This is a genomic window from aff. Roholtiella sp. LEGE 12411 (assembly GCF_015206995.1).
GTDB lineage: Bacteria > Cyanobacteriota > Cyanobacteriia > Cyanobacteriales > Nostocaceae > Komarekiella.
The window spans coordinates 1-54,741 of the sequence record NZ_JADEXR010000029.1; the positions used below are offsets into that span (position 1 = coordinate 1).

Here is a 54,741-nt window from a genome sequence, read left to right on the forward strand (position 1 = left end):
GCCCCATGCCCCATGCCCCATGCCCCATAACTAATTTATCAATCTTTAGGAGGAAATATAATTTTCTGATTACCTTCACTAGTTTTAATTACCTTTCCTCCTAACACCTCGATTTCTCTAATTGCTCGTTTCCGTGTTTTCTCATCAACTGGATTATTAAAAACCATTGCCCAGGTAGAAATTTGAGCGTATTTACTGTTAGGATTTCGCTTCAAGAATTCAGCAGTTCTTTGGGAATTAGTAGCTATTAATTGACTCTCTGTATCAGAGAATTTACTAGCCCAGTTTGCCGCTGTTGCAAACGATTGCTGAGCCGCTTGAGCATTTCCTAAAAACAATAATTCATCAATTCCTTTATAACGCCACACATAATAAGACCTTTGGGGAACCCAAGGAGATAGTGATTTTAAACCTTTCTCCGTTAATGCGATCGCTCTTTCTGGCATACCAGCATACATTGAAGTACTCATCGAAAGACTTAGATAAGATTTTAAAAATCGTGGATCTCGCTTTAAAATTACTTCAAAATATTCTGGACTAAGACTGTAACCAGTTTGAGCACGAACCTCATCATCACCGAAATATTGTAAAAAATTAAGATATACCCAATCTGCGATTAAATTATCATAACCAAAACTGGGCATTTTATTGAGTAATTTTAGCCGCAGAGCTTCTGATTTAATATCTTTTTCTAGAGTTTCTAAAGAGACGTTTTGTTGGTTAGTTAGCAATTTTTGTAGTCGGGAGAATTGAATCAAACCGACTCCTATGAAACACAAACAGATTACAAAAGGTGTGGTAATAGCTTTACTAAATAACAACATGTTTTTTACCTTTATCCGTATAATCAAACTATTGTATACAATATTACTTTCAATAGCTTTGTCGGGAATCTATTAAGACAAGTGCTTTTTAAGTACATACTGTAAACTTTTGTAAAAAGCTTGTAACGTTTGATCTATGTTGCTGTGACGGAAATTCACCAGCTTGACTTCAATACCTATTGCTTCCCTGATTGGAGTAGAAAATAGTAAACGAGCAACTTGAGTAAGTATACAAAAATTTAGGCTAGCTTTATTTTCTCTTGTCTGCATCAGCTCTTATAGAGCCTAATTGCACTGAGTTTTAAAAATACTTCTTAATCATTAAGTTGTTTAAACTTTACTTACTTTTATCAAGTAAAGTCAGTATAACTTTCAACATCATCTAAAATAATATTTTGTTCTTAATTCAAACCTATCACCTTTAAAATCTCATGGTAAATACTGTTAGGGAAAACACGGAAAGCAATGGTCAAGGTAGCGAAAGCAAGGAATATAATGGCCAAGTTAGCAAGGCAAGCCTTAAATTTAAAGAGAAACTCAACGATAAAAAAGGATTTAATCTTGAAGACGTTATTGACGCTATCAAGATAGCCATAGTTGATGTTATTGAATTAGACATTACTACTTGGGTTCCAGAATCATCTAATCAGTTAGACCACGAACCACAAAATGAGCCAGAAATAGCCAAGCCAGGTAATCGTATGTATACGGTTATTAACCTAATTGATGGCACTATAACAAATGAAGTTGGTAGTCAATTTATTGGTACTGGCCCCTACACAGAACTTCGTGAATTTCATTTAAGTCAAGTGAAAGAAAGCCGGGATATCATTCAGAAAAATATAGAAAGTGTACGGAAGTTGTACGAAATTCTTACAGAAGTTCTTAAATCTCGTAAAAGTTCACAACAACCTACACTTAATAAATCTTAAGTCCTTTTTAGTTAATTAAATTTCAATTAAACTACCTACAGCAACAGCAATTTAGCTATAGGTTAGTTTGTTTGGGTATCCAACATCAAATGCAACGCTACAGCCAGATTAGTTTAAAAATTAAAAGCGTATCACTATGGTTGATAAAGTTAATAAAACTCAAGCTCAAGCTCAAGAATTATTAGACAATTTAGTGAAGTCTGTACGGACACTACTCGATGACATCACAGCCTTAGAAGTGAATACAATGGTTGTAGATCAGATTACTGGCGCCAAGTTTAATGCTTGGAAGACATATCAAGAAATTTACTCCATAAATGACAAAGACTATTTTGATATAAAAAACATTCCAGAAGAAGGTTCTCAAGGTCAAGACTTACGTAAGCGTTATAAAAGTCTCTTTGAACAACTTGAAAGAGAATATTTTTACATTCTCATCGATAACTATCTTAACAAGGATTCAAAGTTTTATAATCCGCAGGATGACAGAGTAAGAAGATATCAGGAACGCCTGGAATATTTGAAGACGACTAAAGGGAAGATGGTTGAAAGTGATGAGAAATATATACAGTTAGCTGAGCCGATACTTCCGGCTCCGTCTCCTGTTGTGGATAAAAAAGATAAGAATAATAAATCTTCAGATGAAACAGAGAAAATTAATCAAGAAAATTGGATAAAAAATTGTACAGAAATTCGTAAACTCTTTAGTCATGATGAATTTCTCCGCAGCCTTCGGAAAATTTCTGAACTTAAAGCTGCACTTGATAGTGGTGATGTTACAAGCACCAACATCGATCTTATTTATGCCCAAACAGTCATGCAGTTAGACGGAGATATTATCAGCCGTTATCATAAACAACTCTTTGAGGAAGACGAAGAAACAAAAGATTTAATCATTCAAATACATAAAGAAGGAGTAGTTGCTGGAGAGAAACAGTGGCGTGGAACATTAGATTTTCTAATTAATTTGATAAAGGGTATCGCCAATATAGCTCGATAATGAACGTCAATAGCACACATCTAGATAATCAAGTTAATGTTATACTTTCTTCTTTTTTACAAATTGCTCAAGGTACTTCTTTTGAGCTAAAAATTGAACAAGCACAATATAGTTTTTACTTAAATGAGACAGTTGTAGAACAGATTCAGCTAGCACAAAAAATGGGTTCTTCTTTGTATGTTCCGCCAAGTTTGCTAGTTCCTCTTTGGTACTGTGCTATCTTCAGCAACCATGCTGTTGATGTGCGTGGGAGGGAACCCGAAATTGTCAGAAAACACGTTAGAACTTTTGATGTTATTTTTATACTCAATCTTCTAAAATTATTTTTGAGTAAATCTCTACAAGATAAAACAACCCTACAGTGTGGACTCACGTTTAATTCTTACTACAAAACAGCTACATCACCTTTAATCGATTATAAAGACCAAGATATTGTTTTGCAAAGCACCATTATTCTTAATGGTGATATATTGCATAAAATTCGGCGAGATTTTCTCCAAAATTCTAACTGCTCGGTAATTATCTCTGCTCATTATTGGCTCACTGAACAATTACTAAATTACTTTCGCAATAACTTAAGTTTACTAACTTGGGAGCTAGCTTCGCTCTTTCCAGCGGGTTTTTTAGCCTGGAAATTACATTTAGTAAAACAAGTTGGAGTTTCGTTATCAATATTTGCCTGGTTAGGAATATTTATAGTATTTGTTATTATCCGCTACTTGCTTGTTAATCAACTTCAAAAATGGACTTCCATTAACTCTAAATATCTAAATTGGCTGGTATGGGGAATCACTTGTCTCACGCCTAGTATTTTTCTGAATTATACTGATTTATTATTGTTGCTTTTTTTGTTACTTCTGGGGCCTTTATTGGAACGTATTTTTAGCTTTATCCTGTCGCAAGTTGGTAAACGTATTATACGTTGGCTACTGTATTCATAAGTATTTTTAACAGGTTGCGGCGTTCCTCTCCCTGGGTACTGAGGATTGGGAAAACATTCCCAAATATGTTTGGGATTAAAGCCTCTTCCATAATTTTTCATTTGAATACCACTACCCTAATCCCCAGTTTCTTTTACACAATTTTTTTGAATGACAATACCCTTATAGGACTTACCCTTTCAAGGTGATTCGTAAAATAAGATTGTTTTTTCTCAGCGTTCTGTGTCTTGAAAAGTTCAGAGCGCTGGTTTCCGGCGCTCCGACTTTTCGCTGTGCCTGTGCGGTTAAAAGTAATTTATCTAACCCCAGAGGCGCAGAGAACACAGAGGTAAGAAATAAAAAGGGGATTTTTGGAGCCATATTTTTACCCACCTTGAAAGGGCTTGTCCTACCTTAGTATTGTTAGGCTTTTTATTTTTTTAAAAGTTGCCAGCATTGCTGAGCGATCGCCCAATCTTCTTGAGTATGAATTACTAATACTCGTACCGCTGAGTCAGAGGTAGCAATATCCTCATCAACAGGCTGCTGCTGATTTTTCTCAGGATCTAGTTTCAGTCCCAAAAATCCAAAGGCTTCACAGGCGGCTTGGCGAATTCCCGCAGAGTGTTCACCTACACCAGCAGTGAATACCAAAGCATCTAATCCCCCAAGACTGGCGAGCATTGCACCGATACCAGCCCGCAAGCGATGTACGTAGATATCCCAGGCCAATTGAGCGCGGTAGTTACCTTGAGCGATCGCCTCAATTACTTGGGGCAAATCACTAGATACCCCCGAAATTCCTCGTAGACCAGAAGCTTTATTTAGAACATAATCTAGTCTTTCGGCTGAGTAATTAGATTGCCGTAATAGGTGAATTAAAATCCCCGGATCAAGAGAACCAGAACGACTACCCATCATCAATCCATCCAAGGGCGTAAAGCCCATAGTAGTATCAATACTGCGACCGTTTTTAATCGCTGCCAAAGAGCAGCCGTTGCCTAGATGACAGGTAATGATCCGCAGAGATGCTAAATCTCGACCGAGTATATGGGCAGCACGTTGAGAACAGTATTGGTGACTAATGCCATGAAACCCGTAGCGACGGATACCTTGCTCTATCCACTCATAAGGGCCGGGATAGATTGCTGCTGCCTCCGGTAAAGTAGCATGAAATCCGGTATCAAATACTGCTATTTGGGTTACATTTTCCAAGCTTTTCTCAATGGCTTCTATGCCTTCTAAAGCGGCTGGATTATGTGCTGGAGCTAGATTAGAAAGACGAGCGATCGCCTTTTTGACATCCTCCGTAATTACCACACTATGTCGGTAATCTTGTCCGCCATGCACCACGCGATGCCCTACTACATCGATTTCTGACAACTGACCGATCACTTTGGTAGCACCGCGACTGAGAGTATAGAGCATATAGGCAACATGTGCCTGTCGAGAATCGCCATAAATTGATTCTTGCAGCGTTTCACCCGTCGCCGTCTTCACCTCAATTTCTGCCACACCCCGATCTTGAGTCCAGTTGACTTTTCCTTGCCAAAGAGGCTGGAGTGCTTGGTTAGGGAGAGCTTCATCTGTAATTTCATACAGACAGCTTTTTTGACTGCTTGATCCGGCATTCAATATGAGTACTTTCATACTTTTGCATCACTTACGTTTGTGAACTCTGAACTACATAATCGCTAATTTCAAGTAATTAATAAATTTATTACCAATAGTCTAGGAAAAGCAAAAACGTGAAAGGTTTCAAGAAGCTATCCTCAATCGTATTGCTACTATTAGCCTTTACCTATCCGCCTACTTTGGCTCAAGCCAAGGATAGTAGTCTGAATAATGTTCATAGTGAGCATCATGAGTCAGAAACAAATTTAGTTGAGGGTACAACTGGCGAGCTTTTACTAACTCAACGACGGACTAGACGACATTACTATAGACAGCGGAATCGACAACATTACTATGGAAGGCGGCGGAATCGACGACATTCTTATCGAAGAAGTCATCGTTCTGGACAATACTATCGTCATGGACAATGGGAACTTATGCGCGATCGTCATGGAAGATTAATGTATGAGTGGCAGCGATTTTAATGATTGATGCTTAACTCAATCTCATTTCTCCGTGTCCTGTGTCTTGGAAAGTGACGCTCCTGCTGCGCTAACTGATGCCTACGGCGGTACTCCTTTTATACGGGATGCTCCGCAAACGGAGAACCCGCAGTGTAGCCGCCGCACCTTGCGGGATCTTGCTACAGAGTTTTGTGCGTGTCCTCTGTGGCAAGCTCCGTGAACGCGTCTACGTTCTTCGGTTCTTGTGCGTAAGTCCTGAGCGATTTCTAAAGTTAGTATCACTGTGCATTAAAAATATGCTTTATGGCAGTTGTCAATTGTCTGTAATATACCTTAGCTAGTTTGCTCATCATTTACCTTCTATAGGATTCCTATTTGATTTTTGAAAGAACTGCGTACACCTCTAACTCCCTTTTTTCCCATTTCCCATTCCCTATCCCCTATCCCCCATTCCCTGTCTCTACAAGTCAGTTCACGAATCAAATCGGATTACTATATGTGTTAATTGATATAAGAATTTTTAATTGTTTTGCTGATAAAACTGCTGTGCTATTGATCAAAAAATACAAGCTGTAATATCGAGGCTAACCCTGTATTCATAGACTATGTTATCAAAATTATTTGTTTTAAAGATGCTCAAAAAATGCAGGTTTTTATACAAAGATATTGGACTATCAACTGATAATTACACAGAGGTTTTTATGATCCATAACACCTCAATTAATGTAAAAAAAAAGTGTCTGATCTGTAATTCTTTGATTTAAAGGTATTTAATGAACTTATTACTTAAGTTTGAGTAGAAGCAAAAACATGAAAGGTTTCAGGAAGCTGTCTTCAATCGTGATCTTGCTATTTGCCTTCGCGTATCCGCCTTCATTAGCTGAAGCAAAAGATACTTCTGTGAGCAATGATCTCAATGAACAGAGTAATGTGGCAGAAACTAACTTAGTTGGAGGTAACACTGAAGAAGTTTTAATTACTCAAAGGCGTAATGGACGACGAGTTTATAGAGGCTCACGATATAGACGACGAGTTTATAGACGTTCCCGGTACAGGCGATCGCAGTATAGACGACCAGTTTATAGGCGCTCGCAGTATAAACGCTCGCAGTACAGGCGATCGCAGTATAGACGACCAGTTTATATAAGACTAAATTGATGACATTTGAGGCAAGCACAAATAGCTAGTAGTTAGTGGTTGTTCCACTAACCACCAACTAATGATGAGCGTCATCTAGCCCTAATGGCTTACTACTACCTCTCCTTCAAGGCGAGCCAGTCTTTCTGCAAGAAGTTTTTCTAGATCTTCCAGCGCCTTGGTAAACCCTTTAATACCCTCTGCTAGTTTGTCAGATGCCATGCGATCAGTAGTGTGCATCTTGTCAAAAGTAGCCTTGTCGATGGATATTTTTTGAATTTGCAAGTTTGTTACCTTGGCGGGGTCGAGTTTGCGTGGTAGTTCGCCAATGGTTGCTTGTAATTCAGCCAACAGCGATGGAGAAATGGTTAGCAAGTCACAACCTGCGAGTTCGGTAATTTCGCCAATGTTGCGGAAGCTAGCTCCCATAACTTCGGTTTGATAACCGAATTTCTTGTAATAGTTGTAGATTGTGGTGACAGACAATACCCCTGGATCTTCGGCTGCTGGGTAACTATCGCGTCCGGTATCTTTCTTGTACCAGTCGAGAATCCGCCCAACGAAGGGAGAAATCAGAGTAATGCCAGCTTCTGCACAGGCGATCGCTTGGTGGAGGCCAAACAATAAGGTAAGGTTGCAGTGAATACCTTCTTTTTCGAGAACTTCCGCAGCGCGAATGCCTTCCCAGGTGGAGGCAATTTTAATGAGTACGCGATCGCGGGAAACTCCAGCTGCTTTATATTGAGCAATTAACTCCCTTGCCTTGGTAAGGGTAGCTTCTGTATCGTAGGACAAGCGAGCATCTACTTCTGTAGACACCCTACCGGGGATAATTTGCAAAATCTTCAGTCCAAAGGCAACAGCCAAACGGTCAAAAGCTAGAGAAACCACCTGTGCTTGGGTGGCTCCAGTTCCAGCATCTTTCTTTGCCTGGAGTAAAGTTTGATCGACAATTTCCTGATATTCTGGCATCTGTGCCGCAGCAGTAATCAGAGAAGGATTGGTAGTAGCATCTTGGGGTTTGAACTTTTCAATCGCTTGGATATCCCCCGTATCTGCGACCACAACAGTCATTTTCCGCAATTGTTCTAGTAAACTCTTAGGCATAAATACTCCTTGATTTTGATTTGTTTAGGACTTACTAATTTCCCTCTTGTTCACACTTTTTGCTGTTCCTTCAATTCTGATTCTGGCAATTTTTCTTAAACATTGCCCAAGTTGGCTTGCTATCTTAAGCCTCGGTCTTATTCTAGGTGCGTTATGCCGAAATTGGCTGTCCAATGGAATGCACTTTGATTAAGCTAGTTGTTCCTGCTTTACCAATTGGGACACCAGAAGTAATCACTACCTTATCACCCTTGTTCGCTAAACCCATGTCTACAACGGTGTTCACCACATTCGTAAACATCTCTTCTGCATTGTGGACTGGTGGGATCAGCAAAGGTTCTACACCCCAGGAAAGCGCTAGTTGGCGGTAAGCAGTAACGTCAGGAGTTAGGGCAATGATAGGCGTACTCGGACGATATTTAGAAACCAGTCTCGCTGTACTTCCTGATGAAGTGTTACAAAGAATTGCTCGTGAGCCTGTTTCGTAGGCGATGCGACATACTGCTTCTGCCACAGATTCGGTAACGCTGAGACTACCTGCTTCATGACACCAGGAATGTTTACCACCTTCATCTAAGGCCTGTTCTGTCCGCACAGCGATATTATGCATTGTCTGGACGGCAGCGATGGGATATTGTCCCACAGCAGTCTCACCAGAGAGCATTACCGCATCTGTACCATCCAAAATGGAGTTGGCAACATCTGTTGCTTCGGCGCGGGTAGGGTCTGGGGCGCTAATCATCGACTCCAGCATTTGCGTGGCTGTAATCACCGGTTTGCCAGCACGATTGCAACGACGAATTATGTCTTTTTGAATCAGGGGTACTTCGTGAATTGGCATTTCTACCCCTAAATCGCCACGGGCAATCATAATGCCGTCGGCAACTTCTATGATCGCATCTAGCTGTTCTACCGCTTCTGCTCTTTCGATTTTGGCGATGACGCGAATGTTAGCACCCGCTGCTTCAATCATCCGCTGGGCAGGTTCTAAGTCTTGGGGCGATCGCACAAAGGATACTGCCACCCAGTCTACGCCCAACTGAATCCCAAAACGCAAATCTAGTAAGTCTTTTTCGGTGATCGAACTGACGGGTAAACGAGTTTCTGGCAGGTTTACCCCTTTACGGGTGGAAATTAACCCACCAATTTTCACCTGTGCCCGAATTCTATCAGCATCGCGATCGGTAACAATCAACTTGACACGACCATCATTAATCAAAATTTGTTCCCCCGGTCGCACCATTGCAAACAAAGTTGGCAACGGTAACGGTAGCTCATCAATACTCTCGCCTTTCTCTTGCAAAACAAAGGTAACTTCACTATCAGCTTCCACAGTTAGCCCATCAGGTGGCAAGGTTCCCAAGCGAATTTTGGGGCCACACAAGTCTTGCATGATGGCGATCGGTTTTTGTTGCTCTTTGCTAATCTGTCTGAGGTGCTGAGCAGTTTGGGCGTGGAATTCATAAGCTCCGTGAGAAAAGTTCAGCCGTGCCATATTCATGCCAGCTTTTACTAATGCTTGTAGCTGCTCTGGTGCAGATGTAGCCGGCCCGACAGTACAAATAATTTTGGTTCGACGCATAGGGATTTAGGGATTTTAGGAATAACTTACGATGTGGATATCTCAAGCGATCGCCTAGGGCGCTTAGTTAATATGTGTTTCATATCACTGGTTTTCTAGGCGATATTGCGTATTTTTAATCCTGTTTGCAGGGTGTGTACCATTTAACCCAAATCCCAAAAGTCTCTGGTCAGTCGTTAGTTCTGAGTATTTATCTTTTTGCTTCTAAACGCCAGTTAGTTGCCTCAAGTCGGACGCCCACGGCACTGCCTCCTTTAAGCCGGGGAACCCACTCAGGCAACTGGCTTTTGTAGAGACGCGTAGACGCTCAAAGAGCATCTGCTCGTAAGAGTACGCGTCCCTACTGCTGACTAATCAAACCACAGCAACTGCATCAACGAGTCGTTCTTTTTGTGACATCGACAACATCAGATCAATCACGCGATTCGAGTAGCCCCATTCGTTGTCATACCAAGCAACCACCTTGAAGAAGTTGGAATTAAGTTCAATACCAGCGCCTGCATCGAAGATACTAGAATGGGTATCACCTTGAAAATCTGTGGATACTACCTCTTCATCAGTGTATCCCAGGATACCTGCCAACGAACCTGCGGCAGCTTCTTTCATCGCCGCGCAGATTTCCTGATAACTAGTGGCTTTGGCAGTTTTGAAAGTTAAATCAACTACAGAAACATCAGGAGTCGGAACTCGGAATGCCATACCTGTCAACTTACCCTTCAATTCTGGTAAAACCAGTGCTACGGCTTTAGCTGCGCCTGTGGAGGAGGGAATAATATTCTGGGCTGCACCTCGACCGCCCCGCCAGTCCTTTTTGCTAGGGCCATCAACGGTTGGCTGAGTAGCAGTCATAGCGTGGACTGTAGTCATTAACCCTTCAGTCAACCCAAAGTTATCATTGATGACCTTGGCTATGGGAGCCAAGCAATTTGTAGTACAGCTAGCATTGGAGACAATGATATCCTTGCTAGGGTCAAATAGGTGATGATTGACACCCATCAATAAAGTAGGAACCTTATCGGGATCTTTGGTAGGAGCAGAAATTACTACTCGTTTTGCACCAGCTTTGAGGTGATTTGTTGCCCCTTCTTGACCAGTGAATAGTCCCGTAGATTCCACAACATAATCTACACCCAATTGTCCCCAAGGCAACTCTGCTGGATTCCTTACCGATACGCAAGGGATAAAATGCCCATCAATAACGATACCGTCTTCTCTGGCTTCAACCTTGCTTTTCAACTTACCGTGGGTTGAATCGTATTTAAATAAATAAGCAAGGTTATCTGGTGGTACTAGGTCATTAATCCCCACAAACTCAATGTTAGGGTTGTCGATACCAGCACGAAGCACAAGTCGTCCAATACGACCAAATCCATTGATACCAACTTTCAATTTAGTCAAGATTAAACCTCCTATTGTGGGAAGTTGAACAAAAGGAGAAAGTCACAATAAATTGCCTTTTACTCTTTCCTTTATGATCCTGACAGTTTCAGCCAGCTAAGGCATATTTAATTGGCATCTTTTAAGGTTTGAGTCATAACTTAAAGAGGCTTTCGATTGAATAGACCACAAGCATAACGGCACAATATATTGTGCCCCTACTTTGTATCTAAAGGTGTCTCGTACTTGACTAACTGTAATTACTCAGACTGCGGCTACTACTTAATAGGTTAGTGGCTTTGAACTTTCAGGGTAATCGCAACTACTAGTAGTTTTAATATAGAAGTTTTACCTGTTGAGACTTTAAGTTATAGATTAGCAACAGATGTATCACTCAATCTGTAACAAAGCTATCAATTAGGAATTGCGTTAATTATGACTGCACTTTTCCTATCAACTATAATTGATACTTTTATATACACTCACTATGGCGATCGCCAGTCAACCCCAACTAACTTTAGACGACTTTCTCAAACTGCCGGAAACTGAGTCAGCATCAGAATTTATTAACGGAAAAAGCATTCAAAAACCAATGCCTCAAGGTGAACATGGTCTGATCCAGACAGTTCTATCTGAAGTGATTAACGGCGTAGCCAGAAATCAAAAAATTGCTATAGCTATCACAGAATTACGTTGCACCTTCGGCGGTGCTTCTATTGTCCCTGATATAGCTGTGTTTCGCTGGGATAGAATTCCTAAAACTTCATCTGGCAGAATTGCTAATCGCTTTGAGATTCATCCCGACTGGGCAATTGAGATTCTTTCTTCAGACCAAAAGTTAAAAAAAATGTTAAGTAAATTATTTCATTGTTCGCGCAATGGAACCGAACTAGGCTGGTTAATCAACCCAGAAGATGAAAGTGTACTGGGGGTGTTTCCTGGACAGCGAGTGGAATTATACGAAGGTGCTGATAAATTACCCTTACTTGAGGATATCGAGTTGGAACTGAAGGTTGAACAGGTTTTTGGCTGGCTGAGTTTGTCATAAACAGGACTTACGCAAGTGTCACAAAAATCTCAATTTTTTGTTTGTAGTGAGGACTTTAGTCCTCAAAATAAGGACTAAAGTCCTTACTACGAACTTAAAATAATATGCCAGTTGCGTAAGTCCTGATAAAAAAGCGATCGCTTTTTCTATTTGAAATCATCCTTTTTTATTAGTCTTTTGTTCTTATAAATGACCAAATACCCACCCAAATACATTTATAAATATTACGCCCGTTTTTGTGAGAAACTATCAGAAACTAGAGAATGTAATATTTATAATTTTACGCATTGTAAAGCAGCAAATCTTATAAATGCTTAAATAGTAATTATGGCAGTTGTGTGGTGAAAAAGTTTGGATTTATTAAGTCTATTGTAGAAACTAGATAGTGCAGCCCAAATTGGTGTATTGGCTCCGACAAAAAAATGTGTATGCCGTACTTTTATGGAAAATCAAATGAGTTTTATTGTCAAACTGCTTCTACTCTCAGCTTTGCTATCACTATTAATTAAGTATGCAACTCCAAGTTTAGTAATTCCGGCTACAGCAATCAACGCGCTAATTATAGTTTTATTGCCGCCAGTGATTATGGCGATCGCTTTATTATGGCGATTCCAAGCACACAAACAAAATTAACTCAAATCATCTAGACTGAAGTTGCTAAAATCAGCTAACCTAGCTGAATTGTCTGGAAATTGCATCTCGCCAATTATTGGGAGTCAGTCTTGTGAACCTTGGTCAATGGATCGGTTTAATCGCCATAGTTCTGTCTTTATACATCTTGTGGCAAATTCGGGAAGTGCTTTTGCTGATGTTTGCCGCAGTTGTATTAGCCACAACCTTAAATCGTCTAGCAAAACGGTTTCAACGCTCAGGGATGACGCGTGGATTCGCTGTACTCCTATCAGTGGCTATCTTTTTTGCTGGCGTCGTGGGTTTTTTCTGGCTGATTGTGCCACCTTTTGCACAGCAGTTCCAAGAACTAACGTATCGAGTCCCACAGGGGTTTGAGCGCTTTAATAATTGGCTGGACGCACTCAGAACTCGTATTCCTAATCAGTTGGTTCCCTATATCCCAGATATTAACAGCCTCATTCAACAAGCACAGCCCATTATCAATCGGGCGCTGGGAAACTCTTTCGCCTTTGTCTCTGGTTCATTAGAAGTCCTGCTCAAAGTTTTGCTAGTGCTGGTTTTAACCGGAATGATTTTAGCTGATCCTATAGCTTACCGGAAAGTATTTATACGTCTGTTTCCTTCGTTTTATCGTCGGCGGGTAGAAGGGATTTTAGATAAATGCGAAGTCTCTTTGGAGGGATGGATAACAGGCGCTTTTATTGCCATGAGTGTAGTGGCATTGATGAGCGTGGTTGGCTTATCAGTTTTGGGTGTAAAGGCAGCATTGGCTTTAGGAATTTTAGCAGGATTTTTGAACTTAATTCCTAACTTGGGGCCGACTTTAAGCGTAGTACCAGCAATGGCGATCGCATTGTTAGATAGTCCCTGGAAAGTCGTTGCTGTCTTGATTCTCTACTTGATTATTCAACAGGTTGAGAGCAATTTCATCACGCCCATCGTTATGGCGCATCAAGTTTCATTGCTACCAGCTGTGACTTTAATTGCCCAGCTATTTTTTGTTACTTTCTTTGGCTTTTTAGGATTATTTCTAGCGTTACCACTGACTGTTGTTGCCAAAATTTGGATGCAAGAAGTTTTAATTAAAGATGTTTTAGATGAATGGGGAAATAATCATCGAAAAGATACTGAGTTGGTGATCGTTTCTGAATCTCCCACATCTGATAAATTTACCAAAGTCAATGACCCTTGGGAGGCAGAAAGTTCCGTTAGTGATGATGAGTAGCAGATGGATGATATTCTTACCAGTCTGCGGTTCGTTAAAAAAATAACTTAAGAGTCCTAACCTTAGAGGTTGTTTGAAAATTCCTCGGCAAATAGAATTTGCTACTACACAACCAAAGTCCACCTCCGTATTTTCATAAAACTTTATTTATCGTCATCATTACCACACCATGTCATGACGCGTCGCCACACAATCCTAGGTCTTAGCGCTGTTGCACTGTCCTTAATACTCAAACGTTTATACAATCATGAAACTGAAGAAAAGCAAGCAGTAGAACCTGTAAAGCAACCTGAACAATCTCTGTCTACAAATGAACAGAGTTTAGCTTCAATCGATGCAACTGATATTCCTGCTACTAAAGCAGCGATTTGGTCTATTCTTCAGCAGGGAAAAGGCTACGTGGTGCTCATGCGTCATGCTTTAGCACCAGGAATTGGCGATCCACCTGATTTTCGACTAAATGATTGCTCTACACAAAGAAATCTATCGGATGAAGGTAAAAAACAGGCAATACGAACTGGAAAAGCATTTAAAAGTCGGAATATTCAAGTTTCTAGAGTTTTATCAAGCCAGTGGTGTCGCTGCTTAGAAACGGCAAAGCTAATGAATTTGGGTGCAGTTGAGCCTTTTTCAGCGCTGAATTCTTTTTTCCTCAATCACGCAACAGAATTTAAGCAAACTGCACAAGTGCGTCAATTTATTTTGAATAACCGTAACACTCCGGGTGTAATTGTGATGATCACCCACGAGGTTAATATTAGAGCGATCGCCAGTGATATTTACCCCGAATCTGGAGAATCAGTAGTGTTACGAGCTAATCAAAAAAACAAAATAGAGGTGGTTGGACAAATTAAAGCTATTTGACACTCCAGGAAATTGAGGGGATGCGGGGAAAATATTTCTCAAAATCTCCCTGCATCTCCCTGTGTCAGTTTCTTCTTCAGTAGGGCCACTTCCAGTTACGAACTTCTGGCATATCCTCCCCGTACTTCTCAATGTAGTGCTTATGTTCGATTAGCTTATCTTGCAACTGCTGCTTGATATAAGCTGCCCTATACCCTAATTTTGGTACGCGATCAATTACATCCATCACCAAGTGGAAGCGATCAAGATCGTTAAGAACAACCATATCAAAGGGGGTAGTGGTGGTTCCCTCCTCCTTATAGCCACGCACATGCAAGTTCTTGTGATTGGTGTGGCGATAGGTTAAGCGATGAATCAGCCAGGGATAACCATGAAAGGCGAAAATTATGGGTTTGTCGGTGGTAAAAATTGTGTCGAAATCTTTGGCGCTCAAACCGTGTGGATGCTCACTTTTCGGCTGTAGTGTCATCAAATCGACTACGTTCACTACCCGCACCTTTAAGTCAAGAAAGTGCTGACGCAGGATATCTACAGCAGCCAAGGTTTCTAAAGTAGGAGTATCGCCAGCACAAGCCAGCACCACATCTGGTTCACTGCCTTGGTCATTGCTTGCCCATTCCCAGATCCCAATACCTTTGGTACAGTGTTTAATGGCAGCGTCCATGTTGAGGTATTGCAATGCTGGTTGCTTTCCAGCAACGATGACGTTGATATAGTTGCGACTTCTTAAGCAGTGGTTAGTTACCGATAGCAGAGTGTTGGCATCGGGGGGAAGATATACACGAACGATCTCTGCTTTTTTATTGACCACATGATCGATAAATCCAGGGTCTTGGTGAGAAAAACCATTGTGGTCTTGTCGCCAAACGTGGGAGGTGAGCAGGTAGTTGAGGGACGCAATTGGTCTGCGCCAGGGAATATCAAGGGTAGTCTTCAGCCACTTAGCATGTTGGTTAAACATGGAGTCAATAATGTGGATGAACGCTTCATAGCAAGAGAAAAACCCGTGGCGTCCTGTGAGGAGATAGCCCTCTAACCAACCTTGACAGCTAGTTTCGCTGAGGATTTCCATCACCCGACCATTGGGAGATAGGTGTTCGTCTTCCGGGAGAATCTTGCTAACCCAAGTCCGTTCTGTGACTTCAAACACAGCATCTAAGCGATTTGATTGGGTTTCATCGGGGCCGAAGATCCGGAAATTGCGGCTTTCCTGGTTAAGTCGCATGACATCCCGCAATAATTTTGCTGTCACCTTGGTAGCTTCAGCTTCAATTTTGCCTGGTTGGGGAACATCTACGGCATAGTCTTGAAAGTTGGGCATCTTCAGGTCGCGTAGTAAGATACCACCATTAGCATGGGGATTGTCACCCATACGTCGATGTCCTTGGGGAACTAGTTCTGCTAATTCGGGAATCAATTTGCCATTCTTATCGAAGAGTTCTTCTGGTTTGTAACTCTTCATCCACTCTTCTAGGAGTTTTAGATGTTCTGGCTTTTTGGCTATTTCACCAAAGGGAACTTGGTGCGATCGCCAATAATCTTCGGTTTTTTTCCCATCAACTTCCTTGGGCCCTGTCCAACCTTTAGGGGTTCTCAGAACAATCATCGGCCACTGAGGACGTTCGGTGAAACCATGTACACGCGCTTCCCTCTGAATGCTTTGAATTTGAGCGATCGCTGTGTCTAAAGTCGCCGCCATCTGTTGATGCACATCTGTGGGATCGGAGCCTTCCACAAAGTACGGTTTGTAACCATAGCCGATAAATAGACTCTCTAATTCCTCATGACTTACCCGTGCTAATACCGTTGGGTTGGCAATTTTATAACCATTCAGGTGCAGAATGGGCAGTACAGCACCATCACCCACAGGATTGAGAAACTTGTTGGAATGCCAGCTAGTGGCTAAAGCGCCTGTTTCTGCTTCACCGTCACCAACAACAGCAGCAACAATCAAGTCCGGGTTATCGAAAGCAGCACCGTAGGCGTGGACGAGTGCGTAACCTAATTCACCGCCTTCGTGGATGGAACCGGGAGTTTCTGGTGCAGCGTGGCTAGGAATACCACCCGGAAAAGAAAATTGTTTGAAGAGTTTCTTGATTCCCTCAGCATCCTGGGAAATATTCGGGTAGTACTCGCTGTAGGTTCCCTCTAAGTAGGTGTTGGCTACCAATCCAGGGCCTCCATGACCTGGCCCAGCAATGTAGATCGTGTTCAGGTCATATTTTTTGATTACCCGATTCAGGTGAACATAAATGAAGTTCAGCCCTGGTGTTGTTCCCCAGTGACCCAGGAGTCTGGGTTTGACGTGTTCTAACTTTAGCGGTTCTAAGAGTAGTGGATTGTCAAGTAGATATATTTGACCAACTGAAAGATAGTTTGCAGCACGCCAGTAGGCGTTTATCTTACGCAATTCCTCATCTGTTAAAAGCTTTGTTTGTGGAGTCGTTGCTAATGTCATTTCGGCACTCCATTACAAAAAGGATTTTGACTAGTTCATCAGTAAGCAATTATACTTTTTTTCTAGATTATGGACATCTAACCAATGATGAATTTTCCAGCCTTTGTGACTAAATTCTTTCGAGCTTGGTTGTAATTTTTGTAGGTTGGGCAATGTTTAGAGGTATTTTCTTTAGTTTCATTTATTTATTGATAAATCAAGTTACTTTGTCGTGAAATTATGAATTATGAATTATGTAAATTGATAGTTGAAAACCTTTCAATTTCGCTGATGATTTCAAAATAACGATTTTGTAAAAGCTTAGAAAGTTTTATAGGAAAATGTGATTTTTTGATTCGCATCAAACGTGAATTATTTATTAATAATTAATTGGACAGTATTTGTTTAAGTTGAAATATTACCCGCTTGAAAAATCTGTTGAGCAGTTAGATTTAACTCTGGAAATGTTGGGGACTGGATATGGTCTTTATCCCGAAACTTACTAACTTGATACTCACCTTCATCCAAAGAACAAACTAAGATCGTAGGCTGTTTTGGTTTGCCAATAAACTCCCTACCGCCCAAAGCACTATAATCAATAATCCAATATTCAGGAATTCCTATTTCCTCATAATCTGCGTATTTTTTGAGATAATCATCACGCCAATTTGTACTAACAACTTCAACAATTATAGGAATTGATGCAGGTTGAATAACAGTAGATTCTTTTTTCCACAGAGGTTCATTTATCAAATTAGGGCGATTCAACAACAGTACATCTGGCGAGTAACCTGATTCATTTGCAGGTGGTTTGACTAATGCTGTCTTGGGTATGAAGTATGGGAGATTTAAACGGATACATTCTCTAGTCAGTTCAAAAGCTAAAAATCCTGTTAACTCTTCATGATCTCCTACAGGTTGAGGCATTTTAACAATTGTTCCATTGTGCAATTCATAGCGTTCGTTCTCTGGCTTCCAGTTGATAAATTCTTCAAAAGTTACGATTTTTGGTAAAGCTTGAGTCATTTTCCAGTCTCCAAAATTTTGGTTAACGATTTCAGTTCAAATGTGTTTGTTACTAGCTAGACGCAGATCAATTATAATGACCTAACTGTTAATTTCCAATAATCCCGGCGGTGGTGTAATTTCAATGCGACCAGCTGGCAAATCTACCACAGGTGCGATCGCTTTCACAAACGGAATCAAAACAGTCTTTTGTTTTTGATCATTTGTCATTTGTCCTTTGTCATGAGCAAATGATGGGTGCAATTCCACTTCTAATAAATCATTCCCGGCGGCGATGATATCTACTACTTTGCCCACGAGTTCGCCGGATGTTTGCATGAAAACTTCCAAGCCCATCAAATCGAGGACATGATATTCGTCTTCACCTAATTGCGGGCGATCGCTGGCTGATACCATTAACTTACAACCGCGTAATGCCTCTGCCTGGTCGCAATTTTCTACACCAGCTAACTTGAGAACATACAAGTTTTTACCATTGATGTAACGTCCTGCTAATAATTCGATAGATTGCGGTTTAGTCTCACCAGGGCGTAATAACCAACGTTTCCCTGGGACTTCAAACCGTTCAGGAAAATCGGACTCAGGATAAACCCGCACCTCCCCAGACAATCCTTGAGGTGCAACAATCTTCCCAATTTCTAACCATTCATCAGATTTGTCATTTGTCATTTGTCATTTGTCAAGGGTCAAGGGTCAAGGGTCAAGGGTCAAGAGTTAGGAAGCACAGAGAGCGGCAGATCTAAAAAACTTACTGCAACTCCCCCACTCTCCCAAATCAAGCACTCACAGCCGCACGCTGATACGTTTCCTCTGCTACTTTTGCCAAGCGCTGCATACCAGTGACAATCTCCTCATCGCTGCCGGTGAGACTGATGCGGAAGCATTGGTGCTTGTGCTGCCACTCTTCTTCTAAACCGGGGAAGAAAGAACTACCAGGTACAATAATTACACCCACCTTTTTTAGTCGCTGGTAAAATTCCCAGTCAGTGATAGGTAGATCCTCTAACCATAACCAAGCAAAAATTGCCCCTTCTCCGCGATGGAGAAACCAAGGTAAATTTTTGGGCATTGCTTGTTCTAAACTAGTTTCTAAAACAGTAAATTTATTTTGGTAAAAGGGACGAATGACTGTTTGAGAAATTTCTACTAAAGCACCAGAATTGATTGCCAGAGCAGTGATTGCTTGTCCATAACGTGAAGAATGCAAACTCGCATTTGATTGGAAACACTCCAGCGGCTCAATCCACTTTTCATCACCGATGGCAATCCCAATTCTTTCTCCTGGTAATCCTGCTTTGGATAAACTCATGCAGTGCAGGATGTTATCACCAAACACTGGTGTCATTTCGGTAAAATTCAATGCTGGAAAGGGAGGCGCGTAAGCCGAGTCAATCAACACTGGTAGGTTGTATGGCGAAGCTAGGGCAGCAATCTTTTTCACTTCATCAGCGGTGAGGACGTTACCAGTGGGATTACAGGGACGAGAGAAGAGGACGCAACCAGTGTTTTCTGTAATCGAAAGTTGGCTGAAATCGGGACGATATTTAAATCGGTGAGCAGCTGTATCAATATCTAGGGTTGGTTTGTAGGCGATTAAAGCTTCTGGAACTAAGCAAATACCGCCATAACCTGTGTAGTCAGGACTCAGGGGCAAAACGATTTTTTTTAACTCGCCGCTGCTGGTGTAGCCACCAAATACATTGACAGCGTAGAAGTAGAGAGTTTGACTACCGGGGGTAATCAGGATATTGCGATCGCTTAAATTTAACCCATATCGTTTGTTAAAATCGTTAGCGATCGCCTCAATTAAAGGTGCATAGCCTTGACTTGAACCGTAGCGACAAACGACCTCACCATATTCGGGGCTAGCCAGAAGTTGTGCAGTACAATCTCGCCATAACTGCTCTACCTCTGGCAAAATCAATGGATTGCCAGCACTCAAATTAATAAACTGCTGCCCCGTACCAGATCGTAAGATTTCGATAATGTCCTTCATAATTGCTCTTACGCCAGTTAGATTGGACATTTGAGCGCCAATTTGAGTTAGGGCAGGGTTCATAAGCTGTAACAATAATGTATTAATCGAGAGGTGGACAAACTATCTGGAGGTTGCTGCTGACACAGTGTCTACGTCGTTGCCAAAACAGCTATTACCGCCTTTAATTAATCTAACTAGAGAATGTCATTTTAACAAAGCAAGACTATCGTTGTAGCGGTTATTGTGCAGACTAAATACCATTAAATGTTGCAAAAGTCTATCATACACCTAATATCTATAGTAATCCGGTTTGATTGCTGAATCACTCGTAAAGACCGGGAATGGGGAATAGGGAATGGGGAATGGGGAATAGGGAAGAAGTAATAAAGGTGTACTGAATTTTTTTCAAAAATCAAATAGGAATCTTATATCAGGGCATTAATATAAAGAGCAGAGTTGATAGAGATTGAAATACAAAAGATTTCTTCAACTACTCCTCGACGAAAACTCACATCAGCTCATTGACGAAACTTCTAAAATAGGAGGGCTAAAGTTGGAAGTTAAAGCAGCAGTAGCTTACGGTGCGGGTAAGCCGTTAACTATTGAAACCGTTCAACTATCACAACCACAAGCTGGGGAAGTGTTGGTTGAAATTAAAGCTACCGGGATTTGCCATACTGACGCTTATACCCTTTCTGGTAAAGATCCCGAAGGTTTGTTTCCGGCAATTTTAGGACACGAAGGTGCTGGGGTAGTAGTAGAGGTAGGTGCTGGTGTCACCAGTGTAAAACCAGGAGATCATGTTATTCCCTTATACACCCCAGAATGCCGCCAGTGTGAATATTGTCTAAGTTTTAAAACTAATCTCTGCCAAGCTATTCGCCAAACTCAAGGACGCGGTGTTATGCCCGATGGAACGAGTCGCTTTAGTATCGATGGGGAGATGATTCATCACTACATGGGCACATCTACTTTTGCCAACTATACAGTGCTGCCAGAAATCGCTGTGGCCAAAATTCGCCAAGACGCCCCGTTTGATAAAGTTTGTTACATTGGCTGCGGCGTAACCACGGGTGTTGGTGCAGTGATCAATACAGCCAAAGTGGAACCGGGAGCAAATGTAGTAGTTTTCGGCTTGGGCGGTATTGGTTTAAATGTCATCCAGGCAGCGCGGATGGTGGGAGCCAATATGATTGTAGGGGTGGATATTAATGCCAACAAACGCGTTTTGGCAGAAAAGTTTGGGATGACGCACTTTGTTAATCCCCAGGAAGTAGAGAGCGATTTAGTTGCTTATCTCGTGGAGTTAACTAAGGGCGGTGCTGATTACAGCTTTGAATGTATTGGCAATGTTCAAGTCATGCGTCAAGCATTAGAATGCTGCCATAAAGGTTGGGGTATGAGTGTAATTATTGGTGTGGCTGCGGCTGGACAAGAAATCAGCACTCGTCCATTTCAACTAGTAACTGGGCGTGTTTGGAAAGGTTCAGCATTTGGTGGTGCTAGAGGGCGTACAGATGTACCTAAAATTGTTGATTGGTATATGGAAGGTAAGATCAATATTGATGATTTGATTACCCATGTAATGCCGCTAGAGCAAATTAATGATGCTTTTGATTTGATGCACAAAGGTGAATCAATTCGTAGTGTAGTAACGTTTTAGTTGTTAGATTTTGAGTAGGGTGTTTATCTTTGGAGTAGCCATGACGTAGTAGATTTTCTTCTGAATCCCTTTGATTGTCATGGTTTACACTAAAGCTTGTGGTGTCTGTACGTACTATTATTGTCGGTAATTCGTAGGCTCTAACAAATAGTTTGCGATCGCTCACTTCTGCCAAGATCAACTTTGAATCACTCCATTTTAAGCTTTCCCTCATCTGTTAATGGCTATCTAACAAGTTAATAACTGTTTAATAGCTGTCCATGCAAAAGGTTGTTTGAAAAGTATGATTGCGAACACCATCTTAAGCAATTGCAAGCAAATATGAATATCTGAATATCAAAGCGTAGTAATTTACAGCAAAATACTTATATTTCATTTTGTTTCCTTTACAGATACTTTATAAAATCAAGGATAATTTAAAACAATGAGTAAAGATACTACCTTGGTGTAGCAGTAATTTTTAGTAGGTGTTATAAATTAATCTAAGCATAAACAAAAGTGCATAGAAAATTTACTGAAGATGCCTGTAAATATATCGACCGATTATTCCAGGATAGTAGCAGCTAAGGATCAAATTTTCTCTGAACTACAAGGAGAAGCAGTTATTCTAGATATAAAATCCGGGGTTTACTACGGTTTAAATCAAGTAGGAGCCAGCATTTGGAATGTGATTCAAGCTCCAAAAACTGTAAATGAAATTCGGGATGCCTTGTTGGCAGAATATGAAGTTGATTCCCAAGCATGTGAAACTGACATTTTAATATTGCTTGAAGACTTAGCAAAAAATGGGCTGATCGAGATAACAAATGAAGCAGCTGCTTAAATTGCTCCGCTTGACAAGCAAAGATGGCAACCTTTTGATAAATACCTTTATTTTGTTGGGATTAGTCAAACTAGGATTGTGGTTGCTGCCATTTCAGACCTTACGGCGAATCCTGCGTAACATTAGTCAGCCAAACCCAAAACTAAACCAAACCTCCCTTAGCAGAATTATTTGGGCTGTTAATGTAAGTACTCGTTATATGCCCAGTGGCGCTAAGTGTCTTGCCCGTGCTTTGACTTGCCAGATACTGATGACTCAACGAGGTTACTCACCAGAACTCCGCATAGGAGTTGCCAAAAGTGAGGAAGGGAAATTAGAAGCCCATGCGTGGGTTGAAAGTCAAGGAAAAGTTGTAATTGGCTATCTTACAGATCTTCCACGCTTTACCCAACTGCCCTCTTTGCCAGGAAACAGACTATGAGTGGTATCATCGGCATCTACAACCTAGATGGGAAGTTTGTTAACCATCAGCATCTCAATGATATGGTCAATATTCTCGCCCATAGAGGGCCAGATGGGTCAGATGCATGGTGCGCTGGGTCTGTTGGCTTGGGCCACAGAATGTTATGGACTACTGCTGAATCTCTGTTAGATAAGTTACCTTTGGTTAATCAGACTGAGGATTTAGTTATTACAGCAGATCTTCGTATAGATAACCGGGATCAACTTATCTATGCGTTAAATTTTAATAATTATCCATCTGAAAAAATAACTGATAGCCAGCTAGTATTGGCTGCTTATGAAAAATGGGGTGAGCAATGCCCAGAAAATTTACTAGGTGATTTTGCCTTTGCTATTTGGGATAGGCGAAAGCAAATAATATTTGGTGCCAGAGATCATTTTGGTATTAAACCTTTCTACTACTACTCATCTGAAAAAACCTTTATTTTTGCCAGCGAAATCAAAGCTATTTTTTGTGTTCCAGATGTTCCTCGTCAGATCAATAAAGTGAGGATAGGTGACTATCTGGCATCAATGTTTCACGAGGCTGATATCACTTCTTACAAGAACATCTTCCGATTACCTCCTGCTCACAGGATGACAATCAGTCCTGAAGGAATAAAACTACAATCATACTGGTCTATTGATCCTAATCGTGAATTGCGTTTAGGTTCGGATGAAGAGTACGCAGAAGCATTTCGCGAAATTTTTAGCAAAGCAGTGCAGTGCCGCTTGCGTAGTGCCTTTCCTATTGGATCTCATTTGAGTGGTGGACTGGATTCCTCCTCCATTACCTGTATGGCACGGAAACTGCTTGCTGAAAATGGAGGGCCGCGTCTGCATACCTTTTCGGCAGTCTTTGATGAATTGACCGAATGTGATGAACGCTCCTACATCAACGCAGTGATTGCACAGGGAGGGCTTGAGCCGCATTACGTCAAGGCAGATAAAACCAGTCCGTTGAAGAATATAGACCAAATGTTTTGGCATCAAGACGAAGCTTTTTACGCACCTAATTGGTCTATGAGTTGGGCGTTGTATGAAGCAATTAAAGAGCAAGGTGTTCGTGTAGTATTCGATGGTTTTGATGGCGATAACGTCGTATCGGATGGTTATGGTTACTTAAGTGAATTAGCACGAGCCGGTCGCTGGCTAGCTTTGACTGGGGAAATTAGAGAGCTAACTAAAACTTTCGATGCGAATTTTGGGAAATGGTTATGGAGTTATGTGAAACAATATGGAATTAAGCCGATATTTTCCAAATTCCCACTCTTGAGCCTACTCCGTCGGAGCTGGCGATTAGTCACTCAGTCCGCCACTCGCCAAGCTACCCAACCTCCTTGGAGTGCCATCATGAATGCTGAGTTTATACAACACATCGATCTTCAAAAGCGCTATGAGGCTTGGCAAAAAGTCCAAAGTAATTTTGGTCAAGACGAAAGAGAACGGCACTACCGCAATATAACTCAGGGTTTAGTGTCATTTGCTGCTGAGATGCAAGACAAGACTTGTGCTGCCTTTTCTATTGAGCAACGCTACCCTTTTTGGGACAAGCGCTTAGTAGAATTCTGTCTCTCCTTACCTGCTGAACAAAAGCTGCACATGGGCTGGAATCGGGTTGTGATGCGCCGTGCAATGGCAAATATCTTGCCAGTGGAAGTGCAATGGCGTCGAGGCAAAACAAATTTTTCTCCAAATCTTGTCCATGGTTTATTGTCTTTTGAGCGAGAGCGTTTGGACAAGTTAATTCTCCATGATTTAGGAGTCGTTGCAGAATATGCAGATGTTACTGAACTCAAGCAGATATATCAAAGATTTGTCTCTTTACAGTCTCCAACAACAGCAAAGGATGTCCATACAATTTGGATAGCTATTTCTTTAGCTCTATGGTTGCAGTACGCTGCACAGGACAGACCTGATGAGCTTGCCAGAAAAGGAGTTTAAGTCGATGTTTTTATTTCCTAGAAAACTTTCCATAATGTGTCAGTTCATTGTCCTGTTGGCTGTTGCTTATAAGTAACACCCAACAGCACAGTGAGTTTGATTTTCACCCAACTGAATGGGGTGATTTCACACTTAGCTGCTCTTGGTTCTGAATAGAGCCAACATTGAAAGTAAACAAAACATCAATGAGCAATGAAGGAGAAAATTATGACTGCTAACAAAAAGCCTTATACTCAGCCCAAACTGACTGTTTATGGTGAAGTTGAAGTCTTGACACAAGGTCTAGGTTTGGGCTTGTTTACAGATAAGGAATTTCCCATATCAACTCCCAAAGACGATGTGACTTTCTCTTAATGGGAGTTTTAAATGACAAATAGGTAGATTAGGATACCCAAGTTTTTAAAGCCTATATATTCCTAATTCTCTACCAATAAATCTGATACATAGGCTTCACAAGCTCAGATAGTCTAGATTATTCATTTACCTCTGTTTAGGTTACAACTAAGCAGAGGTATTTACTCGAATCTAAATAAAGAATTAGTCTGTGTGGGCAAGTAACTTAAATAGCTGCTGATATGGAGTTTATGAGATGTATAGTTACACTGCTTACAATTTAGGCATTTGCTCTGCTTTGCCTTTACCGGAGTTACAAGAAAGTTCTATACAGATAGAAGCAGATGTAGTTATCCGTTTTGGAGAAGTAGATTGGTCTTTACCCACGCCACTCCCATCATGGAGTTACTTTCAAATTGATGGTGAATATACTTATTTATACTGGAAAGTGGTAGGTAAATTCCTAATACATTCTGGAAAGGAAATTATTATCGATCCGCTCCCAAATGTAGAAGAGAGCATTATTCGCCTGCCTTTGTTAGGAGCAGTTTTAGGAATGCTGCTTCACCAACGGCAGTTTTTAGTGCTACATGGTAGCGCTGTTGCCGTTGATGGTAATGCTGCCGTCTTTTTAGGGCGATCTGGGCAAGGGAAGTCTACTATGGCAGCAACCCTCTATGGACGGGGGCATAAACTGATGGCAGATGATGTAGCTGCTGTAAATGTTGACAATGCGATCGCTCCCTTATTAGTTCCAGGGTTTCCACGAATCAAGCTTTGGCCGGACGCAGCCACAGCTGCACTGGGAGATGATCCAGAAACCTTGAGGAAGATTCACCCTGAAGTTGAAAAACGCGATCGCCCCACTGTCGATAACTTTTTACGAACACCCTTAATCCTTAAGCGGATTTATGTACTTTCTGTAGGTTCAACTCTTCAGATTAGACTTCTCAAACCCACAGAAGCCGTAACCCAAATAATAGCCAATTCTTATATTCCCATGTTAATTGGCAAAAAATTTATCCAAAGTTCTAAAGCATCTGTACACTTACATCAATGTACCAGTTTAGTTAACAATCTACCTATCTATAGTCTGGAACGACCCCGTTCTCTAGAATTGTTAGCTGATGTAGCAGGTTTGGTAGAAGAAGATTTAGCAGGTGAGAGCCACCCAGCCAGGGTATAGATTATTTAAGCTTAATCTAAATTTAAGATTTTATTAGAGTAATCCAAGGAAAAAATGATCCAAAACTTGGATTACTCTAACGAAAAAATTGAGGTAATTCTAGATAAATCCAAAATTATTTGTTGCCGTTGCCGTTGCCATTACCGTTATTGTTATTTTTAAGGACACGTTCGGCCAGTTTTTCCGGTACTTCCTGGAGATGAGCGTATTCCCAATGGAAAGAACCAACACCAAGAGTAAGCGATCGCAATTCTACAATAAAGTTTTGCATCTCTGCTTGCGGCAAATATGCAGATACATTATCCCAGCCTTGCCAATCGTTTTTGCCCTCATAACCCAAAATTTGCCCGCGTCTACCACTCAGCAGTTGCAACACCTTGGAGGTAAATTCGCTAGGTGTTGTCACCTGCACCCGTAGAATCGGTTCTAGAAGGGTGGGTTGGGCTTGGGGCATCCCCGTTTGCATAGCCAGGCGGGCGGCTTGCTTAAAAGCTTGTTCGGAACTATCGACGCTGTGGTAGGAACCATTGGTCAGAGTTACCGCTACATCTACTATTGGGAAACCCAAGGGCCCGTGTGCCAGAAACTCCCGCACGCCCATTTCTACCCCAGGAATATACTGTCTAGGAACCACACCGCCAACGATGGTTTCATTGAAGTTAAAACCTGTACCACGAGGTAAGGGCTTAATGTCGAGAAAAACATCACCAAACTGTCCATGACCACCGCTTTGGTGCTTGTAGCGCCCATGAACTGAAGCCACAGTTTTGCGGATGGTTTCTTTGTAAGGCACTTGCGGCAAGTGGGTTGTCATCGGTAAGTTATATTTGCGGCGCAGTCTATCTAGGGCGACTTGTAAATGAATTTCGCCTTGTCCCCAAAGGATTACTTCGTGGGTATCGCCATGTTGCTCCCAAGCTAGTGAGCAGTCTTCTTCCAAGAGCTTGGTGATGGCACTGCTCAGTTTAACTTCATTGTTGCGCTTTTCCGGTGTAATGGCGAGTGCATACACTGGTTCCAATTTTTCAGCTTTGGGTAATTCTATAGTCAACGGCTGATCTGTAGAGATTGTATCCCCCGTCTTGATTCCCTCTAAACGACTCAATGCGACAATTTCACCAGCACTAACTTCATTAACTGACTGCTGTTGTTGTCCCATGAGGCGATAAATTCCACCAGTACGAATACCGTTAAGGACGATACCATCAGTTAATTTACCTTGCCAAACACGCACTAGGGATAGTTTGCCACCTTGGGGAGTATAGTAAGTTTTTAGTACCTGGGCTAAAGGAGAAGTTGTTTTGTTTTTGAAGTTTTTTAAGCGACGTTCTGCTGTAGTTTCTGGTTCGGGAGCTTCTCTTAACAAAGCTTCTATTAAAGGTCTAACACCATAGTCTTGTTCTGCTACACCAAAGAAAACGGGCACTACCAAATCGGCCCCTAATTCTAGTTTCAAGTCTTGGAGAATTTCTTCTTGGGGTGGCTCAATGTCTTCTAAAAGTTCTTCCAATAAGTGATCATCAAAATTTGCCAGGGCCTCAAGCATTTCTGCCCGTGCTATATGTTCCTCTTCTTTTAAACTTTCGGGAAAGGGGATAGGATCAGCAGGTGCGCCTGGATGATATTTGTATGCCTGTTCGCTCACCATATCAATAAAGCCGATGAGCTGCTCCTCCCCATTCATAATGGGATATTGGTGCGCTACTAAAGGACGGCTGGATACTGCTTTGAGGGCGTGCAATGTTTCCAATACGTGAATATTTGCCCGATCCATTTTATTAACAAAGACGATGTGGGGAATTTCCCAATCGTCTAAGAATTTAAATAAAGGGGCTAAGGTAAGGACTCGTTGGCGTATGGGTTCACAAACTACAATGGCTGCATCGACTCCCATTAAAGCATTGGATGTTTCTTGGGCAAACTCCACGCTTCCCGGACAGTCAATAAAGGTGAAGTGAATGCCGTTATACTCGGTGCTAGCAGCACTTACTTCTACACTCATCTGGCGATCGCGTGACTCAGCGGCACTGTCTCCTACTGTGTTACCATCCTTAACATTGCCTTTGCGCGAAATTGCCCCTGTAACAAATAACAAGCTTTCTAGTAAAGTGGTTTTTCCACTTAAATAAGGCCCAACAATTGCAACGTTCCGCGAACCCGATTTTACTTTTTCATTCATAAAACCTCCCTTGCAGTAAGTCACCCTAACTGCATGATTCTGTTGATTTCAGGGATAAAAAATGTTTCTCTGGAGTCCAAATTACCCCTTCTTTAATTTGTTATTATCCTCCTTTTAATCAAAAGCTAAAAAAATTGTAGCCTGTTGTAAGGTTTAGCTTAATAAAAGTTAACAATTACCACCTTTAATACCGAATCCAGAAGTTTTGTAAAGGGCTTCAGTTGTAACAAGACTTTATGTGAAGTAAAACTAACTGAAAGTGTTCCAAGTCAGAAAATCAATGGGATTATCATTCTCTAAATATCGCATAGCAACAGTGGCGAGTTTGATTTTGCTAGGTGCAAGCATCCTCTCTCCCTCCCCTTCTCTTCCACTTTCTCCTTCTCCCTCGATGCTGGCACAAAATAGTGGTCAAACGGCCACAGACAGGTTAAACCAAGGCTTACAGGCAATTCAGACGGGAAGAGTACAAGATGCGATCGCTGCTTTTAAACAAGCAACCCAATTAGATCCAAACTTGGCAGCAGCCCACTATAATTTAGGGCTAGCATTACGACAAGTAGGACAATTACAACCCTCTGCTGATGCATTTTATCGAGCAACGCAAGCTGATCCTAAATTTGCTCCAGCCTTTGCCAATTTAGGCGGAGCGTTGTTAGAAGGGAATAATTTACAGTTAGCAAATGATTACTTGCTGCGAGCACTAGAACTTGATCCCAAACTGGGTTTTGCCCACTATAACTTAGGGTTGGTAAGAGAACAGCAACAAGATTGCAAGCAGGCGATCGCCTCTTTTAAAAAAGCAATGGAATATAGTAAAAATGCACCGGAGCCTGCCTATCACATAGGAATGTGTTATCTGCAACAAAGTAAACTTGATCAAGCCAAAGATGCATTTCGCCAAGCACTAAAAATTAATCCTAAATATTCAGAAGCTCACTACAATCTTGGTTCAATTTGGTTTAACCAAGGCAAATTACAAGAGGCTTTGGAAGCTTTTAGAAAATCAGCCGAAGCTAACTCTAACTATCCCAATGCCTATTACGGTGCAGGGTTGGTTTTTATGCAGTTACGACAATATGGAGATGCAATCCAAGTATTGCAATTTGCCAGAGATTTATACAACGCTCAAGGTAATTCCCAGTGGGGAAAAAATGCCGAACAATTGTTGCAACAAGCACCAAATTTAAATTACCAACCTCGCTGAGGCGCGATCGCTTAATATTGCGTAATATAAGATTATTGGGTTGACTCGCTGGTGTGGTGTGAACTAGTCTCGATTGGAATGAAATTTACATGCAAAAGCGCCTCAAGAGTCGATTTTTATTTTGCGATCGCTGGCTTGATCGGCAATCAATTGTTCGTAACATGGAGGCTTTCCAAGATTTAATTGTGATTGTCCTGTGTTTGGGTTTGTTCGCTGTTATGCTCATACAGTTGTGGGGGATACTTATCGCCCTAACGCAGCCGCTTGACTATAAACATGTGACGGCAAAAATACTATTTGTGTTGATTTTAGTCGAATTATTTCGACTGCTAATGGTCTACTTGCAAGAACATAGCATTTCTGTTGGTGTAGCAGTTGAGGTAACAGTTGTATCTGTACTGCGCGAAGTAGTGGTTCACGGAGTACTAGAAATTTCTTCAGTTCAGACGGCTGCAATTTGTGGCTTATTGTTTATTCTGGGTGGGCTATTAGTAGTGTGTGCTAAGACGCCACACATGGATTGTATAAGTGCTAACACTAAGTTATGCCCTATTGTGTACGAAGACCGTAGGGAACTGCAAAATGATTTAGAGTTTCAGTATTCACGTCGCCAAAAAAGTGCTGAGTAAATAAAAATTGAAAATCACTCAGCATACAAAGGTATGTTGTTCTCCGAAGTTCCGTTCAACCTTGGCGTACAAACCTCTGCGCTATGATTTTACCCAGATCGTCTACGCCTTTATTTAGATTGCTTCAACAGCCTTGATCATCCATAGATGACGATTGTTAATCTAACAGTAGTAGTAGTTAACGCACCTTTATAGGGTTCTTCCGGCGTATTGAACTATACTCTTTTGGAGAGATGAATCACTCTTTAAAGCTGAGTAAAAATTAACTGGAAATCCTAAACTAAGGTCAATAACAATGGCTAAAAACACAGGTAACGGACAGTCTCAACAACCTATTAGCAATTTGGAGTACGACTTTATCACCGTGTTGCATAACAAGGCTGAAGCAGTTAAAGCTTACGATACTTACATCAAAGATGCAGAGAAAGTTGGTTCCCAGCCTTGTGTAGAGTTGTTCCAAAAATTACGGCAATCTGATATTGAGCAAGCACAAGAGATTCGCCACCATCTGCAAGAAATAATGCAGCACAGCAAAATGTAACCTAAGCCTTTAACTGCGTAGACGCAAAGAGAAGTTTGAGCATCGGCTTTCTTTGCTTAGATTTGCGGGAGCGACTTGTCGTCAGACATCGTTCCCCACTTATAGAGACAAAGAAGAAAGGCTTACTGATAATGTTGATGGGAGGGAGACGTTAGGAAAAGTATTTGAAGTAATTTTTTTGTTAGGGTTGCTGATTGGTATATTTATTCTGGCTTTGCTACTTTTTGATATTTTTCGAGATGGATTAGCAGATTAAATTACCGCGATCGCAATATTTACGACCCTAAGATCAATTCTGTAAAATTACGACGCCAAGTCGGAATGGTGTTTCAAAGACCGAATCCTTTTCCCAAGTCAATATACATTGGTGACAAGTTAAGATAATCAACTTTTTGTAAACAAGTAATAATACTTAATATGTTGGACAGAATCGGGCTGAAAAACACAATTTTTCAGACTGCGATCGCGTCAAATAAAAAAGCATCGTTTACCCTTGTGTTCAAAACCGAGTCTTTAGCTAAATTTGATACTCAATCTCTCCGTTTATTTATAGCTTAATTACTGTTGACAGAAATAATTTTCCCTTAACTTGTCACGAATGGTCAATATACGAAAATATTTTCTTTGGGACGCGTGCTAACGGTTATAAAGGTAACGTTGATGAATTGGTGAAAAATTCTCTTAGACGCGCCGCTATTTGGGATGAAGTCAAGGACAAACTCAAAGAAAAGGGTACAGCATTATCTGGCGAACAACAGCAACGGCTTTGCATTGCCCGTGCGATCGCTATGAAGCCAGATGTATTACAGTGTTTCCAACAGATAAAGCGAAGACACGAAGCAGCTGAAAATAAAATAGGCTAATTTCCAGCTGCTAGCTGCACTTGCTCTACCGTTAAATCTAAAGCCACTGCTACTTGTTCCACACTCAATCCTAGTGCCAATAACCGAGGTACAGATTCTAACTTAGCTTGTAACTTACCTTCTTCTAAGCCTTCCTGTCTACCTTCCTGTCTACCTTCCTGTCTACCTTCCTGTCTACCTTCCTGTCTACCTTCCTGTCTACCTTCCTGTCTACCTTCCTGTCTACCTTCCTGTCTACCTTCCTGTCTACCTTCTTCTAAGCCGTCTTCTTTAATTGATTGATACATCCTGCTTTTTTTGAATTCATCGTCTATCCCTAACATTTGTGCCAACTCCTCTCGGCTTAACCGGGTAAATTTGTATAAAAGGATGGTTTCTATTAATTCTACAATTTGCTTCCTGGTTGTTTCATCTGCCAGTTGTTGTCTTGCCTGCAAAATCAATTCTCTACCTTTGTCTACGGCTGTTTCTTCCCTTTCGATAATTAATTTAACAATTGCCACTTGCAGTGAATTCTCTGCTGTTCCTAATTCATCTAGATAAATGCGTTGCACTTGTAAACTGTTAAGCAGCAGTTGATACGGTAGTTGATCTTCTGGATCTAAACTTCGTTGCGGATAGATAACGACAGCACGCCAAAAATTGACGGATTCGTTTTGACGCAGGTAAAGAAAAATTTCAGCAAACAAGCGTCTATAAAAAGTAGAGTCTAGTTGAAACTGGACTTCGACAAAGTACAACGGTTGGTTTGTAGTTTCATCTGTTGGGATGAATACCCCATCAATCCGAAAAGCAGTGTCTTTTAGTTCAACGGAAACAAATTCATAGGCACTGGTATTGACAGTTGTGTCACCAATGATTTCAAAAAATATGCTAGGGAAAGCTTGAAATATGCTATAAAATATTTTGTCAGTTTGCACCTGGTGACTACAGCGAAAGTTTTATATTAAAAGTTTATCAAAAATAGCGATCGCCTTCTGATTCAGCATAAAAAAAGAGTTTCACAAGACACTTAGCTCAATGCAAAATTCGGAAAAATAGCGATTTGATTTTATGCAGATTTTAATTACTTTGCATTTCTGCGCCAAGTTTTTCCAGATTTTGGCGAACATTAATAGTACGAATATTATTTACGCCCCAAACTCGCTCACAAATATCTAAAGCTTGCAGATAGAGGGGTTTTGCTTCGCTGTAGCGTCCTGTTGCACGATAGATTTCTGCGAGATTGTTGAGACTTTCAGCAACATTGGGATGGTTCTCTCCCAATAGATGTTTATCAAATTCTAACGCTTTTAAACACAAGGGTTCTGCCTCATTGTAACGCCCCTGTTCTCTGTACATATAACCAAGAGCGTAGATAGTGTCTGCCAAAAGGGGATGGGCCTTTTGCAGTACACGCTGCTTGAGTTCTAAGGATTGCAAAAACAATGATTCAGCTTGTTCATAGCGTCCTTGAGCGCGGTAAATCAATCCTAAATTGTGAAGATCTGTAGCAACATCGGGATTATCTTCTCCCAAAAAACGCTTATCTAACTCTATTGCTTGTTGCGATAAAGGTTCAGCTTCACTGTAGCGTCCTTGATGATAATAAAGTAACGCTAGATTATTCAGTATGAGAGCGAAAGAGGGATGGTTTTCGCCAAGCAGACGCTTTCTGAGTTCTAATGATTGCAGATACAGAGGTTGTGCTTCGTCATATCGCCCTTGTTCATCGTATAGTAGTGCCAGGTTGTTAAGACTAGCGGCGACATCGGAATGGTTGTCTCCCAATAGGCGTTTCCTTAATTTCAAAGCTTGTTGATATAGAAGTTCCGCTTTGTTGTATTGTCCAGTAGATTTGTAAAGTCCCGCCAAGTTATTGAGGCTAGTGGCGACATCGAGATGGTTGTCTCCCAATAGGCGTTTCCTCAGTTCTAAAGCTTGTTGATATATAAGTTCAGCTTCACCGTAACGTCCTGTAGCACGGTACAATCCTGCGAGATTGTTGAGACTATTGGCTAAGTCTATCTGCAAACCTGATTCACTTTGCAGTTCAATCGCTTTACGCCAGTATTTTATTGCTAATTCTTGTTCTTTTTGATAATTCTGAGATTCTCCCCTATCTAACCTACTGCGATAAATATCAGCCAACCTTGAATATAAGGTAGCTAAGCTAGGATCTCTAACTCCTTGTTCCTGTTCTATCTTCTCGATTAAACTTTGTAAATCTTGAATGGGCAAGAAAAAGGAGTTATTTTCATTAGTATCTGTGCTCGCTAATTCTGTGTCTCTAAAAACAAAGCGTATAGGTTCTAATTCTTTACAAGCAATAGCATTTGTTTTTTTAGATACAAACCGAAAAACACCATTGCGCCAACTCCAAAAATCAGGGGCTTTTTTAATTAAGTTGACTAAAATTTGATTAGTCACCCAAAGCACGATCGCAAAAGGAAACTCGCGCAATCCTTCCCGTGTCCACTGTAAGTAACCAAAAAGTTTCTCTTGTTCCGATTGTTCTTCACCTAATCTGAGAAAATAAAGTTGTTCAGCACCTGTCACAGTGATCACCGCCGGGTTACGCTGACTCAGATATTCTTCTTGTTGTACCAGTTGGTTAAGAGCAGCTTTTAGGCTCGGTTCATGACGTGCTAAAGTCACCCGATATGGACGGAATGCGGTTTGTAGTTCAGCTTCATACTGGTCAATAATTTCATCACGAAAGTTAACATCATCACAAACCGCAATCAGTAAATTTAATCCATGTTTTTGAGCTTCAATAGAAACAATTAAATCATCATACGCATCTTGATTTTCTCCTTCATCATCTAATAATTCTTCATTTAACATTGATGGCTCCCTGCCTTTTCAAGCTTTCTATAATAATTGGGTGAACATCGTACCAAGTTTCATCAGTGCGATATTCTAAGACATACAGCCCATGTAGCAAATCCAAAAACTCGGTTTGTTTCGGGTCATTAGGCATAAATTGCTGATAAATACTTTGCAAAATATCTATATCAACTTTTCCTAAACGTATGGAAAAGTCATTGCGAATTTTATTAATTGCTTGAAGTAAAATTTGATCATCAATGATAACTTTCCCTGTTGGATTTCGCCGAATTATCCGCAAGCAAATTCGGCAACATTCTTTAGAAATACGGATTAGCTCTCGCAATACGCCACCACTGTAAATCACAATTTTTTCAGCAGTTTCTGCTGCTATTAATTCGCTAGAAATTCGTTTATGTAAAACTTCACCGAGAATCTTTGTCGCTTCAGAGCGAGGTTGAGCATTAGGGAAGCGATTTTTACCTTTTTCAAAGGTTTTTAATACAGGCATTGCCACAATTTGATCGTTAGTTTCAGTGGCAATTATTGTGCTGATAAATGTTTCTCTAAGTACTGCGATCGGGATAGTGTAGATAATCCTAAAATTAGGTTGACAGAGAGCTTTAATATTGTCTCTATAAATTTCATTAACTCTTCCCAAGTCTAGTTTATCTAAATCATCAATAATTACTAAGACATCTTGTTTCGTAGCAGCTTGAATCAGAGCAGCTATTTCGTTAATCCTAGCAACTAAATCTGATATTTTGCGTTCAAACTCTTGCTTAATTTCATCCCTAACAGTAGCGTCAGCTTTTAGTTTAGAGCTAATTAACTTTAGTAAATCAAACCCTATACTAGCTTCCACTTGCAAATTTAATTCTTCAGTGCGAGTGCGAGTAGCAAACCATTTATAAAGAGCTTCTTTAGTCGATTGAGGAATTTCAACTCTACGTGCTTCCGCCTCGGTCATTAAGTTAACTGCGATCGCAAACAATATATTAATATGATTAACAGCCGACATTTCAATTTTGTCAGCAATAGAAAATAGAACTACAAAATATTTATTTTGAATTTGCCTGCTAAACTCAGCTAACAAAGTTGACTTACCACATCCCCGATGTCCTGTAAAGACAATTTTGCCATCTCCATTGGGACTATCTTCAACTAGTTGGCTAAGATCTGCGATCAAATCATCACCATATTCCACTCTAAATCTTTCCATTTCGTTCTGTTCCATCAACGGGAACAGTTCGAGATTGCTGTATGCTTCTTGAAAAGAGTTTAATAATTCTTTGGTCATTGGATAGTGCTGTAAATGTGTTAACTATCCATATAATGGCTCATCATTTTTGTACTAAAAGTTCAGGCGATCGCAACTTTCCCCGCTCTGTCAATAAACGACTACTAGGTGCTTACTATCTGATCTTCTCAAAACAAAGGCTCTACTTATCAGAATACCAACCAAAAAACAAGTAATAGAGGTAAATAATAAATAAAAACTGATGATAGATGATACATTTAATAAACAGCAATGAATGATGGATTATACATCTGAAATAGTGAAGCTACTTAACCAATAAATAAAATAAAATTTTCAGTTATAAAAATAAATTTTCTGCGTCCTGTGTGTCTCTTCTGCTTATTCTTGTAACAATAGTGGTCTAACTCCTAACGGTAGCGGTTTCCGTTACAACATTATTCGTCTACATTGAAACATTAGACCTCTTGCATAAATCAAAACATCATCAAGGCTGGGTAATGGGGAAGAAATTATGAGTAAGATTTAGTTGGGTTCTAAATCCCCATCCGAATCTTTAAGAGTCCCCAATCCCAGTCCCCAGTCCCAGTTCAACTAAACTGCTCAATAATCCCGCCGCCTAACACTTTCTCCGCGTCGTACCACACAGCAGCTTGTCCGGGGGTGATACTTACCTGGGGTTCATCAAACACCAAGCGGACGCGGGAGTTTTCTAAAGGAATCACTGTAGCTGGTGTAGGGGTTGAACGATAACGAATTTGTACTTTTGCACGAATCGGGGTTGATGGTTCAACAATGGAAACCCAGTTTACTCGCTCTACCGTACATTCTGATTGAGTTACCTTAGTGCGATCGCCTACAACTACTTTATTATTCACTGCATCTAATTCAATCACATACAGCGGTTCAGCCGCAGCAATCCCCAATCCTTTGCGCTGGCCAATTGTGTAGTGATGCACACCATCGTGCTGTCCTAAGATTTTGCCTGTAGCATCTACAATATCGCCTTTTTTGGGCGCAAGATACTTATCGAGGAATGCCCGCATGGAACCGTTACTTTCCACTAAACACAAATCCTGACTTTCTGGTTTCTCAGCGGTTTTCAGTCCGTATTCAGCAGCGATGCGGCGGGTGTCAGCTTTTTCCAGTTCACCCAAAGGAAATATGCTCGCTGCGAGTAAATCCTGAGACAAATCATAGAGAAAATAGGACTGGTCTTTGTTGCGGTCAACTGCTCTTAACAACTGGTAACGCCCAGTAGCTTGATCATAATTAATTTGAGCATAATGACCAGTAGCAATGCGATCGCATCCTAATTCTTCTCGAGCATACTGCACCATTGGGCCAAACTTCACCGTTTTATTGCACTGGGAGCAAGGTAAAGGCGTGATCCCAGCACTGTAACCAGCCACCAAATAATCGACAATATATTTTTGAAAGACATCCCTAGTATCAACAACCTGATGGGGAATTCCTAGTTGTTCACAGATATAAGCCGCGTCGATCATACCTTCAGAGCAACACTGACCTTTGCCTTTCATGAGCCAAAGAGTCAAACCAATCACTTCATAACCCTGATGATGCAGGATAGCAGCTGCGGTGGAACTATCAACGCCACCCGAAAGACCAACGACGACTTTTTTCATAACCCTAAATCTTGTTAGGCTAGTGGCTGCCACCGACTGGGATTAAAACCCATACAATACAACCACATAGCAAAATTTTAACTTTGTCCAACTTTCTATCTGTGGTTTTTATGTAATCAAGGCAATGCCTTAATTATTCAATTGTAGCATACATCTCTTCAAAGCCTTGCTAGCAAAGCGCTTCAGTTCATGGAAAGCGGCAGTATTGGGCATAGGACAAGGGAAATAATAATTGTTCGCTTGCTTCCCCTACTTCCCTACTCCCATACCCGAATGGCACTATGCCCAAAAACCACTCCCATAAATGGTTTTATTATCTTCATAGATGTATTTGTTGCCACGCAGATGAGCTAATTTTACGCAAACGCTATATAGTTGCTACAACAGCGAACTAAATTAGTTGCTGAAGGAAATTGCCTAGAAATGCTGTGACTACTTTGTGACTACTATGTCAAGTGCAATACCAAGTCAATTTATCCGATTTCACATACTGCTCTTGTTAGTAGGAGGATGGTTAGCATTAATCACTCACTCTACCCCAGCACAAGCACAAATCCACAACAGCGGCGTGTTGTTGGTTCAACAAGGGGGCGTTGAAACTTTACCACCACCGCCAGATCTCCAACCGATTCCTTATAATCAGCAGCCATTACCGCAGATCGAACCAGTACAAAATAATCAATCTGAGCAGGACTTTCAACCCTCCCAAGCAGTAGAGGCTAATCAATATAGCCAGAACTTTGAGCGTTATTTAGTATATGTTGATAGCAATGATCCCCAGACACTAGAACAAATACGCTTGATTGAACCCAGAGCTTATGTCCGCCAGTACCAAGGACGTACCGTAATCCAGTCAGGAGTTTTTAGCAGAGCATCTAACGCTCAACAACGAGTTAGAGAACTGAAGTCATACGGTATCAATAGCGCAAGGATCGTCAGCTTTGCTGATGGACAGGAAATAAACACTTCCTCCTCTTTTAGAAGTGATTCTGGAAGAGACAATTCTAGAAGGCAAGAGTCTAGATACTATGTCGCTATTCCCGCCAAAGCCGAAGAGTTAGCCGGAATTGCAGCCCGAATTAGGCAGAATCTGGGACAAAATGGCGGTGTATTTGAAAGACTCAAACCGCGAGGGCCACACGTAGCAGTAGGGCCTTTTACTGAGCGTTTCCAAGCAGAAGAATGGAACAAGTATCTGCGAGATTATTTAGGATACGGTGATGCCAGAGTTTACTACGGAAAGTAAATTCAGTGCTGAGTAAAGAGTGAGGAGTTAATGTGAAACTCATAACTCATAACTCATAACTCACTACTCATGATTCAGCACTCAGGACTGATGCAGGATAGGCAAGAACAAATTTCGCAAGTGGTAGTTACTGCTGGGCAAATGCGCGATATTGAAAAGCGGATCTTTGCAGCAGGAATGCCTGTAGTCGCTTTGATGGAAAAGGTGGCGGGATTAATTGCGCGTCGTATTCAAGCTCTAATCTCCTCCCCTGTCAAGAAATCTCGGATCGGCATTTTAGTCGGCCCCGGTCATAATGGGGGTGATGCTTTGGTAGTAGCCCGTGAATTACACTTTTGCGGATATGAAGTTTGGATATATTCTCCTTTCTCGAAGCTCAAGGAATTAACTTCGCAGCACTTGCAGTATGCCCAAAGTTTGGGCATCCCAGTTTATCAAACCGTCGCGCAATTGCCAAATTCTGATTTTTTGATTGATGGCTTATTTGGATTTGGTTTAGAAAGAACGCTTACAGATCCCATAGCCTTGGAAATTAATCAGCTAAATGAATTGTCTGTACCAATCATTAGTATTGATTTGCCGTCGGGTTTACACACTGATACAGGTGAGGTGTTGGGAACTGCCATTCGTGCTACTCATACGTTTTGTCTAGGTTTATGGAAGCTGGCTTTTTTGCAAGATCAGGCTTTGAATTATCTCGGTAAAGCTGAGTTAATCGATTTTGATATTCCTTTAGCTGAGGTGCAAGCGGTTCTAGGGGATACACCCAAGATTAAACGCATTACACGAGCGATCGCACTTTCTACTTTACCCCTACCTCGTCCACCAGTCACTCATAAGTATAAAGAAGGACATTTACTACTAATTTGTGGTTCACGCCGCTATGCTGGTGGAGCAATTTTAACTGGTTTAGGTGCGCGGGCGAGTGGTGTGGGGATGCTTTCAATTGCCGTACCCGAATCCCTGAAACCCCTTTTGGTGTCACACTTGCCAGAAGCGCTAATTGTTGGTTGTCCAGAGACGGAAACCGGAGCGATAGCTCACTTGCAACTCCCAGAAAACACTGATTTGAGTTCATTTAATGCGATCGCTTGTGGCCCTGGTTTAACACGAGATGCTACTCCCATAGTACAAGAAGTTCTACAAAGCGACGCCCCTTTGCTTCTCGATGCTGATGGTTTGAATATCCTGGCCCAAATGGGAACAATCCCCACCTTAAAAAAGCGCCAAGCACTAACAGTGCTGACACCCCACACTGGTGAATTCCAGCGATTGTTTCCTGATATTGCCGATGCCAAAGATCGGGTGTTAGCAGTACGGGAAGCAGCGGCGCAAAGTGGGGCGGTAATTTTATTAAAAGGGGCTAGGACTGCGATCGCAAACCCTCAAGGTGCAGTGTGGATTAATCCAGAAAGTACGCCGGCTTTGGCGCGTGGCGGTAGTGGCGATGTGTTAACCGGGCTACTAAGTGGATTATTAGCACAAGCAGCGACCAAGCAGATTACAGTAGAGAATATTGTTGCAACTGCTGCTTGGTGGCATTCTCAAGCAGGTATTTTAGCAGCCCAAGAGCGCACTGAGTTAGGTGTAGATGCATTCACATTGACACAATATTTGATGAAAGCTTTAACTTAGTTGCTCCCCTCATTCCCAGCCTCCGGCTGGGAACGAGAGGAATCACCCATTTATGAGCTACAAATACTTTTGTAACAATAACCCTAACTTCGCCTTTGTCGCGGCTGGTGCTTTTTCTAAATTAGTCAAAATTGCATACTTCAACGCTGAATGTGCATCACTCAACGGGGGATTTTCACTCAAGCGGCGCACGGTTTCTTGAATCACCTTTTGAGCATTGACTGCATTCCGCTGCAAATTAGCAATCACTAACTCCACTGTGACGCTATCGTGTTCTGGATGCCAACAATCATAGTCTGTCACCAGCGCTAAGGTTGAGTATGCAATTTCGGCTTCCCTCGCCAACTTCGCCTCTGGTAAATTCGTCATCCCAATTACTGTTGCACCCCAACTGCGGTAAAGACTTGATTCCGCCTTAGTGGAAAAAGCTGGCCCTTCCATGCATACATAAGTACCACCGCGATGCAGAGTTACTTCTGGCAAATTTAGAGATGCGATCGCATCTGCCAACACAAGAGCCAAGTTTTTACAAATCGGATCGCCAAAAGCAATGTGAGCAACAATTCCCTCACCGAAAAATGTCGAAATCCGGTTTTTCGTCCTGTCAATAAACTGATCTGGTACTACCATATCCAGTGGTTTAGCTTCTTCCTTCAAGGAACCGACAGCACTAGCTGAAATTAAATACTCTACACCCAGTTGCTTCATTGCATAGATATTTGCACGAAATGGTAACTCAGAAGGTAATAACGTGTGATTGCGACCATGGCGTGCTAAAAAAGCTACTCGTGTACCCTCTAGTGTCCCCAAAATTAAAGCATCCGATGGTGAACCAAAAGGAGTCTCGACTTGCACTTCTTCTACATCTTTGAGTGCATCCATCTTGTATAAACCACTGCCGCCAATAATTCCAATCCGAGCTTGGGTCATGATTTTAAACTGTTCCTTGCTAAGCCGCCAAGTTATTTTACCGAAAAGCAGAACGGCTGCAAATTAGCTGAGTATTTGATGCTTTACGGTATTGGATTAAAGATTGATCACCGATACTGTTGGGCTTGGGTTTCAAACAAGTAAGCATAAGTACCGCCCATCTGTATCAGTTCTTCATGGGTTCCATTCTCAACAATTGTCCCACCTGCCATAACATAAATGCGATCGGCCATTTTGACGGTGGATAAGCGATGACTAATCAGGATCGCAGCTTGATTTTTAATCAGTTGGCGAAACTGTTCAAATACTTCGTATTCAGCTTTGGGATCCATTGCACTGGTAGGTTCATCCAAGACAATCACCTGAGAGTTGCGGAGAAATGCTCGCGCCAAAGCTACCTTTTGCCATTGCCCAATACTCAGTTCTTCTCCTTGATCAAATAATTTCCCTAAGACGGTATCATAACCTTGGGGTAATTTGGCAATTACATCATCAGCACCAGAACGACGTGCCGCAGCAATAATGCTTTCTCGCTTTGCTGGTAAATCAATGTTGCCCAACCAAATATTTTCCTGAGCCGTAAAGTGGTACTTAGCATAGTCTTGGAAAATCACGCTGATTTCACGGCGCAATTCTGCCATTTTATATTGGCTGAGGTCAATGCCATCAATAGTAATGCTGCCAGTAGTTGGGTCGTACAAGCGGCATAAAAGTTTAATTAAAGTAGTTTTTCCAGAACCGTTTTCTCCTACAAGCGCCACTACTTCACCTGGTCGAATTGTCAGGTTAATATCTTGAAGTGCCTGACGGTTAGTGGTAGCGTATTGGAAACTCACTTGGTTAAAAACGATGCCAGTTTGCATCGGTTGGGGAATAGGGTGGGGATTTAAAGGTTCTACTAACTTGGGTTCCAGGTCAAGAAATTCGTAGAGGTTAGCGAGAAATAGATTATCTTCATATAGATTAGACAAACTAACTAATAGACTTTTAATATCATTTTGTCCTCGTTGCAATGCTTGGTGATAAAGTACCAAATCACCCAAACGTAAAATACCTTGAATAGCTTGATAGACGATAAAAGCATAGACACCAAAGATGAAAATACCCGCTATAGCTTCTGCAACAAAATTAGCTATGGAGCGTTTGGTGAAAATAGCTATCTTTTCCTTATATATCTGCCGTCGGATACGAAGATACCATTGACTGAAATACTCACCTAAATCAAACAAGCGAATTTCTTTAGCGTACTGGTCTGATGTCAGCATCCAAGCTAGGTACATTGCTTGCCGTTCTGGTTGTGTACGTTTACGCTGCCAACGATACATGACCCGGCTATATTTTAACCGTACTAACAGCGCCGGAAGAGCTGCCACAAATAAAATGCCGATAATTCCCCAATGCAGTGACAGCAGTAAACCCACCATAGCTACTAAGGAAATACTACTTTGACCAACTTGTGCTAAACGATTGAGGATTTCGGGAGGTCGGTAAGGAGCTTCTCGTTGTGCTCGTTGCAGGGCATCGAAGTATTGGGCGTTCTCGTAGTATTCTAGGTCAGTAGCAATTGATTTAGCATTAATAATCCCCTGCATGTAGTCAGTCACTTGCTGAGAATGGGCAGTAACCACTAATTCTGTTAAGGAACTACAAACACTGCTAACAAGAGTGACTGCACCAGCCAAGATAACCCAGAGGATGACATTACCAAAGGCGACTGTTTTATCAGCAACGTTGAGATTAGCAACTACTGCATCTATGATTAATTTGGTGAGATAGATTGATATTACGGGCAGTATGCCTTGGATGACTAATAGTACTATGCGAGCGATCGTCCAGCCGGGGCTACTTTGCCATACTAGGCGTAATGCAGGCACAAGGTGTAAAGTTTGCTGAATTTTTTGTTTGATCTTTTTGCCTGCTCGCATATTTAAAATTTATTCAGTAAGAGTATTCCAACTAAAAAATGATCCAAAAATTCAGTCACTTCGACAAAAGATTTCAACGAACCATTTTTTCCAAGTTGGTAAGCGGTAAATCTGCTCTTTAATTTGATCCATTGCTTTTTGTGTAAGTTGAACTCCTGTATGATCAATTTTCTCAACCAAAGGAACCACAGGATTTTTGCCCTTGAAAGCCACTCTTTGAAGCAAAGCGTAGCAAGGTATCAACACTGTCGAGGAAGTTTTGGCAGAATAAACCACAGTAGGGTAGGGTGGGCATTGTAATGTCCACTCTACAAAACGATATTTTTCGGACTTGTGTACACTAGCGTAGCCTTTACCCCTTCCCCAATCTCTACTAAACTTTTGCTTCTAAAGACTTGAGCAACTCAGTATTCACACCCGACTCACGAGTTAGGGCAATTTTGCCAGTGCGGGCGACTTCTCTTAAACCAAATTTTTGCAGCACCTGCACGATCGCCACCATCTTTCCTGGATCTCCGACAACTTCCAAGGTAAGAGAATCTTCCGCCACGTCTACGACACGCGCCCGGAAAATCTGAGACAGTTCGATAACTTCTGAGCGATTGTTGCTAGTCGCATTCACCTTCAATAGCATCAATTCCCGCTCTACGCAAGGAGTCTCGGTAATATCTTGTACTTTGAGAACGTTGACCAACTTGTATAACTGCTTGGTTAATTGCTCGATTACGCGATCGTCACCGGGTACAACCATCGTAATACGGGACACTCCTCCCTGCTCAGCTGGGCCAACTGCAAGGCTTTCAATATTAAAACCGCGACGGGCAAATAAACTAGAAATACGGGAAAGAACACCCGCCTCATCTTCTACGAGAACTGAAAGAGTATGTTTCATCTTCGCCAAAAAAGGCTAGAGCAGGATTTGATAACGCAGACACTAGCTAACGGCTGCGCTAGACGTACTGCTGCAATAAATTATTAGTCAGACTTTTTATTCTACAACTCAATAGCTGCAATCATTGCAGTCTTAGAAAAAAATTGTATAGAAATCATGCCGCAAGTAGGAATATTCCTGAGTACATATCTTTTCATTGGCAGATGCGGGAATTTGGTAAAGCATTTATACTCAAATTTAACAAACCTTCAAAAGGAGCAAATTATTTATGAGTTGGTTAAAAAGACTATTTGGAATGGAAAAGCCTCAAAATGCAGAAGTAAATCCTACTCCTCAAGTACAGCAAACTTCTACGAGCGCTCCTACTGCTACTCAATCAATACCCCCAGAACGTTTAGGATTAAACGGAGAATACGACCAGAGTGGGTTAGCAAAGCGGGTAGCATTGGCATTTGATCAAGATCCCCAACTCGATGATGTTGATACCCTGTGGGTTGCTCAGACGGGCAGTACTGTGGTATTGAAAGGCAAAGTTCCCAGTCAGGAAATTCTCAATAAAATGATTTCTGTAGCTCGTTCTGTGAGTGGCACTACGAATGTTGACACTAATCAAGCCACAATTGGTTAGGTGCTGGCGCTTGAATAGCTAGTTTGAGAATATCTAGGGAACAACTAGCCTTTGGCGATCGCCACCCCATCTCTTAATCCAATCCAAAATAGCTTGGTTGACTTGTTCTGGACATTCATCGTGGGGACAATGCCCCACATCCTCTAGATTCAGCAATTCCAATTTCTCATTGTATTGAGCAAATTGGCTTGCAAGTGCTGGGGGAACAAAACGGTCTTTTTGTCCCCAAATTAAGAGCATCGGAATTTTTAAAGTTGGTAATACTGTCTTGACACTAGGACTAAAGTTAATACCGATCGCAGCTTTAAACAAGGCACTAAAAGCACGAGCAGAACCCCGGTCTTGCGGTGGCCCAGCTAAAATATCTATGAGTTCATCAGTAATTGCCTCTGGGTTAGCATAAGCAATACTAGCCCAGCGACGTAACACTCCTGGGCGACGCACAAAGTTAAACACAGGCTTCAGTATCAGCGGAGAAGCGACGATATTTTTAATGGCTCTGACGATTGGTCGCAGCACAGGCGCGATCGCTTCTTGTTCTAATGACGGATCGGGTAAACTCATCATTACCATACCTCGCACCATGTCGGGATAGGTAGCAGCGATGGCCATGGAAATCAGTGAACCGTTGGAATTACCTATCAATACTGCTGGTTGACGGATAAATGTTTTCCAAAAGTCGTGAACTTGCTCTACCCAAAGTTCTATGCTGTAATTAACCGGGGCTTTTTCAGAAGCGCCAAAACCCAGCATGTCTAAAGCATAAACTGTGTGATACTCACCCAAAACCTCTAAGTTATGTCGCCAATGCCCAATAGAAGCACCAAAGCCATGTAGTAGGATTAAGGGTGTTGTCTGATGGTGATTTTGGACAGGTCGAATAAAAGTGTAGCGAGTTTGCCAGCCCCGCCAAACCCAATCCCTTTGATTACCAACCCGCTCCTGCCAATGTACCCTAGTGGTCAAAATTCCTCCAATTTATCAGCATTGAAACACTATTACTTCCAATATAAGAGTCTAATTGCAAATCTTTAGTGCCAAGTCTGAAGAAGTTATAACCATTCTCTACCTGTAAAAGAAAGCTACCGCATCTATGTCTAAGTAAATTTATCAGGAGTTTTTGATTATAAATACTACCAATAATACTTGAGTAACATAATGTAATACATTGATTTTGAGCAACGTCCTGTATATTTAATCTTGCTATTTTAGAGATATGCTTTTTAATTCAACCGTCAATAAGTATTGGTAAACAATTGTAACAATACTTAATATTGCCCCAAGTTGTGTAATTTAGATTAACTATTGCAGAGAAATTCTCTCAGAGTGAGTAGAATGACAAATACAACAACGCAACTACTCCATGGATTAGTTACTCTAGAACTACAGACTATGTATTCAGTCCTCAGTTATTCCAGTATTTTGCCTCTAAGGCATAACAATCAAGATCACACCAATCAAGACCACGCCAAATCCTTCATTAAGAGCTCCCACAAATCATAATGCCTGTGATTGAGAAAAAACGAACTCGCGATCTGCCACAAATTAACGAACGGATTCGCTTCCCGAAAATTCGGGTCATTGACACTGATGGCGCCCAACTGGGAATTATGCCCCCACAGGAAGCACTACAACTAGCAGAAGAAAAAGAACTAGATCTAGTGCTACTCAGTGACAAGGCTGATCCGCCGGTTTGCCGGATTATGGACTACGGTAAATATAAGTTTGAGCAGGAGAAAAAGGCGCGGGAAGCCCGGAAAAAGCAGCACACAGCTGATGTTAAGGAAGTTAAGATGCGCTACAAGATAGAAGAACACGACTACAATGTGCGTGTTAAACAAGCAGAGCGCTTTCTGAAAGATGGTGATAAAGTCAAAGCTACTGTGATGTTCCGGGGTCGAGAAATTCAACACAGTGACCTAGCAGAAGATTTGCTTAAGCGAATGGCAACAGATTTAGAGCCGTTTGGTGAAGTTCAGCAAGCGCCTAAAAAGGAAGGGCGAAATATGATGATGCTGATCTCGCCCAAAAAATAATCCTCTGACTGTTGAATAAACGAAGTTTAATAATCCTCTGGCTATGAGTCAGGGGATTCTTTTGTGATTGGGCATTGGTCATTGGTCATTGGTCATTGGTCAGGAAATAAGAGTCAGGAGTTAGGGAGATTTCTCTAATTTTGGCTATTGGTTCTAGTTTTCTGAGCTTATTTATCTGAAATCGATAGTCCTGAGGGCTGAGTGGGAAACATAATACTCAGTTACTCAGGACTTTTGCTATGTCCAGGAGTGATGAGTGCTGAGATCGCATCTCTACAAGAGTCAGTATTTATTCTCCTTGTACCCCCACTCCCCCACTGCGCGGTGATGATACCAGAAATGAAAACTGCATGGAACTGAAAAATGACTGGTTGACTGCAAATAGAGGTGTTTTACCACGACTGCTACAGTGGGTAAATCTCCGACCAGAGGAGAGCGAACGAACTTGGATTATGTTTACTTTTTACACAACTGTATCCGTAGGATTGCGGTGGGCAGAGGATAGTACAGTCGCGCTGTTTTTAGACGAATATGGGACAGACTTATTGCCTTGGATGTATATTGCCAGTGCCGGGTTAGGTACAGGACTGGTTTTTCTATATTCTTGGCTGCAAAAGATTTTCCCCTTACGTCGGGTAATTGTGGCGATCGCACCTTGCATGGTGACGCCATTAGTTTTATTAGTTTTATTACATTGGGGAACTCATGTTTCATACCTAGCAGTTATTTCAATATTTCTGCTGCGGCTGTGGGTAGATGCACTTTATGTGGTCAATGACCTCAACACCTCCATTATTGCCAACCAACTATTTAACATTCGAGAAATTAAACGCACTTACCCACTGGTTAGTAGTGGTTTGTTGGTTGCTGATGTGATCAGTGGCTTTAGTTTGCCTTGGCTAGTGCAATTCGCCAAGTTAAATAACGTCATTCTCATCGGCTGTGTATTCATTTTATTGGGATCGGGGATTTTACTCTATTTAACTCATCACTATCGAGCAGCTTTTCCCGCGACCCCACAAAGACTAATTCCTGAAGCTCAAGCCTCACAAGAGCGTTTCCTCAGAAGTCCGCTAAAGCAATATGTCTTGCAATTATTTGCCTTTGTGGGACTGTTACAGGTTATTGGGTTATTAATAGATTTTCAGTATCTGCGTGAACTTCAAACCAATTTGGGCGATCGCGAACTCGCTAGTTTTTTGGGGCTATTTGGTGGAATGCTGGGATTGTGTGAGTTGTTGACGCAGTGGTTTATTTCCAGCCGACTCATCGAACGAATGGGGGTATTCTTCACCGCCACGCTTTTACCAATCACTGTCGGTTTGTTGTTACCAGCGGTGCTGGCGTTCCTGAATTTAGTTCCTGCAATGCAATCGCAGAGCTTTTTCTGGGGTCTGATAATTCTCAAATTCTGCGATGAACTTCTGCGCTACACCTTTGTCATGAGTAGTGGCCCAGTTTTATATCAACCGATCCCACAGTCAATTCGTAGCAGAATGCAGACATTATCTGGTGGAACTGCGGAAGCGATCGCTACTGGTTTGACAGGATTAGTAATTTTTCTGACATTGTTCCTCGGTGGCAAGTTCGTACCAGTACCACTACAAAAGTGGGTATTGGTAGGAGAAACAATGGTGGTAGCCGGTGCTTGTTTAAAAGTAGTTTGGCAGTTGCGATCGCGCTATGTTGACCTATTAGTGTTAAGTGTGGCCCGGGGACATCTGAGTGCGAACAATGTGGGCTTACGATTCTTCAAGCAGGGCGTGGTTAAAGCTTTGGGAGAAAAAGGCAGCGAGGCAGATAAACGGTCTTGTATTGAACTTTTAGCTCAAATTGATTCTCCAGGCGCAGCAGAAGTTTTAGCACCACTGCTAGTCAAGTTACCCCCAGATTTGCAGTGCCAAAGTTTGGAGGTGATGTTAATGGGAGGCGCAAATCCTGCTTATTTATCTGCTATCCGCCCTTTATTAGAACAACCAGAAGCAACTACCCCAGAAGTTTTTGCCCTAGCGCTGCGGTACGTTTGGCTGGCGGAACCAAATCCCAATTTAAGCCTACTAGAAGAATACTTGCATCCCCGTCAAAACTCACTCATCCGCGCTACCGCAGCTGCTTTGGTTTTACGTCAGGGAACACCAATGCAAAAAGTCGCAGCTACTAAAACCATGCGCCGGATGCTAACTCATAAACATGAATGGGAACGGGTGAATGGAGTCAGAGCACTCAGAGAAGCGATTCATTTACAGGCGCTGCGGATTCACATTCCAAATTTGTTACAGGATGAATCTTTACGGGTACGTTGTGCTGTATTAGAAATGATTGCAGCAACCCACTCAGAAGAGTACTACTCGGCACTGATTGCGGCACTTTATTACAAATCAACCCGCAGTACAGCAATGTTAGCCTTAGTACGATTGGAAAATGAAGCTTTAAAGATGTTGTTGCAGGTAGCTACGAATATTTACAAACCAGAAGTAGTGCGGATGTATGCTTGGCGTACCATTGGTCAGATCAGTACCCAGGAAGCGATGGAGTCTTTATGGCAAAACTTGGAAACATCTTCGGGTACTGCTAGAGATCATATTCTTCGGAGCTTGCTAAAAATACATAAACAACCAGTAATTGCAGGTTTAGTAGATCGATTTTATGAAAATAGAATAGAAACTCTAATTGAGCAGGAATTACGATTTTTAGGCGAGATTTACGCCGCTTATGTAGATTTCAAAACAATAGACCCTCTAGAATATGATCAATTAAGCAAGAGAATTCTGACTGTTTGTGAGTTACTGCAACGTGCTCTACTAGAATTAGAATCAGATGTTAAAGAGCGGTTGCTGTTGTTATTGAAACTGCTTTACTCCCCAGATAAAATGCAGGCAGCGGCATTCAATCTGCGATCGCAATCAGGGGTAAACTTAGCACGGGGATTAGAAATCTTAGAACATACTGTGACTCTGGCTTCAAAGTCTCTGTTGTTGAATATTTTAGATGACCGATCACAGCAAGAAAAACTGCAACATCTTATAGAAGCCAAAGTTGTGGTATACGAAAATATGTTAGTTAGCGATCGCCTTCACAAATTACTGATGGTGAGTAATTTGCTTTCTGACTGGTGCTTAGCTTGCTGTTTTCATTTTGCTCAAGTTACTCGTATCCGACTGACAAGTTTTGAGATTTTGGCAGCTTTGCGTCATCCGACTGGCTTTGTCAGAGAGGCTGCGATCGCATATCTAAATATGGTTTCACATCGCGTTCTTTTAGAAATTTTACCTCAGTTGCAAAACGATCCACACCCACTCGTAGCTGCTCAAGTTAAAGAGTTGCTCGAAAAATCCCAGTTCCAAAATTACACATAATGACCAAATAATTCGTAATTCGTAATTCGTAATTCATTTATTCGGATATCAAGCCCCTAACTTTTCAGAAAATGTTGCCAGCGTAGTGAAATAGGGCTTGCTCGTCATGTTATTCTTTTGATGCTAGCCTTTTCCCTTACTCACGGTTAGATAACAGGTGAACAATCTCATCTACAATTTCCTCTGGATTTTCAAGTTTGGCTAGAAATCGATCAAAGCCAGCATTCAAAGCCTTGCGACATGAAACCTCACGTGTATAAGAAGTAATGGCGATCGCGGGCATCTGTCGTAGGAAGTGGCAAGAATGCACCCGAATTTGCTCAATTAACCAATTGCCATCATGATGGGGCAATTTTACATTGCACAGCAGAATATCGGGATGAAGCGATTCGACCAAGGCGAGTGCTATTTCTGCATTGATGAAAGCCACCACCTCTGCACCTGCTGCTTCCAAAATGAAGATGAGCAAATCTGCAATGTCTGGCTCATCCTCCACCAGCAAGATTTTGATTCCAACAAGATGCTGGAGCAAATTTGACTGATTTTTTTGATCGCTACTTTGATCTTCCACCATGCGGTCTCTTCATTGCTTGGTATACTTTGCTTCTTCTATTGGAACCCATAAAATGGAATAAGTATTCCCTCTAAATAGACAAATTTTGATAAAAAAGTATTATCAATATAGAGAAGTTAATTCACAAACCAACATTGATTATCTTTTTATTTCAAGTGAGCGATCGCGCTTGCAATTAATACCAAAACAGTGAAGCTATTGGATGTTAAGAAGCAATTTAGCGATCAGTAAAGCACAATGCTAATGCTTTTCTGGATAATTTATTGCCAATTATAAATATATTGATCTTTCGGAATAGATCTCTATGTATCTTCTGGAAGAAGACACAATATAAAAGATAAAGCTAATGTGTATGTACAATCACAAAACAAATTTAAAGTTGAAGCCCAGCTTTGAATATCGGTTTTGTCAAAAATAAGGAGAAGCAAAATGAGTATAGAAGATAGAGCAAAAGCTGTTGCTAAAAATATCGAAGGCAAAGCTCAAGAAGCACTAGGAAACGTTACTGGCGACCCTGAAGACAAAGCCGAAGGAAAAGCCAAGCAAGCTGAAAGCCAAGTTCGTCATGGCGTAGAAGATGTGAAGGATGAAGTTAAAAAGAATCTTGACTAGTAAAATTCTATTTGTTCTAGCACTTTCTACATAGAACAAGGTTGAAAGGTGTACGTCCGTTCTGAATTTGACCCCTTTTTTAGACTTAATTTAATTCTGAAAGGGGTTAGTTTTTTTAATTAACAACAGTAAAAGTCAGAATTAAAGTGTTAGTTTTGTTGGCTTCACAACCTAATTAAACAGTAAATACTACTTTTGACAAACATCTGTTAAAAAGAGAATCTACTCTTATTAAAGACCGTAAAAATCAACTGTACCAAATAGGAGTAAAAATATTGTGGCTCTTGTAAAAATTGCAGATTTCAATCCCGACTATCATGAAAGTTTTAATGAAAATGATATCAAGGGGATGAGTATTTATATAGATGGGGATGATAAAATTGGTACAGTCAGCGATGTTTTAGTAGATGAAGAAGGTATTTTCCGATATTTTGTCGTTGATTTAGGCTTCTGGATTTTTGGCAAGAAAGTCTTATTACCTGTTGGTCGTTCTCGCCTTGACCAAAACTCTGACCGCATCTACGCTATCGGGATGACTAAAGAACAAGCGGAAAATTTACCTGAGTTTAACGATCGCCAAGAGGTTGATCATGACTATGAAGAACGGGTAAGGCAAGTATATCGCTCAACATCTTTAGATACAGCATCTTCGACTGCTAACACTTACAACCCCGATACCTACAACTACCAACAAGAGCCGTCTCTGTACGATCTTAATGACCAAGATCATCAAACCTTCAAACTGTATCAAGAACGGCTAATTGCAACTAAAACTCGTGCTAAGACTGGAGAAGTAGCGATTGGTAAGCGCATTGAAACTGAGACTGCACGGGTTTCAGTACCAATTGAAAAAGAACGAGTTGTCATTGAACGAGTAACTCCAGCAGATGCAGGAAAAGCCGTTGCGCCTGGTAGTGTTAACTTCGGCGAAGGTGAGGTAGCACGTATAGAAGTCTATGAAGAGACTGCTGACATTCACAAAGAAGCATTTGTGCATGAAGAAGTCAGAATCAAAAAAGTGGTAGAACAAGAAATGGTTGAAGCACAAGAAACCCTTCGTCGAGAAGAGTTAGATGTTGAGACTAATGGTCTTCCGGTTGTGGAAGGCTCAGATTCAAAACTAGCTTAACTATGTTTGAATAAATGAAAGGCGAGCGGGTTCATATCTGCTTCTAATTAAAAAATAATACAGGCGAGTTGCATTTTAGGCTCTGCCTGTATTTTTAACGCTTCGCGGAAGTCCCCACCCTCAACTTTTAGTAGGGTGGGGATAGGGAGCCTTGGGTGAGGATTCCATCTAGAATTGATTTAAAACTCAAGTAAAAACAAATTCTGGATGGATGACGAATCCCCGGGATTTTCTGGTAAGATAGTCAATGTCTTGACCATCAATGCCATAAGCGAAAACCATTAGCTTTCAGGTATATGTTGCATCGCCCTTGGCGTCTCCCCTTGGGAGAAGAAAAAGATTTGGGTCTTGGGAACCAGGACTCCTGCCCTTGGAGGGAATGTAAGACCAAAAAAAACTACGGGGTAATTGATGGCTATTCCCGATGAATTGGGGGAGCTACGTCCGTCTTAGGGCGGGGTAGTTCACTATTCCAATTTTGTTAGGACTTACGCACACTCTACGAAAATTATCGGCGTTCTTCTCTACGATCCACTACGCGTTGGCGAAAGCCTCTCGTAGAGATAGCGGTTCGATAAATCAAGCTTTTTGGCAACTTTTGCGTAAGTCCTGTTTGTATCAGGTGCGATCGCCATAAACTGCACCAAAACTATGATCAGCTTGAACCTCAATAATTAAATCTACCGCTGTGGGATCTTCCATCAACGGTTTAATGAACAATTCTGGGTGAAGCGATCGCCAAAAATAATTGACAAATTCTTCTATCTCTGCATTAGTCATCCCCGATTTACCAGCAGCAATCATCTGCTGTTCCGCCTGTTGACGCCACTCCAAAGAACAGCGGTAATCGGTTGTATATAGCAAAATTAAGCTGTCTAACCGTGCCCATAATGGAAGATAATCCTGGAGGCGGTGATTCATATCACGGGCAAATCTCCTATCCTCATTTGTGATAATTGGTGGCAGTGCAGTATCAAATACATCTGCGTTTATTGGTCGCATACCCACAAACCAACCTTCAAACAGTACAAGATCCACACCTGTGATGATTTCTGGAGTGGTGCGATCGCCAGCACCTCCATAAGCAGATTTATCAAAACGGGGAACTATAACTGGACTTTGCCACTGGCGAATCTGATCTAGTAAATTTAAGCCTAAGTCTATATCGTGAGTTCCTGGTGGCCCCCGCCCAATCAAACGGGGATCTTGCTGTATTAAGACCAGGCGATCGCTGTAAGTTTTGTACAAGTCATCTAAAGACAAACTGAGAGTGCGGTATCCCAACTGCTGAAGAATCAAGGTGAGAACCTTGGACATAGTGGTTTTACCTGTGCCTTGTCCTCCCAAAATGCCCTGTATCAGCGGTCTTTCCAACTGTTGGCGGTGCGATGCTAGTTTGATTCCCAAAGGTAGCCACAAGTCCCACAACACCTGTAACATTTGCTGGGGTTGCACTTGAAGGGTAGTTTGGCAGAATTCGCTAAAAGCTGGCAAAACGGATTTTAGTAAATGCGATCGCACTTGTATAACTTCATTCACATTTTCTGGTGTGATCCCAAAAGCTTTGGCTCTTAAATTATCTCTTAACGCTGCTTCTCGTGCTGACTGCTGCCAACTTTCTTCTATCGCACCCGTTACCAAAATTTCGCTCATCCACGAATTCATACTCTCCCCCTCTCCCTCTACTCTTCTCACGATCCCAGCTTAAAGGCTTCAAGAAATAGGCTATAGATGAAACCAACTTTCAGGAAGTTCAGTGAGTCTACCCAAAGCGATCGCCTAGACAAAAAGCCCTGACTATAAAATATCCTGCTGGTAGCTTCTGTCAGCACCACTAAAAATGCAGCCACCACAATATCCAAGAAACCCCTTTGACCAGCTGTAGTGGAAATTGCGTTTCCTACAAAAAAACCGAATAAAAAACTAATAATTAGCAGCGATAGCCGCCGCCAAGGATTGATAAACCATTGCCCCAAACGCCTAGCAATGGCATCGAAGAGGTTGTTGAGACGAGTGTTTTGCATCAGTGAGACTTCTGGGCAAAAGTCAAGATATTGTAAAAGGGATTGGGGAGGGGATTGGGGAAGGT

Annotated in this window: 48 protein-coding genes and 3 pseudogenes; 29 read left to right on the forward strand and 22 right to left on the reverse strand. The window is 41.5% G+C overall.

Annotated features, from left to right (window positions below; genetic code table 11):
* Nucleotides 1–38 precede the first annotated feature (38 nt).
* Nucleotides 39–824, reverse strand: coding sequence for a hypothetical protein (locus IQ246_RS09085; protein ID WP_194002185.1), 786 nt, complete (start codon nt 822–824; stop codon nt 39–41).
* A 431-nt stretch (nt 825–1,255) separates the two neighbouring features.
* Between IQ246_RS09085 and IQ246_RS09090 the strand changes: the two genes are divergently transcribed.
* The 3 genes from IQ246_RS09090 (at nt 1,256) to IQ246_RS09100 (ending at nt 3,697) form a co-directional block, all read left to right on the forward strand.
* Nucleotides 1,256–1,756 (forward strand): hypothetical protein, encoded by a 501-nt coding sequence (locus tag IQ246_RS09090; protein WP_194002187.1) that lies wholly within the window; start codon nt 1,256–1,258, stop codon nt 1,754–1,756.
* A 136-nt stretch (nt 1,757–1,892) separates the two neighbouring features.
* Nucleotides 1,893–2,756 carry a hypothetical protein gene (locus tag IQ246_RS09095; protein WP_194002189.1) on the forward strand — a complete coding sequence of 288 codons (864 nt, stop codon included), beginning with the start codon at nt 1,893–1,895 and terminating at the stop codon, nt 2,754–2,756.
* The gene (locus IQ246_RS09100; protein WP_194002191.1) at nt 2,756–3,697 is read left to right on the forward strand and encodes a hypothetical protein; all 942 of its coding nucleotides are present in this window, start codon (nt 2,756–2,758) and stop codon (nt 3,695–3,697) included. The genes IQ246_RS09095 and IQ246_RS09100 overlap by 1 nt, the downstream gene beginning before the upstream one ends.
* Nucleotides 3,698–4,108: 411 nt before the next feature.
* Here IQ246_RS09100 and IQ246_RS09105 read toward each other — a convergent pair whose 3' ends face one another.
* Nucleotides 4,109–5,326 carry an acetate kinase gene (locus IQ246_RS09105; RefSeq protein ID WP_194002193.1) on the reverse strand — a complete coding sequence of 406 codons (1,218 nt, stop codon included), beginning with the start codon at nt 5,324–5,326 and terminating at the stop codon, nt 4,109–4,111.
* 98 nt (nt 5,327–5,424) lie between these two features.
* Between IQ246_RS09105 and IQ246_RS09110 the strand changes: the two genes are divergently transcribed.
* From IQ246_RS09110 to IQ246_RS09120, 3 genes are all read left to right on the forward strand, one after another.
* Nucleotides 5,425–5,775 (forward strand): hypothetical protein, encoded by a 351-nt coding sequence (locus tag IQ246_RS09110; protein WP_194002195.1) that lies wholly within the window; start codon nt 5,425–5,427, stop codon nt 5,773–5,775.
* Between the two features lie 43 nt (nt 5,776–5,818).
* Nucleotides 5,819–5,974 carry a hypothetical protein gene (locus IQ246_RS09115; RefSeq protein ID WP_194002197.1) on the forward strand — a complete coding sequence of 52 codons (156 nt, stop codon included), beginning with the start codon at nt 5,819–5,821 and terminating at the stop codon, nt 5,972–5,974.
* Between the two features lie 771 nt (nt 5,975–6,745).
* Nucleotides 6,746–6,901 (forward strand): hypothetical protein, encoded by a 156-nt coding sequence (locus IQ246_RS09120; protein WP_194002199.1) that lies wholly within the window; start codon nt 6,746–6,748, stop codon nt 6,899–6,901.
* Between the two features lie 92 nt (nt 6,902–6,993).
* Here the strand turns inward: IQ246_RS09120 and IQ246_RS09125 are convergent, their stop codons facing one another.
* From IQ246_RS09125 to gap, 3 genes are all read right to left on the reverse strand, one after another.
* Nucleotides 6,994–7,998: a transaldolase gene (locus IQ246_RS09125; protein ID WP_194002201.1), complete on the reverse strand. Its 1,005-nt coding sequence runs from the start codon at nt 7,996–7,998 to the stop codon at nt 6,994–6,996.
* Between the two features lie 151 nt (nt 7,999–8,149).
* Nucleotides 8,150–9,580 carry a pyruvate kinase gene (gene pyk, locus IQ246_RS09130; RefSeq protein WP_194002203.1) on the reverse strand — a complete coding sequence of 477 codons (1,431 nt, stop codon included), beginning with the start codon at nt 9,578–9,580 and terminating at the stop codon, nt 8,150–8,152.
* A 354-nt stretch (nt 9,581–9,934) separates the two neighbouring features.
* Nucleotides 9,935–10,978: a type I glyceraldehyde-3-phosphate dehydrogenase gene (gene gap / locus IQ246_RS09135; protein ID WP_194002206.1), complete on the reverse strand. Its 1,044-nt coding sequence runs from the start codon at nt 10,976–10,978 to the stop codon at nt 9,935–9,937.
* Nucleotides 10,979–11,444: 466 nt separating this feature from the next.
* Between gap and IQ246_RS09140 the strand changes: the two genes are divergently transcribed.
* The 4 genes from IQ246_RS09140 to IQ246_RS09155 all read left to right on the forward strand — a co-directional run bounded on the left by IQ246_RS09140 (nt 11,445) and on the right by IQ246_RS09155 (nt 14,727).
* Nucleotides 11,445–12,005, forward strand: coding sequence for a Uma2 family endonuclease (locus IQ246_RS09140; RefSeq protein ID WP_194002208.1), 561 nt, complete (start codon nt 11,445–11,447; stop codon nt 12,003–12,005).
* A 441-nt stretch (nt 12,006–12,446) separates the two neighbouring features.
* Nucleotides 12,447–12,638 (forward strand): hypothetical protein, encoded by a 192-nt coding sequence (locus tag IQ246_RS09145; protein WP_194002210.1) that lies wholly within the window; start codon nt 12,447–12,449, stop codon nt 12,636–12,638.
* Between the two features lie 91 nt (nt 12,639–12,729).
* Nucleotides 12,730–13,863, forward strand: coding sequence for an AI-2E family transporter (locus IQ246_RS09150; RefSeq protein ID WP_194002212.1), 1,134 nt, complete (start codon nt 12,730–12,732; stop codon nt 13,861–13,863).
* A 174-nt stretch (nt 13,864–14,037) separates the two neighbouring features.
* Nucleotides 14,038–14,727, forward strand: coding sequence for a histidine phosphatase family protein (locus IQ246_RS09155; RefSeq protein ID WP_194002214.1), 690 nt, complete (start codon nt 14,038–14,040; stop codon nt 14,725–14,727).
* Between the two features lie 76 nt (nt 14,728–14,803).
* On the opposite strand, the gene IQ246_RS09160 is transcribed toward IQ246_RS09155, so the two are convergent.
* The 4 genes from IQ246_RS09160 to IQ246_RS09175 all read right to left on the reverse strand — a co-directional run bounded on the left by IQ246_RS09160 (nt 14,804) and on the right by IQ246_RS09175 (nt 20,249).
* Entirely contained in the window at nt 14,804–17,185 is a 2,382-nt protein-coding gene (locus IQ246_RS09160; RefSeq protein ID WP_194002215.1) for a phosphoketolase, read from the reverse strand.
* A gap of 384 nt (nt 17,186–17,569) precedes the next feature.
* Entirely contained in the window at nt 17,570–18,190 is a 621-nt protein-coding gene (locus IQ246_RS09165; protein ID WP_194002217.1) for a Uma2 family endonuclease, read from the reverse strand.
* A gap of 81 nt (nt 18,191–18,271) precedes the next feature.
* Complete coding sequence (gene rimM, locus IQ246_RS09170) at nt 18,272–18,859, reverse strand: ribosome maturation factor RimM (protein WP_194002219.1); 588 nt, start codon at nt 18,857–18,859, stop codon at nt 18,272–18,274.
* 106 nt (nt 18,860–18,965) lie between these two features.
* Complete coding sequence (locus IQ246_RS09175; protein WP_194002221.1) at nt 18,966–20,249, reverse strand: valine--pyruvate transaminase; 1,284 nt, start codon at nt 20,247–20,249, stop codon at nt 18,966–18,968.
* A 472-nt stretch (nt 20,250–20,721) separates the two neighbouring features.
* On the opposite strand from IQ246_RS09175, the gene IQ246_RS09180 reads away from it, so the two are divergent.
* The 6 genes from IQ246_RS09180 to IQ246_RS09205 all read left to right on the forward strand — a co-directional run bounded on the left by IQ246_RS09180 (nt 20,722) and on the right by IQ246_RS09205 (nt 26,558).
* Nucleotides 20,722–21,831 carry an S-(hydroxymethyl)glutathione dehydrogenase/class III alcohol dehydrogenase gene (locus IQ246_RS09180; protein WP_194002223.1) on the forward strand — a complete coding sequence of 370 codons (1,110 nt, stop codon included), beginning with the start codon at nt 20,722–20,724 and terminating at the stop codon, nt 21,829–21,831.
* Nucleotides 21,832–22,351: 520 nt separating this feature from the next.
* Nucleotides 22,352–22,654 (forward strand): lasso peptide biosynthesis PqqD family chaperone, encoded by a 303-nt coding sequence (locus IQ246_RS09185; RefSeq protein WP_194002225.1) that lies wholly within the window; start codon nt 22,352–22,354, stop codon nt 22,652–22,654.
* Nucleotides 22,638–23,075, forward strand: coding sequence for a lasso peptide biosynthesis B2 protein (locus IQ246_RS09190; protein ID WP_194002228.1), 438 nt, complete (start codon nt 22,638–22,640; stop codon nt 23,073–23,075). The genes IQ246_RS09185 and IQ246_RS09190 overlap by 17 nt, the downstream gene beginning before the upstream one ends.
* On the forward strand, nt 23,072–25,039 hold the full coding sequence (locus tag IQ246_RS09195; RefSeq protein ID WP_194002230.1) for a lasso peptide isopeptide bond-forming cyclase: 1,968 nt from the start codon (nt 23,072–23,074) through the stop codon (nt 25,037–25,039). The genes IQ246_RS09190 and IQ246_RS09195 overlap by 4 nt, the downstream gene beginning before the upstream one ends.
* A 207-nt stretch (nt 25,040–25,246) precedes the next feature.
* Nucleotides 25,247–25,393 (forward strand): putative RiPP precursor, encoded by a 147-nt coding sequence (locus tag IQ246_RS09200; protein ID WP_191756300.1) that lies wholly within the window; start codon nt 25,247–25,249, stop codon nt 25,391–25,393.
* Between the two features lie 235 nt (nt 25,394–25,628).
* Nucleotides 25,629–26,558, forward strand: a complete 930-nt coding sequence (locus tag IQ246_RS09205) for a serine kinase (protein ID WP_194002232.1) — start codon at nt 25,629–25,631, stop codon at nt 26,556–26,558.
* A gap of 115 nt (nt 26,559–26,673) precedes the next feature.
* On the opposite strand, the gene IQ246_RS09210 is transcribed toward IQ246_RS09205, so the two are convergent.
* On the reverse strand, nt 26,674–28,737 hold the full coding sequence (locus IQ246_RS09210; protein ID WP_194002234.1) for an elongation factor G: 2,064 nt from the start codon (nt 28,735–28,737) through the stop codon (nt 26,674–26,676).
* A 280-nt stretch (nt 28,738–29,017) separates the two neighbouring features.
* On the opposite strand from IQ246_RS09210, the gene IQ246_RS09215 reads away from it, so the two are divergent.
* The 6 genes and pseudogenes from IQ246_RS09215 to IQ246_RS09230 form a co-directional block, all read left to right on the forward strand.
* On the forward strand, nt 29,018–29,944 hold the full coding sequence (locus tag IQ246_RS09215; protein ID WP_194002272.1) for a lipopolysaccharide assembly protein LapB: 927 nt from the start codon (nt 29,018–29,020) through the stop codon (nt 29,942–29,944).
* Between the two features lie 89 nt (nt 29,945–30,033).
* Complete coding sequence (locus tag IQ246_RS09220; protein ID WP_194002236.1) at nt 30,034–30,573, forward strand: phosphate-starvation-inducible PsiE family protein; 540 nt, start codon at nt 30,034–30,036, stop codon at nt 30,571–30,573.
* Nucleotides 30,574–30,868: 295 nt separating this feature from the next.
* Nucleotides 30,869–31,114, forward strand: coding sequence for a hypothetical protein (locus tag IQ246_RS09225; RefSeq protein ID WP_194002238.1), 246 nt, complete (start codon nt 30,869–30,871; stop codon nt 31,112–31,114).
* A gap of 52 nt (nt 31,115–31,166) precedes the next feature.
* Nucleotides 31,167–31,361: pseudogene (locus tag IQ246_RS30225) on the forward strand (hypothetical protein); the annotation flags it as partial.
* Between the two features lie 2 nt (nt 31,362–31,363).
* A pseudogene (locus IQ246_RS30230) lies at nt 31,364–31,468 on the forward strand (phosphate ABC transporter ATP-binding protein); the annotation flags it as partial.
* A gap of 248 nt (nt 31,469–31,716) precedes the next feature.
* Nucleotides 31,717–31,920: pseudogene (locus tag IQ246_RS09230) on the forward strand (ATP-binding cassette domain-containing protein); the annotation flags it as partial.
* Nucleotides 31,921–31,973: 53 nt separating this feature from the next.
* Here IQ246_RS09230 and IQ246_RS09235 read toward each other — a convergent pair.
* From IQ246_RS09235 to mnmA, 4 genes are all read right to left on the reverse strand, one after another.
* Nucleotides 31,974–32,897, reverse strand: a complete 924-nt coding sequence (locus IQ246_RS09235) for an Rpn family recombination-promoting nuclease/putative transposase (protein WP_194002240.1) — start codon at nt 32,895–32,897, stop codon at nt 31,974–31,976.
* Nucleotides 32,898–33,039: 142 nt separating this feature from the next.
* On the reverse strand, nt 33,040–34,803 hold the full coding sequence (locus tag IQ246_RS09240; RefSeq protein ID WP_194002242.1) for a tetratricopeptide repeat protein: 1,764 nt from the start codon (nt 34,801–34,803) through the stop codon (nt 33,040–33,042).
* Nucleotides 34,793–36,085 carry an ATP-binding protein gene (locus IQ246_RS09245; RefSeq protein WP_194002244.1) on the reverse strand — a complete coding sequence of 431 codons (1,293 nt, stop codon included), beginning with the start codon at nt 36,083–36,085 and terminating at the stop codon, nt 34,793–34,795. Before IQ246_RS09245 ends, IQ246_RS09240 begins: the two co-directional genes overlap by 11 nt.
* Nucleotides 36,086–36,633: 548 nt before the next feature.
* Nucleotides 36,634–37,689, reverse strand: a complete 1,056-nt coding sequence (mnmA, locus tag IQ246_RS09250; protein ID WP_194002246.1) for a tRNA 2-thiouridine(34) synthase MnmA — start codon at nt 37,687–37,689, stop codon at nt 36,634–36,636.
* Between the two features lie 448 nt (nt 37,690–38,137).
* On the opposite strand from mnmA, the gene IQ246_RS09255 reads away from it, so the two are divergent.
* Nucleotides 38,138–38,935 carry a hypothetical protein gene (locus IQ246_RS09255; RefSeq protein ID WP_194002248.1) on the forward strand — a complete coding sequence of 266 codons (798 nt, stop codon included), beginning with the start codon at nt 38,138–38,140 and terminating at the stop codon, nt 38,933–38,935.
* Between the two features lie 90 nt (nt 38,936–39,025).
* Nucleotides 39,026–40,570 (forward strand): NAD(P)H-hydrate dehydratase, encoded by a 1,545-nt coding sequence (locus tag IQ246_RS09260; RefSeq protein WP_194002274.1) that lies wholly within the window; start codon nt 39,026–39,028, stop codon nt 40,568–40,570.
* A 57-nt stretch (nt 40,571–40,627) separates the two neighbouring features.
* Here the strand turns inward: IQ246_RS09260 and IQ246_RS09265 are convergent, their stop codons facing one another.
* The 4 genes from IQ246_RS09265 to ilvN form a co-directional block, all read right to left on the reverse strand.
* Nucleotides 40,628–41,500, reverse strand: coding sequence for an S-methyl-5'-thioadenosine phosphorylase (locus IQ246_RS09265; RefSeq protein WP_194002250.1), 873 nt, complete (start codon nt 41,498–41,500; stop codon nt 40,628–40,630).
* Between the two features lie 107 nt (nt 41,501–41,607).
* Nucleotides 41,608–43,425, reverse strand: a complete 1,818-nt coding sequence (locus tag IQ246_RS09270; RefSeq protein WP_194002252.1) for an ABC transporter ATP-binding protein — start codon at nt 43,423–43,425, stop codon at nt 41,608–41,610.
* 172 nt (nt 43,426–43,597) lie between these two features.
* Entirely contained in the window at nt 43,598–43,720 is a 123-nt protein-coding gene (locus tag IQ246_RS30820) for a hypothetical protein (RefSeq protein ID WP_255515509.1), read from the reverse strand.
* A gap of 78 nt (nt 43,721–43,798) precedes the next feature.
* The gene (gene ilvN / locus IQ246_RS09275; RefSeq protein ID WP_194002254.1) at nt 43,799–44,317 is read right to left on the reverse strand and encodes an acetolactate synthase small subunit; all 519 of its coding nucleotides are present in this window, start codon (nt 44,315–44,317) and stop codon (nt 43,799–43,801) included.
* Nucleotides 44,318–44,585: 268 nt separating this feature from the next.
* Here ilvN and IQ246_RS09280 point away from each other — a divergent pair, with 268 nt between their 5' ends.
* A complete protein-coding gene (locus IQ246_RS09280; protein WP_194002256.1) occupies nt 44,586–44,945 on the forward strand; it encodes a BON domain-containing protein in 360 nt (119 codons plus the stop codon).
* A 33-nt stretch (nt 44,946–44,978) separates the two neighbouring features.
* On the opposite strand, the gene IQ246_RS09285 is transcribed toward IQ246_RS09280, so the two are convergent.
* The gene (locus tag IQ246_RS09285; RefSeq protein ID WP_194002258.1) at nt 44,979–45,911 is read right to left on the reverse strand and encodes an alpha/beta fold hydrolase; all 933 of its coding nucleotides are present in this window, start codon (nt 45,909–45,911) and stop codon (nt 44,979–44,981) included.
* 536 nt (nt 45,912–46,447) lie between these two features.
* Between IQ246_RS09285 and infC the strand changes: the two genes are divergently transcribed.
* Both infC and IQ246_RS09295 read left to right on the forward strand, forming a co-directional pair.
* The gene (gene infC, locus IQ246_RS09290; RefSeq protein WP_086687969.1) at nt 46,448–46,981 is read left to right on the forward strand and encodes a translation initiation factor IF-3; all 534 of its coding nucleotides are present in this window, start codon (nt 46,448–46,450) and stop codon (nt 46,979–46,981) included.
* Nucleotides 46,982–47,331: 350 nt separating this feature from the next.
* Nucleotides 47,332–50,337: an MFS transporter gene (locus IQ246_RS09295; protein ID WP_194002260.1), complete on the forward strand. Its 3,006-nt coding sequence runs from the start codon at nt 47,332–47,334 to the stop codon at nt 50,335–50,337.
* Between the two features lie 136 nt (nt 50,338–50,473).
* Here IQ246_RS09295 and IQ246_RS09300 read toward each other — a convergent pair whose 3' ends face one another.
* Nucleotides 50,474–50,911: a response regulator gene (locus tag IQ246_RS09300; protein ID WP_194002262.1), complete on the reverse strand. Its 438-nt coding sequence runs from the start codon at nt 50,909–50,911 to the stop codon at nt 50,474–50,476.
* A gap of 429 nt (nt 50,912–51,340) precedes the next feature.
* Between IQ246_RS09300 and IQ246_RS09305 the strand changes: the two genes are divergently transcribed.
* Both IQ246_RS09305 and IQ246_RS09310 read left to right on the forward strand, forming a co-directional pair.
* Nucleotides 51,341–51,523, forward strand: coding sequence for a CsbD family protein (locus tag IQ246_RS09305; RefSeq protein WP_194002264.1), 183 nt, complete (start codon nt 51,341–51,343; stop codon nt 51,521–51,523).
* A gap of 277 nt (nt 51,524–51,800) precedes the next feature.
* On the forward strand, nt 51,801–52,652 hold the full coding sequence (locus IQ246_RS09310) for a DUF2382 domain-containing protein (protein WP_194002266.1): 852 nt from the start codon (nt 51,801–51,803) through the stop codon (nt 52,650–52,652).
* 618 nt (nt 52,653–53,270) lie between these two features.
* On the opposite strand, the gene IQ246_RS09315 is transcribed toward IQ246_RS09310, so the two are convergent.
* Both IQ246_RS09315 and IQ246_RS09320 read right to left on the reverse strand, forming a co-directional pair.
* Nucleotides 53,271–54,317, reverse strand: a complete 1,047-nt coding sequence (locus tag IQ246_RS09315) for a glycerate kinase (RefSeq protein WP_194002268.1) — start codon at nt 54,315–54,317, stop codon at nt 53,271–53,273.
* Nucleotides 54,318–54,343: 26 nt separating this feature from the next.
* The gene (locus IQ246_RS09320; protein ID WP_194002270.1) at nt 54,344–54,676 is read right to left on the reverse strand and encodes a DUF565 domain-containing protein; all 333 of its coding nucleotides are present in this window, start codon (nt 54,674–54,676) and stop codon (nt 54,344–54,346) included.
* Between the last annotated feature and the right edge of the window lie 65 nt (nt 54,677–54,741).

What these genes read in the sequence shown, in the direction of transcription:
- IQ246_RS09160 (WP_194002215.1), bottom strand. Translation starts at nt 17,185, where the DNA reads ATGACATTAGCAACGACTCCACAAACAAAGCTTTTAACAGATGAGGAA.
- IQ246_RS09205 (WP_194002232.1), top strand. Translation starts at nt 25,629, where the DNA reads ATGTATAGTTACACTGCTTACAATTTAGGCATTTGCTCTGCTTTGCCT.
- IQ246_RS09305 (WP_194002264.1), top strand. Translation starts at nt 51,341, where the DNA reads ATGAGTATAGAAGATAGAGCAAAAGCTGTTGCTAAAAATATCGAAGGC.
- mnmA (WP_194002246.1), bottom strand. Translation starts at nt 37,689, where the DNA reads ATGAAAAAAGTCGTCGTTGGTCTTTCGGGTGGCGTTGATAGTTCCACC.
- IQ246_RS09255 (WP_194002248.1), top strand. Translation starts at nt 38,138, where the DNA reads ATGTCAAGTGCAATACCAAGTCAATTTATCCGATTTCACATACTGCTC.
- rimM (WP_194002219.1), bottom strand. Translation starts at nt 18,859, where the DNA reads ATGACAAATGACAAATCTGATGAATGGTTAGAAATTGGGAAGATTGTT.
- IQ246_RS09225 (WP_194002238.1), top strand. Translation starts at nt 30,869, where the DNA reads ATGGCTAAAAACACAGGTAACGGACAGTCTCAACAACCTATTAGCAAT.
- IQ246_RS09300 (WP_194002262.1), bottom strand. Translation starts at nt 50,911, where the DNA reads ATGGTGGAAGATCAAAGTAGCGATCAAAAAAATCAGTCAAATTTGCTC.
- infC (WP_086687969.1), top strand. Translation starts at nt 46,448, where the DNA reads ATGCCTGTGATTGAGAAAAAACGAACTCGCGATCTGCCACAAATTAAC.
- IQ246_RS09085 (WP_194002185.1), bottom strand. Translation starts at nt 824, where the DNA reads ATGTTGTTATTTAGTAAAGCTATTACCACACCTTTTGTAATCTGTTTG.
- IQ246_RS09260 (WP_194002274.1), top strand. Translation starts at nt 39,026, where the DNA reads ATGCAGGATAGGCAAGAACAAATTTCGCAAGTGGTAGTTACTGCTGGG.
- IQ246_RS09200 (WP_191756300.1), top strand. Translation starts at nt 25,247, where the DNA reads ATGACTGCTAACAAAAAGCCTTATACTCAGCCCAAACTGACTGTTTAT.
- IQ246_RS09280 (WP_194002256.1), top strand. Translation starts at nt 44,586, where the DNA reads ATGAGTTGGTTAAAAAGACTATTTGGAATGGAAAAGCCTCAAAATGCA.
- IQ246_RS09245 (WP_194002244.1), bottom strand. Translation starts at nt 36,085, where the DNA reads ATGACCAAAGAATTATTAAACTCTTTTCAAGAAGCATACAGCAATCTC.
- IQ246_RS09105 (WP_194002193.1), bottom strand. Translation starts at nt 5,326, where the DNA reads ATGAAAGTACTCATATTGAATGCCGGATCAAGCAGTCAAAAAAGCTGT.
- IQ246_RS09320 (WP_194002270.1), bottom strand. Translation starts at nt 54,676, where the DNA reads ATGCAAAACACTCGTCTCAACAACCTCTTCGATGCCATTGCTAGGCGT.
- IQ246_RS09090 (WP_194002187.1), top strand. Translation starts at nt 1,256, where the DNA reads ATGGTAAATACTGTTAGGGAAAACACGGAAAGCAATGGTCAAGGTAGC.
- IQ246_RS09210 (WP_194002234.1), bottom strand. Translation starts at nt 28,737, where the DNA reads ATGAATGAAAAAGTAAAATCGGGTTCGCGGAACGTTGCAATTGTTGGG.
- IQ246_RS09265 (WP_194002250.1), bottom strand. Translation starts at nt 41,500, where the DNA reads ATGACCCAAGCTCGGATTGGAATTATTGGCGGCAGTGGTTTATACAAG.
- IQ246_RS09220 (WP_194002236.1), top strand. Translation starts at nt 30,034, where the DNA reads ATGCAAAAGCGCCTCAAGAGTCGATTTTTATTTTGCGATCGCTGGCTT.
- ilvN (WP_194002254.1), bottom strand. Translation starts at nt 44,317, where the DNA reads ATGAAACATACTCTTTCAGTTCTCGTAGAAGATGAGGCGGGTGTTCTT.
- IQ246_RS09100 (WP_194002191.1), top strand. Translation starts at nt 2,756, where the DNA reads ATGAACGTCAATAGCACACATCTAGATAATCAAGTTAATGTTATACTT.
- IQ246_RS09295 (WP_194002260.1), top strand. Translation starts at nt 47,332, where the DNA reads ATGGAACTGAAAAATGACTGGTTGACTGCAAATAGAGGTGTTTTACCA.
- IQ246_RS09175 (WP_194002221.1), bottom strand. Translation starts at nt 20,249, where the DNA reads ATGAACCCTGCCCTAACTCAAATTGGCGCTCAAATGTCCAATCTAACT.
- IQ246_RS09190 (WP_194002228.1), top strand. Translation starts at nt 22,638, where the DNA reads ATGAAGCAGCTGCTTAAATTGCTCCGCTTGACAAGCAAAGATGGCAAC.
- IQ246_RS09145 (WP_194002210.1), top strand. Translation starts at nt 12,447, where the DNA reads ATGGAAAATCAAATGAGTTTTATTGTCAAACTGCTTCTACTCTCAGCT.
- IQ246_RS09270 (WP_194002252.1), bottom strand. Translation starts at nt 43,425, where the DNA reads ATGCGAGCAGGCAAAAAGATCAAACAAAAAATTCAGCAAACTTTACAC.
- IQ246_RS09125 (WP_194002201.1), bottom strand. Translation starts at nt 7,998, where the DNA reads ATGCCTAAGAGTTTACTAGAACAATTGCGGAAAATGACTGTTGTGGTC.
- pyk (WP_194002203.1), bottom strand. Translation starts at nt 9,580, where the DNA reads ATGCGTCGAACCAAAATTATTTGTACTGTCGGGCCGGCTACATCTGCA.
- IQ246_RS09240 (WP_194002242.1), bottom strand. Translation starts at nt 34,803, where the DNA reads ATGTTAAATGAAGAATTATTAGATGATGAAGGAGAAAATCAAGATGCG.
- IQ246_RS09165 (WP_194002217.1), bottom strand. Translation starts at nt 18,190, where the DNA reads ATGACTCAAGCTTTACCAAAAATCGTAACTTTTGAAGAATTTATCAAC.
- IQ246_RS09140 (WP_194002208.1), top strand. Translation starts at nt 11,445, where the DNA reads ATGGCGATCGCCAGTCAACCCCAACTAACTTTAGACGACTTTCTCAAA.
- IQ246_RS09155 (WP_194002214.1), top strand. Translation starts at nt 14,038, where the DNA reads ATGACGCGTCGCCACACAATCCTAGGTCTTAGCGCTGTTGCACTGTCC.
- IQ246_RS09120 (WP_194002199.1), top strand. Translation starts at nt 6,746, where the DNA reads ATGGACGACGAGTTTATAGAGGCTCACGATATAGACGACGAGTTTATA.
- IQ246_RS09095 (WP_194002189.1), top strand. Translation starts at nt 1,893, where the DNA reads ATGGTTGATAAAGTTAATAAAACTCAAGCTCAAGCTCAAGAATTATTA.
- IQ246_RS09185 (WP_194002225.1), top strand. Translation starts at nt 22,352, where the DNA reads ATGCCTGTAAATATATCGACCGATTATTCCAGGATAGTAGCAGCTAAG.
- IQ246_RS30820 (WP_255515509.1), bottom strand. Translation starts at nt 43,720, where the DNA reads ATGCCCACCCTACCCTACTGTGGTTTATTCTGCCAAAACTTCCTCGAC.
- IQ246_RS09215 (WP_194002272.1), top strand. Translation starts at nt 29,018, where the DNA reads ATGGGATTATCATTCTCTAAATATCGCATAGCAACAGTGGCGAGTTTG.
- IQ246_RS09315 (WP_194002268.1), bottom strand. Translation starts at nt 54,317, where the DNA reads ATGAATTCGTGGATGAGCGAAATTTTGGTAACGGGTGCGATAGAAGAA.
- IQ246_RS09195 (WP_194002230.1), top strand. Translation starts at nt 23,072, where the DNA reads ATGAGTGGTATCATCGGCATCTACAACCTAGATGGGAAGTTTGTTAAC.